General features: G+C 59.7%; 51 protein-coding genes (2 of these 51 cut by a window edge). 20 read left to right on the forward strand and 31 right to left on the reverse strand.

From position 1 onward, the window contains the following. The 4 genes in view from lpdA to ACP3TY_RS09000 are tightly spaced (at most 7 nt apart) and all read right to left on the reverse strand, a layout consistent with a single transcriptional unit that may run on beyond the window. Positions 1-790: the 5' portion of a dihydrolipoyl dehydrogenase gene (gene lpdA, locus ACP3TY_RS08985; RefSeq protein ID WP_426619762.1), read on the reverse strand. 584 nt of this gene lie to the left of the window's left edge; 790 of the gene's 1,374 nt are visible here — the first part of the coding sequence; its start codon is at positions 788-790; its stop codon lies beyond the left edge, outside the window. Between the two features lie 7 nt (positions 791-797). After that, entirely contained in the window at positions 798-2,069 is a 1,272-nt protein-coding gene (locus ACP3TY_RS08990) for a dihydrolipoamide acetyltransferase family protein (protein WP_426619763.1), read from the reverse strand. Then, a complete protein-coding gene (locus tag ACP3TY_RS08995) occupies positions 2,070-3,128 on the reverse strand; it encodes an alpha-ketoacid dehydrogenase subunit beta (RefSeq protein ID WP_008086973.1) in 1,059 nt (352 codons plus the stop codon). A gap of 1 nt (position 3,129) precedes the next feature. Further along, the gene (locus ACP3TY_RS09000) at positions 3,130-4,365 is read right to left on the reverse strand and encodes a 3-methyl-2-oxobutanoate dehydrogenase (2-methylpropanoyl-transferring) subunit alpha (protein WP_426619764.1); all 1,236 of its coding nucleotides are present in this window, start codon (positions 4,363-4,365) and stop codon (positions 3,130-3,132) included. Positions 4,366-4,550: 185 nt separating this feature from the next. Here ACP3TY_RS09000 and bkdR point away from each other — a divergent pair, with 185 nt between their 5' ends. Next, positions 4,551-5,039, forward strand: coding sequence for a Bkd operon transcriptional regulator BkdR (bkdR, locus tag ACP3TY_RS09005; RefSeq protein WP_008086971.1), 489 nt, complete (start codon positions 4,551-4,553; stop codon positions 5,037-5,039). A gap of 120 nt (positions 5,040-5,159) precedes the next feature. Here the strand turns inward: bkdR and ACP3TY_RS09010 are convergent, their stop codons facing one another. Then, complete coding sequence (locus ACP3TY_RS09010) at positions 5,160-6,023, reverse strand: MBL fold metallo-hydrolase (protein WP_426619765.1); 864 nt, start codon at positions 6,021-6,023, stop codon at positions 5,160-5,162. Positions 6,024-6,126: 103 nt separating this feature from the next. Here ACP3TY_RS09010 and ACP3TY_RS09015 point away from each other — a divergent pair, with 103 nt between their 5' ends. The 3 genes from ACP3TY_RS09015 to ACP3TY_RS09025 all read left to right on the forward strand — a co-directional run bounded on the left by ACP3TY_RS09015 (position 6,127) and on the right by ACP3TY_RS09025 (position 8,691). Next, positions 6,127-6,468 (forward strand): ArsR/SmtB family transcription factor, encoded by a 342-nt coding sequence (locus ACP3TY_RS09015; RefSeq protein WP_053121433.1) that lies wholly within the window; start codon positions 6,127-6,129, stop codon positions 6,466-6,468. Positions 6,469-6,636: 168 nt separating this feature from the next. Next, positions 6,637-7,881: an FAD-dependent oxidoreductase gene (locus ACP3TY_RS09020; protein WP_426619766.1), complete on the forward strand. Its 1,245-nt coding sequence runs from the start codon at positions 6,637-6,639 to the stop codon at positions 7,879-7,881. 9 nt (positions 7,882-7,890) lie between these two features. Next, positions 7,891-8,691 carry a sulfite exporter TauE/SafE family protein gene (locus ACP3TY_RS09025; protein ID WP_426619767.1) on the forward strand — a complete coding sequence of 267 codons (801 nt, stop codon included), beginning with the start codon at positions 7,891-7,893 and terminating at the stop codon, positions 8,689-8,691. A gap of 100 nt (positions 8,692-8,791) precedes the next feature. Here the strand turns inward: ACP3TY_RS09025 and ACP3TY_RS09030 are convergent, their stop codons facing one another. The 6 genes from ACP3TY_RS09030 to ACP3TY_RS09055 all read right to left on the reverse strand — a co-directional run bounded on the left by ACP3TY_RS09030 (position 8,792) and on the right by ACP3TY_RS09055 (position 15,107). After that, positions 8,792-10,072, reverse strand: a complete 1,281-nt coding sequence (locus ACP3TY_RS09030; protein ID WP_053121428.1) for a TRAP transporter large permease — start codon at positions 10,070-10,072, stop codon at positions 8,792-8,794. Next, positions 10,072-10,599 carry a TRAP transporter small permease gene (locus ACP3TY_RS09035; RefSeq protein ID WP_053121425.1) on the reverse strand — a complete coding sequence of 176 codons (528 nt, stop codon included), beginning with the start codon at positions 10,597-10,599 and terminating at the stop codon, positions 10,072-10,074. The genes ACP3TY_RS09030 and ACP3TY_RS09035 overlap by 1 nt, the downstream gene beginning before the upstream one ends. A gap of 79 nt (positions 10,600-10,678) precedes the next feature. Beyond that, complete coding sequence (locus ACP3TY_RS09040; RefSeq protein WP_053121423.1) at positions 10,679-11,650, reverse strand: TRAP transporter substrate-binding protein; 972 nt, start codon at positions 11,648-11,650, stop codon at positions 10,679-10,681. Positions 11,651-11,711: 61 nt separating this feature from the next. Then, complete coding sequence (locus ACP3TY_RS09045) at positions 11,712-12,605, reverse strand: SMP-30/gluconolactonase/LRE family protein (protein ID WP_426619768.1); 894 nt, start codon at positions 12,603-12,605, stop codon at positions 11,712-11,714. 43 nt (positions 12,606-12,648) lie between these two features. Next, positions 12,649-13,473: an NAD-dependent epimerase/dehydratase family protein gene (locus tag ACP3TY_RS09050; protein WP_053121420.1), complete on the reverse strand. Its 825-nt coding sequence runs from the start codon at positions 13,471-13,473 to the stop codon at positions 12,649-12,651. A gap of 338 nt (positions 13,474-13,811) precedes the next feature. Further along, complete coding sequence (locus ACP3TY_RS09055; RefSeq protein ID WP_426619769.1) at positions 13,812-15,107, reverse strand: OprD family porin; 1,296 nt, start codon at positions 15,105-15,107, stop codon at positions 13,812-13,814. A 288-nt stretch (positions 15,108-15,395) separates the two neighbouring features. Here ACP3TY_RS09055 and ACP3TY_RS09060 point away from each other — a divergent pair, with 288 nt between their 5' ends. Further along, the gene (locus ACP3TY_RS09060) at positions 15,396-17,051 is read left to right on the forward strand and encodes an MFS transporter (RefSeq protein ID WP_426619770.1); all 1,656 of its coding nucleotides are present in this window, start codon (positions 15,396-15,398) and stop codon (positions 17,049-17,051) included. Continuing rightward, positions 17,048-18,190 carry an HlyD family secretion protein gene (locus ACP3TY_RS09065; RefSeq protein ID WP_053121414.1) on the forward strand — a complete coding sequence of 381 codons (1,143 nt, stop codon included), beginning with the start codon at positions 17,048-17,050 and terminating at the stop codon, positions 18,188-18,190. The genes ACP3TY_RS09060 and ACP3TY_RS09065 overlap by 4 nt, the downstream gene beginning before the upstream one ends. Positions 18,191-18,268: 78 nt before the next feature. Here the strand turns inward: ACP3TY_RS09065 and copD are convergent, their stop codons facing one another. Together copD and copC are read right to left on the reverse strand one after the other, a co-directional pair. Continuing rightward, positions 18,269-19,123 carry a copper homeostasis membrane protein CopD gene (copD, locus tag ACP3TY_RS09070; protein WP_426619771.1) on the reverse strand — a complete coding sequence of 285 codons (855 nt, stop codon included), beginning with the start codon at positions 19,121-19,123 and terminating at the stop codon, positions 18,269-18,271. A gap of 3 nt (positions 19,124-19,126) precedes the next feature. Next, on the reverse strand, positions 19,127-19,489 hold the full coding sequence (gene copC / locus ACP3TY_RS09075; RefSeq protein ID WP_212544628.1) for a copper homeostasis periplasmic binding protein CopC: 363 nt from the start codon (positions 19,487-19,489) through the stop codon (positions 19,127-19,129). Positions 19,490-19,634: 145 nt separating this feature from the next. On the opposite strand from copC, the gene ACP3TY_RS09080 reads away from it, so the two are divergent. Continuing rightward, complete coding sequence (locus ACP3TY_RS09080) at positions 19,635-20,255, forward strand: TetR/AcrR family transcriptional regulator (RefSeq protein WP_053121406.1); 621 nt, start codon at positions 19,635-19,637, stop codon at positions 20,253-20,255. Between the two features lie 167 nt (positions 20,256-20,422). On the opposite strand, the gene preA is transcribed toward ACP3TY_RS09080, so the two are convergent. The 3 genes from preA to hydA form a co-directional block, all read right to left on the reverse strand. After that, positions 20,423-21,697, reverse strand: a complete 1,275-nt coding sequence (gene preA, locus ACP3TY_RS09085) for an NAD-dependent dihydropyrimidine dehydrogenase subunit PreA (RefSeq protein ID WP_426619772.1) — start codon at positions 21,695-21,697, stop codon at positions 20,423-20,425. Continuing rightward, positions 21,698-23,065, reverse strand: a complete 1,368-nt coding sequence (locus tag ACP3TY_RS09090) for an NAD(P)-dependent oxidoreductase (RefSeq protein ID WP_426619773.1) — start codon at positions 23,063-23,065, stop codon at positions 21,698-21,700. 193 nt (positions 23,066-23,258) lie between these two features. Next, complete coding sequence (hydA, locus tag ACP3TY_RS09095) at positions 23,259-24,698, reverse strand: dihydropyrimidinase (protein WP_282356539.1); 1,440 nt, start codon at positions 24,696-24,698, stop codon at positions 23,259-23,261. A 624-nt stretch (positions 24,699-25,322) separates the two neighbouring features. Between hydA and ACP3TY_RS09100 the strand changes: the two genes are divergently transcribed. From ACP3TY_RS09100 to ACP3TY_RS09110, 3 genes are all read left to right on the forward strand, one after another. Continuing rightward, positions 25,323-26,807 carry an NCS1 family nucleobase:cation symporter-1 gene (locus ACP3TY_RS09100; protein WP_159814675.1) on the forward strand — a complete coding sequence of 495 codons (1,485 nt, stop codon included), beginning with the start codon at positions 25,323-25,325 and terminating at the stop codon, positions 26,805-26,807. A 136-nt stretch (positions 26,808-26,943) separates the two neighbouring features. Further along, positions 26,944-28,227: a Zn-dependent hydrolase gene (locus tag ACP3TY_RS09105; RefSeq protein ID WP_426619774.1), complete on the forward strand. Its 1,284-nt coding sequence runs from the start codon at positions 26,944-26,946 to the stop codon at positions 28,225-28,227. Positions 28,228-28,321: 94 nt separating this feature from the next. Further along, on the forward strand, positions 28,322-29,236 hold the full coding sequence (locus ACP3TY_RS09110; protein WP_426619775.1) for a DHH family phosphoesterase: 915 nt from the start codon (positions 28,322-28,324) through the stop codon (positions 29,234-29,236). A 98-nt stretch (positions 29,237-29,334) separates the two neighbouring features. On the opposite strand, the gene ACP3TY_RS09115 is transcribed toward ACP3TY_RS09110, so the two are convergent. From ACP3TY_RS09115 to ACP3TY_RS09155, 9 genes are all read right to left on the reverse strand, one after another. Further along, the gene (locus tag ACP3TY_RS09115; protein WP_159814672.1) at positions 29,335-29,532 is read right to left on the reverse strand and encodes a hypothetical protein; all 198 of its coding nucleotides are present in this window, start codon (positions 29,530-29,532) and stop codon (positions 29,335-29,337) included. A gap of 189 nt (positions 29,533-29,721) precedes the next feature. Continuing rightward, positions 29,722-31,110 carry an amidohydrolase family protein gene (locus tag ACP3TY_RS09120; protein WP_426619776.1) on the reverse strand — a complete coding sequence of 463 codons (1,389 nt, stop codon included), beginning with the start codon at positions 31,108-31,110 and terminating at the stop codon, positions 29,722-29,724. Positions 31,111-31,123: 13 nt separating this feature from the next. Next, complete coding sequence (locus tag ACP3TY_RS09125) at positions 31,124-32,491, reverse strand: nucleobase:cation symporter-2 family protein (protein ID WP_426619777.1); 1,368 nt, start codon at positions 32,489-32,491, stop codon at positions 31,124-31,126. A gap of 228 nt (positions 32,492-32,719) precedes the next feature. Continuing rightward, entirely contained in the window at positions 32,720-33,781 is a 1,062-nt protein-coding gene (locus ACP3TY_RS09130; RefSeq protein WP_212544619.1) for a CobW family GTP-binding protein, read from the reverse strand. Positions 33,782-33,952: 171 nt separating this feature from the next. Further along, complete coding sequence (locus tag ACP3TY_RS09135; RefSeq protein ID WP_426620445.1) at positions 33,953-34,573, reverse strand: UbiX family flavin prenyltransferase; 621 nt, start codon at positions 34,571-34,573, stop codon at positions 33,953-33,955. An 11-nt stretch (positions 34,574-34,584) separates the two neighbouring features. After that, a complete protein-coding gene (locus ACP3TY_RS09140) occupies positions 34,585-35,970 on the reverse strand; it encodes a UbiD family decarboxylase (protein ID WP_426619778.1) in 1,386 nt (461 codons plus the stop codon). A gap of 316 nt (positions 35,971-36,286) precedes the next feature. Further along, positions 36,287-37,192, reverse strand: coding sequence for an amidohydrolase family protein (locus ACP3TY_RS09145; protein WP_008081961.1), 906 nt, complete (start codon positions 37,190-37,192; stop codon positions 36,287-36,289). A gap of 4 nt (positions 37,193-37,196) precedes the next feature. Then, positions 37,197-38,126, reverse strand: a complete 930-nt coding sequence (locus tag ACP3TY_RS09150; RefSeq protein WP_008081962.1) for an amidohydrolase family protein — start codon at positions 38,124-38,126, stop codon at positions 37,197-37,199. Positions 38,127-38,516: 390 nt separating this feature from the next. Continuing rightward, positions 38,517-39,407: a LysR substrate-binding domain-containing protein gene (locus tag ACP3TY_RS09155; protein WP_400647331.1), complete on the reverse strand. Its 891-nt coding sequence runs from the start codon at positions 39,405-39,407 to the stop codon at positions 38,517-38,519. 118 nt (positions 39,408-39,525) lie between these two features. Here ACP3TY_RS09155 and ACP3TY_RS09160 point away from each other — a divergent pair, with 118 nt between their 5' ends. The 6 genes from ACP3TY_RS09160 to ACP3TY_RS09185 all read left to right on the forward strand — a co-directional run bounded on the left by ACP3TY_RS09160 (position 39,526) and on the right by ACP3TY_RS09185 (position 46,179). Next, complete coding sequence (locus tag ACP3TY_RS09160) at positions 39,526-39,990, forward strand: (2Fe-2S)-binding protein (protein ID WP_159815707.1); 465 nt, start codon at positions 39,526-39,528, stop codon at positions 39,988-39,990. Further along, a complete protein-coding gene (locus ACP3TY_RS09165) occupies positions 39,990-42,203 on the forward strand; it encodes a molybdopterin cofactor-binding domain-containing protein (RefSeq protein ID WP_426619779.1) in 2,214 nt (737 codons plus the stop codon). The genes ACP3TY_RS09160 and ACP3TY_RS09165 overlap by 1 nt, the downstream gene beginning before the upstream one ends. 6 nt (positions 42,204-42,209) lie before the next feature. Further along, positions 42,210-43,103, forward strand: coding sequence for a LysR substrate-binding domain-containing protein (locus tag ACP3TY_RS09170; protein WP_053121372.1), 894 nt, complete (start codon positions 42,210-42,212; stop codon positions 43,101-43,103). A 168-nt stretch (positions 43,104-43,271) separates the two neighbouring features. Continuing rightward, a complete protein-coding gene (locus ACP3TY_RS09175) occupies positions 43,272-44,762 on the forward strand; it encodes a helix-turn-helix transcriptional regulator (RefSeq protein WP_053121370.1) in 1,491 nt (496 codons plus the stop codon). 135 nt (positions 44,763-44,897) lie between these two features. Beyond that, positions 44,898-45,155: a DUF1652 domain-containing protein gene (locus tag ACP3TY_RS09180; RefSeq protein WP_053121368.1), complete on the forward strand. Its 258-nt coding sequence runs from the start codon at positions 44,898-44,900 to the stop codon at positions 45,153-45,155. Between the two features lie 814 nt (positions 45,156-45,969). After that, on the forward strand, positions 45,970-46,179 hold the full coding sequence (locus tag ACP3TY_RS09185; protein WP_426619780.1) for a hypothetical protein: 210 nt from the start codon (positions 45,970-45,972) through the stop codon (positions 46,177-46,179). 130 nt (positions 46,180-46,309) lie between these two features. Here the strand turns inward: ACP3TY_RS09185 and ACP3TY_RS09190 are convergent, their stop codons facing one another. The 5 genes from ACP3TY_RS09190 to ACP3TY_RS09210 all read right to left on the reverse strand — a co-directional run bounded on the left by ACP3TY_RS09190 (position 46,310) and on the right by ACP3TY_RS09210 (position 50,708). Continuing rightward, positions 46,310-47,077, reverse strand: a complete 768-nt coding sequence (locus ACP3TY_RS09190) for an SDR family oxidoreductase (RefSeq protein ID WP_007911074.1) — start codon at positions 47,075-47,077, stop codon at positions 46,310-46,312. 22 nt (positions 47,078-47,099) lie between these two features. Beyond that, positions 47,100-48,167, reverse strand: a complete 1,068-nt coding sequence (locus tag ACP3TY_RS09195; RefSeq protein WP_053121362.1) for a phosphotransferase family protein — start codon at positions 48,165-48,167, stop codon at positions 47,100-47,102. A 315-nt stretch (positions 48,168-48,482) separates the two neighbouring features. Then, on the reverse strand, positions 48,483-49,451 hold the full coding sequence (locus ACP3TY_RS09200) for a 2-hydroxyacid dehydrogenase (protein WP_159815703.1): 969 nt from the start codon (positions 49,449-49,451) through the stop codon (positions 48,483-48,485). 141 nt (positions 49,452-49,592) lie between these two features. Further along, the gene (locus ACP3TY_RS09205; RefSeq protein ID WP_426619781.1) at positions 49,593-50,117 is read right to left on the reverse strand and encodes a cysteine hydrolase family protein; all 525 of its coding nucleotides are present in this window, start codon (positions 50,115-50,117) and stop codon (positions 49,593-49,595) included. 207 nt (positions 50,118-50,324) lie between these two features. After that, positions 50,325-50,708 (reverse strand): tautomerase family protein, encoded by a 384-nt coding sequence (locus ACP3TY_RS09210; protein WP_053121356.1) that lies wholly within the window; start codon positions 50,706-50,708, stop codon positions 50,325-50,327. 599 nt (positions 50,709-51,307) lie between these two features. Between ACP3TY_RS09210 and ACP3TY_RS09215 the strand changes: the two genes are divergently transcribed. The 4 genes from ACP3TY_RS09215 (at position 51,308) to ACP3TY_RS09230 (ending at position 53,788) form a co-directional block, all read left to right on the forward strand. Further along, entirely contained in the window at positions 51,308-51,673 is a 366-nt protein-coding gene (locus tag ACP3TY_RS09215; RefSeq protein WP_426619782.1) for a DUF6124 family protein, read from the forward strand. Positions 51,674-51,852: 179 nt separating this feature from the next. Beyond that, complete coding sequence (locus ACP3TY_RS09220; protein WP_159814142.1) at positions 51,853-52,047, forward strand: hypothetical protein; 195 nt, start codon at positions 51,853-51,855, stop codon at positions 52,045-52,047. A 36-nt stretch (positions 52,048-52,083) separates the two neighbouring features. After that, a complete protein-coding gene (locus ACP3TY_RS09225; RefSeq protein ID WP_426619783.1) occupies positions 52,084-52,257 on the forward strand; it encodes a hypothetical protein in 174 nt (57 codons plus the stop codon). 250 nt (positions 52,258-52,507) lie between these two features. Then, positions 52,508-53,788 carry an HAAAP family serine/threonine permease gene (locus ACP3TY_RS09230; RefSeq protein ID WP_212544609.1) on the forward strand — a complete coding sequence of 427 codons (1,281 nt, stop codon included), beginning with the start codon at positions 52,508-52,510 and terminating at the stop codon, positions 53,786-53,788. Positions 53,789-54,027: 239 nt separating this feature from the next. Here the strand turns inward: ACP3TY_RS09230 and acnB are convergent, their stop codons facing one another. Continuing rightward, positions 54,028-56,565 carry the 3' portion of a bifunctional aconitate hydratase 2/2-methylisocitrate dehydratase gene (gene acnB, locus ACP3TY_RS09235; protein WP_426620446.1) on the reverse strand. 72 nt of this gene lie beyond the right edge of the window, so only the last 2,538 of its 2,610 coding nucleotides appear in the window; its start codon lies off the right edge, out of view — the gene reads right to left on this strand; it ends in the stop codon at positions 54,028-54,030.

The following is a 56,565-nucleotide window of genomic DNA, read 5'->3' on the forward strand; positions in this document are numbered from 1 at the left end:
CGACTGCTACCAGCACCTGATCGGTTTCCAGATTGAGGGTTTCGCCATCAGGATCACGCACCTGCAACGTGCCGTCGAAACCCAGCACGCTGTGTTTCAAGAACAGCTTCACGCCGAGTTGCTTCAGCGCGTCATGCACCGGTTGCGTCAGTTCGGCGTCGTAGGCCGGCAGGATGCGATCCTGAGCCTCAACCACACTGACGTCGGCGCCGAGTTTGCGATAAGCGATGCCCAACTCCAGACCGATGTAACCCCCACCCACCACGACCAGACGTTTCGGCACGGATGTCGGCGCCAGCGCTTCGGTGGAGGAAATGATTTGCCCGCCAATCGGCAGGATCGGCAGATTGACGCTGGTCGAACCGGTGGCCAGCACCAGGTGCTCGCACTGAATGCGCGTGTCGCCGACTTCAACAGTCTTGCCGTCGATGACTTTGGCCCAGCCATTGATGACCTGAACCTTGTTCTTCTTCAGCAACGCCGCAACGCCAGTGGTCAGGCGATCAACGATGCCGTCCTTCCACTCGACACTTTTGCTGATGTCGAGCGTCGGCGCCGAAACGCTGATGCCCAGCGCCGAATGCTGACTGTGATGCCGGGTCTGGTGAAACTGCTCAGCCACATGAATCAACGCTTTCGACGGGATGCAGCCGATGTTCAGGCACGTGCCGCCCAGCGCCTGGCCTTCGACCAGAATCGTCGGAATGCCCAGTTGCCCGGCGCGAATCGCCGTTACATAACCGCCGGGGCCGCCGCCGATGATCAGCAGCGTGGTGTTCAGAGATTGCATGCGCGCCTTACTCCACAAACAAAGTGGCAGGTTGTTCGATCAGGCCACGAATGGCCTGGATGAAGAGTGCCGCGTCCATGCCATCGACCACGCGGTGATCGAACGAGCTGGAGAGGTTCATCATCTTGCGGATCACCACTTGGCCTTTGACGACCATTGGCCGTTCGACGATTTTGTTGACGCCGACGATGGCCACTTCCGGCAGGTTCAACACCGGCGTGCTGACGATACCGCCCAGCGCACTGAGGCTGGTGAGGGTGATGGTTGAACCGGATAGCTCATCGCGACTGGCCTTGCCATTGCGCGCGGCATTGGCCAAACGCGAGATTTCCGTGGCGCTGTCCCACAGGCTGCGCGTTTCGGCGTGACGCACCACCGGCACCATCAGGCCGACATCGCTTTGCGTGGCGACGCCAACATGCACGGCGCCGAGGCGTGTGATGACCTGAGCTTCGTCGTCGTAACGGGCATTCATCTGCGGGAAGTCGCGCAGGGCGACGACCAAGGCGCGGACGAGGAACGGCAGCAAGGTCAACTTGCCACGGCTGGCGCCATGTTTTTCATTCAGGTGCGCACGCAGTTCTTCGATTGCGGTGACGTCGATTTCTTCGACATAACTGAAGTGTGCGGCACGTTGAGTGGCGTCCTGCATGCGCTGGGCGATCTTGCGGCGCATGCCGATCACTTGAATCTGTTCTTCGTCATTACGCTGGGCGTAAGCAGCGGCAACCGGCGCCGAAGCGTTCGACTGACCTTGCGCCAGATAGCTTTCAAGGTCTTCGTGCAACACCCGTCCGGCCGGCCCGGATCCGCGCACCAGACGCAATTGAATCCCCAGATCCAGCGCATGTTTGCGCACGGCCGGGGAGGCGAGCGGGCGTTCGTCTGCTTCGCGAGCAACCATCGGGCCTTGGCAAACCGCAGCCGGACGCGGGGCGGCTGGAGCAGGTTTGCTCTCAACAACGGCCTCAACTTTCGGCGCAACGGGTGTTTCTTTGACGGCAGCAGGCGCGGCCGATTCTTTCAGATTGCCGGCACCTTCAACCTCGATGCTGATCAGCACACTGCCAACCGCCATCACTTCACCCGGCTGACCACCAAGCGCAATCACCTTGCCATGCACCGGCGACGGAATATCGACCATCGCCTTGTCAGTCATCACGTCCGCCAGCACCTGATCTTCAACGACCAGATCGCCGACCTTGACGTGCCACTGCGACAGTTCTACTTCTGCGATGCCTTCGCCGATGTCCGGCATCTTGATAACGTGCGTGCCCATTCAGACCTCCATAACCCGTTTCAACGCCGCGCCCACTCGGGACGGCCCTGGGAAATACGCCCACTCCTGCGCGTGCGGGTAGGGGGTGTCCCAACCGGTGACGCGTTCGATCGGCGCTTCCAGGTGATGGAAGCAATGCTCTTGCACCAGCGACACCAGTTCGGCGCCGAAACCGCAGGTGCGGGTGGCTTCGTGTACCACCACGCAGCGGCCGGTTTTCTTCACCGACTTGACGATGGTTTCCAGATCCAGCGGCCACAGGCTGCGCAGGTCGATGACTTCGGCATCGACGCCGCTTTCTTCGGCAGCGACTTGCGAGACATACACGGTGGTGCCGTAGGTCAGCACGGTCACGTCCTTGCCCGGACGCGTGATCGCGGCAACGTCCAGCGGCACGGTGTAGTAACCGTCCGGAACCTGCGCTTGCGGGTGTTTCGACCACGGCGTTACCGGGCGGTCGTGGTGGCCGTCGAACGGGCCGTTGTACAGGCGTTTCGGCTCAAGAAAGATCACCGGATCATCGTTTTCGATGGAGGCGATCAGCAGGCCTTTGGCGTCATACGGGTTGGATGGCATCACGGTGCGCAAGCCGCAGACCTGAGTGAACATCGCCTCGATGCTCTGGCTGTGCGTCTGGCCACCGTAGATGCCGCCGCCGCAGGGCATGCGCAGGGTCATCGGCGCGGTGAATTCGCCGGCCGAGCGATAACGCAGGCGCGCCGCTTCAGAAATGATCTGGTCGGACGCCGGGTAGACGTAGTCAGCGAACTGAATCTCGGCGACCGGGCGCAAACCGTAGGCGCCCATGCCCACGGCCACGCCGACGATGCCGCTTTCCGAGATCGGCGCATCGAAAACGCGCGAGGCGCCGTACTTGGTTTGCAGGCCTTCGGTGCAACGGAACACGCCGCCGAAGTAGCCGACGTCCTGACCGAACACGACGACATTGTCATCGCGCTCAAGCATCACATCCATGGCCGAGCGCAGGGCCTGGATCATGGTCATGGTGGTCGTGGTCATGGCGGTTTCCAGCTGAATATTGTTGTTGTGATCGTTCATGTCAGATCCCCAACTGCTGACGCTGGCGCTTCAAGTGCTCCGGCATCTCTTTGTAGACGTCTTCGAACATGGTCGCGGCGCTTGGAATCTGGCCGCCGGCGAGGGTGCCGTACTGTTCGGCCTGTTTCTGCGCGGCAATCACTTCGGCTTCGAGCTCGGCGCTGACGGCGGCGTGCTCTTCGTCCGACCAGTGGCCGACCTTGATCAGGTGCTGTTTGAGGCGAGCAATCGGGTCGCCGAGCGGGAAGTGGCTCCAGTCATCGGCCGGGCGGTATTTCGACGGATCGTCGGAGGTCGAGTGCGGGCCGGCGCGGTAGGTGACCCATTCAATCATGGTCGGGCCGAGGTTGCGGCGGGCGCGTTCGGCAGCCCAGGCAGAAGCGGCGTAGACCGCGTAGAAATCGTTGCCATCGACGCGCAGAGAAGCGATGCCGCAACCGACGCCGCGTCCGGCGAAAGTAGTGGCTTCACCACCGGCGATCGCCTGGAAGGTCGAGATTGCCCACTGGTTGTTGACCACGTTGAGGATCACCGGCGCGCGGTAAACGTGAGCGAAGGTGAGGGCGGTGTGGAAATCCGATTCGGCGGTGGCGCCGTCACCGATCCACGCCGAGGCGATTTTGGTGTCGCCCTTGATCGCCGAAGCCATGCCCCAGCCGACCGCCTGAATGAACTGGGTCGCAAGGTTGCCGGAAATGGTGAAGAAACCCGCCTCTTTAACCGAGTACATGATCGGCAACTGGCGGCCCTTGAGCGGATCGCGCTCGTTGGACAGCAGTTGGCAGATCAGGTCGACCAGTGGCACTTCGCGGGCCATCAGAATGCTTTGCTGACGGTAGGTCGGAAAGCACATGTCGTCGATGTTCAGCGCCAACGCCTGAGCACTGCCAATGGCTTCCTCGCCAAGGCTCTGCATGTAGAACGACATCTTTTTCTGACGCTGGGCGACGACCATGCGGTTGTCGTAAATCCGCGTCTTGAGCATGGCGCGCATGCCTTTACGCAGGATATCGACCGGCACGTTTTCAGCCCAAGGGCCGAGGGCGTTGCCCTGATCGTCGAGCACACGAATCAGCCCACGCGCCAGGTCGGCGGTGTCGGCAGGTTCGACGTCGATGGAAGGTTTGCGCACCGTACCGGCATCGGTCAGATGCAGGTAGGAAAAATCGGTTTTGCAGCCTGGACGGCCCGAGGGTTCAGGGACGTGCAGACGCAGCGGTTCATACGCTTGGGTCATGGCTTCTACGCTCGATCTTGTGAATTTCTTGTAGTGAGCTGGCAGTCATCCTTCGGTAGAAGAAATCTTGTCCTACAACAATCATAGGCCGGGCCAAGAAGAATATTTATCTCTGTTTCGTTGCGCTGGAGACGATTTGCAGATAGAAATTCTGCATAAACATAAAAAACAGGTGGTTTTGTCTCATGCGCAAACTGGATCGTACCGACATCGGCATTCTCAACAGCCTTCAAGAGAACGCACGCATTACCAACGCCGACCTTGCACGCTCGGTGAATCTGTCGCCGACCCCGTGCTTCAATCGGGTGAAAGCGATGGAAGAATTAGGCCTGATTCGCGAGCAGGTGACGCTGCTGGACGCCGATCTGCTGGGGCTGCACGTGAACGTGTTTATTCACGTCAGCCTGGAGAAACAGGTGGAGTTGGCGTTGCAGCATTTCGAAGAAGCGATTTCTGATCGCCCCGAGGTCATGGAATGCTATTTGATGGCCGGTGACCCGGACTATCTGATCCGGGTGCTGGTGCCGACGATCCAGTCGTTGGAGCGCTTCATGATGGACTTTCTGACCAAGGTGCCGGGGGTGGCGAATATCCGCTCGAGTTTTGCGTTGAAGCAGGTGCGGTATAAGACGGCGCTGCCGCTGCCGGCGAATGGGTTGACGTTGGGGGCGTGAAGATCAAAAGATCGCAGCCTGCGGCAGCTCCTACACGGAAAAATGCATGATCGTGCCCACACGCCGCCTGGGAACGATCAATTCCGTGTAGGAGCTGCCGCAGGCTGCGATCTTTTGACGTTAAAGCTTGTTAAGCGGAATCTTCAGATAAACCACACCATTGTCCTCAGCCGCCGGCAAATTCCCCGCCCGCACGTTCACCTGAATCGCCGGCAGCAACAGCGTCGGCATGCCCAGTCCGGCATCACGCTTCGTGCGCATCTCGACAAACGCCGCCTCATCCACCCCGTCATGCACATGAATGTTGCTTTTGCGCTGCTCGCCCACCGTGGTCTGGCACTGCGACTCGCGACCTTCAGGCGGGTAGTCGTGGCAAACGTAAAGCTTCACGCTCGCCGGGAAGGCCAGCAGTGTGTGGATCGAGTTGAACAGTTGATTGGCGTTGCCGCCGGGGAAGTCGCAGCGCGCCGTGCCGACGTCAGGCATGAACAAGGTGTCGCCGACCAGAATCTGCTCGCCATCAATCAGGTAAGCCATGTCCGCCGGTGTGTGGCCGGGCACATGCAGCGCCGTAGCTTTGAGATTGCCGATGCTGAATGACTCGTTCGGCGCGAACAGGTGATCGAACTGAGAGCCGTCGACGCAGAACTCCGGCTCCAGATTGAACAGCGCCTTGAACACGTTCTGCACTTTACTGATCGACTCGCCGATGGCGATCTTGCCGCCCAGTTCCCGGCGCAGGTAGGGCGCGGCGGACAGGTGATCGGCGTGGGCGTGGGTTTCCAGCAGCCACTGCACTTGCAGATTGTGTTGGCGGACGAAGGCAATGATTTTGTCGGCTTGAGCGGTACAGGTGCGGCCGGCGGCGCCGTCGTAGTCGAGCACCGGATCGACGATTGCGCAGTGCCCGCCTTCGGCTTCATAGACCACGTAACTGTAGGTCGAGGAGGCGGGGTCGAGGAAAGCTTCAATCAGCGCGGGCATGGACACAAACCTGTACGAGTGGGCGAAAAGTCATTCGGGGTTGCAACACTTTATGTAAAAACATAATGTTCGCAGCTTAAGTGACGTTGAAGGCATCGTGCAAATGCAATCCAGTCTGACCGAATGTGAAGTTGCCCAATTACGCGCCTCGGCCACCAAGGCCTGTGCGCTGCTCAAGGCGTTGGCCAATGAAGATCGTTTGTTGATCCTCTGTCAATTGACCCAGGGCGAACGCAACGTAGGCGAGCTGGAGACCATGACCGGCGTGCGTCAGCCGACGCTGTCCCAGCAATTGGGGATTTTGCGCGACGAAGGCATGGTCGCCACTCGCCGCGAAGGCAAATACATTTTTTATGGGCTCGCCAGCCCGGAAGTGATTCAGGTGATGAAGACCCTGTCGGGGCTTTATTGCGGGGCCGTCCTAAAAAGCTGGGAACACCCATAAATGCCAGCCATCACACCAATCCCCTGTAGGAGTGAGCCTGCTCGCGATAGCGGTGTATCAGTCGATAAACATGTTGGCTGACCCACCGCGATCGCGAGCAGGCTCACTCCTACAATGGATCTGTGTGATGGCTGACGAAATCCTTGCGTGCAGCAAAAGGAACAAGCAATGAACGATCAACACTGGGGCCCATCCATCAGTGCAGACATCGTGGTTATCGGCGGCGGCACGGCGGGCATCGGCTTCGTCGCCAGTCTGCTCAAGCGTGATCCTGACCTGAAAATCACCGTGATCGAGCCGAGTTCGCAGCACTATTACCAGCCGGCGTGGACGCTGGTCGGCGGCGGTGCTTACGACGCAAAAGACACCGCCAGACCCATGGCCAAGGTGATGCCGCGTCAGGTCAACTGGCTGCAAGCCGCCGTCACCGGCATCGATCCCGACAAGCGCCAACTCACCCTCAACGATCAGCGCACGGTCAGCTATCAAAACCTGATCGTCTGCCCCGGCCTGCGCCTGGCCTGGGAGAAAATCGAAGGCTTGCAGGAAAGCCTCGGTCAGCACGGCGTCACTTCCAATTACAGCTATCAGCACGCGCAATACACCTGGGATCAGGTGCAAAAACTGCGCGGCGGCAAAGCGCTGTTCACGCAACCGGCGATGCCGATCAAATGCGCCGGCGCGCCGCAAAAGGCGCTGTATCTGTCCTGCGATCACTGGCTTAAAAGCGGCGTGCTGAACAACATCAATGTCGAATTCAATCTCGCCGGCGCCGCGTTGTTCGGGGTGGCGACGTTCGTGCCGCCACTGATGAAGTACATCGAAAAATACAACGCGCAACTGGCCTTCAACTCGAATCTGGTCAAGGTCGACGGCCCGGCGAAAACCGCATGGTTCGAGATCAAGGACGCTGACGGCAACGTCACTCGCGAGGCGAAAACCTTCGATCTGCTGCACGTTGTGCCACCGCAGGTCTCGCCGGATTTCATCGCGCAAAGTCTTTTGGCCGACGCCGCCGGCTGGTGCGAAGTCAATCAGCACAGCCTGCAACATCCGCGTTATCCCGAAGTGTTTGCGCTCGGCGATATCTGCGGCACCAGCAACGCGAAAACCGCTGCAGCAGTGCGCAAGCAAGTCGTGGTTGTTGCGCAAAATCTGCTGGCTCAGCGCAAGCAACAACCGCTGCCGTTGAAGTACGACGGCTACGGTTCGTGTCCGCTGACGGTGGAGAAGGGCAAGGTGATCCTCGCCGAGTTTGGCTATGCCGGTAAGTTGCTGCCGACGTTTCCTCTTGATCCGACCGTGGCGCGTCGCTCTGCGTGGTTGCTCAAGGCGACGTTGCTGCCGTGGTTCTACTGGAACGGCATGCTCAAGGGCCGCGAATGGCTGACTAGTCTGTCCAAGGTCGACTGAGAAAACCCTATGTTGCTGGCAAGTCTGTTTGGCGTGGTGATGGGGTTGGTGCTCGGTTTGACCGGGGCTGGCGGCGGCATTCTGGCGGTGCCGGCGCTGGTGCTCGGGCTTGGCTGGACGATGACGCAAGCGGCGCCGGTCGCGTTGTTCGCGGTCGGCAGTGCGGCGGCGGTTGGAGCTATCGATGGATTGCGCCATGGGCTGGTGCGTTATCGTGCGGCACTGTTGATTGCGGCGCTCGGCGCAGTGTTTTCGCCGCTGGGGATCTACTTCGCGCATCAATTGCCGGAGAAGATTCTGATGATCCTCTTCAGCCTGCTGATGGTCATGGTCGCTTGGCGCATGCTGAGGCGCGAGCGTCAGGAAGAAGGGCCGAGCGATCACGGGCATGGCAGTTGGGGTCAGAAGAACTGCATGCTCGATGAAGAAACCGGGCGCTTCGACTGGACGGCCAAATGCACCGCAACCCTTGCGGCGTTGGGCGCGGTTACGGGCGTGGTGTCCGGGTTGCTCGGGGTTGGCGGCGGGTTTTTGATTGTGCCGGCGTTCAAGCAACTGACCGACGTGCAAATGCGCGGGATAGTCGCGACATCGTTGATGGTGATCAGCCTGATTTCGGCGATCGGGGTGATCGGATCGTTTCACGCCGGGGTGCGGATTGACGGGCAGGGCGCGGCGTTTATCGTGGCCAGCATTGTCGGCATGATCATGGGCCGCAAGCTGTGCGCGCGAGTGCCGGCGCGGGCGTTGCAGGTGGGGTTTGCCAGTGTGTGTCTGGTGGTGGCGGGATATATGTTGTTGCGTGCTTGAGTATTTGAAGATCAAAAGATCGCAGCCTCGTTTCACTCGACAGCTCCTACATGGAATGCGATTTCTGTAGGAGCTGCCGAAGGTGCGATCTTTCAGGTTGTTACAACACCAAGTGCGGTAGCCACAGGGAAATGGCGGGAATGTAGGTGACCAGCATCAACACCAGAAACAGCACCGCGTAGAACGGCAGCAGTGCTTTTACCGTGCTTTCAATACTGACCTTGCCCACCGCCGACCCGACAAACAGCACCGCACCTACCGGCGGTGTTATCAATCCGATCCCCAGGTTCACCAGCATGATCATGCCGAACTGCACCGGATCTACGCCAATGCCGAGAATCACCGGCATCAGAATCGGTGTGAGGATCAGAATCAGCGGGGCCATGTCCATCACGGTGCCGAGCAACAGCAGCATGACGTTGATGCACATCAGGATCACGTAGCGGTTGTCTGACAGGGTCAGGAACATCGTGGTGATCTTCGCCGGGATCTGCATCAGGGTCATGATGTAGCCGAAGCTCGCCGCGAAACCGATCAGGATCATCACGATCGAAATCGTCCGCACTGTGCGGTGCATCAGCTTCGGCAACTCACTCCATTTGTAGTCGCGGTAGATGAACATGGTCACGAAAAATGACCAGAGCACAGCGATGGCCGCTGATTCGGTTGCGGTGAAAATCCCGGATAGAATCCCGCCGAGAATGATCACCATCGCCATCAGGCCCCACAGCGCTTCACCGCAGATTTTCAGCGCCTGGCGCAGCGGAATGACTTCGCCTTTCGGGTAGTTGCGTTTACGCGCGAAAATCAGGCACAGCACCATCAGGCACGCGCTCATCAACAGGCCCGGCACCACGCCGGCCATGAACAGCGAAGCGATGGACACCGTGCCGCCGGCCGCCAACGAATAGAGCACCGAATTGTGGCTCGGGGGTGTCAGCAAGGCTTGCACCGAACCGCTGACCGTCACCGCTGTGGAGAAATCACGCGGATAGCCTTTGCGCTCCATTTCCGGAATCAGTACCGAGCCCACCGACGCGGTGTCCGCCACTGAGGAGCCGGAGATCGCGCCGAAGAATGTCGAGGCCATGATGTTGACCAGCGACAGACCGCCACGGACGAACCCCACCAGCACCCCGGCGAACGCCACCAGCCTGCGCGACATGCCGCCCTCGGCCATGATCGCCCCGGCGAGCACGAAGAACGGAATCGCCAGCAGGGAAAATTTGTTCACGCCGCCAGCGACCTGAATCATCAGCGCCTGAAACGGAATGTCGATCCACCACGCGCCGATCAACGCCGACAGCCCGAGGGCGTAAGCGACCGGCATGCCGATCAGGATCAAGGCGATAAAACTGCCCAGCAGAATCAATGCGTCCATCAGGCAGCCCCTTCGTTTTCTTCAACCAGGTCAAAGCGCACCACGCGGCGATTGCTCTGGTCGCCGAGAAAGAGTTTTTCCAGCACAAAAATCAGCGTCAACGCACCGCCGACCGGGATCGGCATGTAGGTAATGCCCACCCGCAGAGTGGGCAGGGCGCTCATGAACTGGTTCCAGGTCGACAGGCAGAGTTTGCTGCCCCAGATGGTCATGAACAGGCAAATGGTCGCCATCAATACCTGCGAGACAATGCTCATGGTTCTGCGCATGTCGGGCGCCAGGCGATCGGTAATCATCGCGACGGCCATGTGTGCGCCGGCGCGATAACTGGCGGCGGCGCCGATGAAGGTGAAGACCATCATCAGCAGAATGGCGGTGGGTTCCGGCCAGCTGGAGCCAGTGCCGAGGACGTAACGGGCGAATACGCCCCAAGGGATGATCAGGGAAATGGTCAGCACCGATAGACCGGCGACCCAGATGCAGGTCATGTAGATCCGGTCGTTGATGCGCAGCAGCAAATTCTTCATCGGGTTCCACCGTAACCGGGCAGCCGCTGACCTTCGGCGAGGTCAGCGTTGCCGGGCCTTTCGTTGAGGGCTGGGAGGGTTACTGCACGGCTTCGATGCGCTTGATCAGATCGACGTAAGGTGCGCCGTACTTCTCGCGTATCGATGCGGTGGCCTCATAGAACGGTTTCTTGTCGACGGTGATGAACTCGACGCCGGCCGCTTTGAGTTTTTCTTCGCTGCTGGCCGACTTGGCATCCCACAAAGTGCGCTCTTGTGCTTGAGCGGCTTTCGCGGCTTTTTTCACCAGGGTCTGCTGATCGGGGGTGAGTTTTTCCCAAGTGATTTTCGACATCACGATGGGCTCTGGCAGGATCAGGTGTCCGGTCAGGCTGTAGAACTTCGCGTTCTGGTAGTGATTATGTTCGAGCAGGGTTGGCGGGTTGTTTTCCGCGCCGTCGATCACTCCGGTCTGCAGGGCGCTGAAGATCTCGCCGGTGTCCATGGCGATGCCGTTGCCACCCATTGCGTTGATGGTTTCGATGAACATCGGGTTGCCTTGCACGCGGATCTTCATGCCTTTGAGATCTTCGAGTGTGCGCACCGGTTTCTTGGTGTAGATATTCCGTGTGCCGCCGTCCATCCAGGCGAGGGCTACGAGGTTGAATTCCGACTGGGTGATCTTGTCGAGGATTTCATCGCCGATTTCGCCGTCGATGACTTTACGCATGTGCGCTTGGTCGCGAAACACGAAAGGCATGTTGAACACGTTCACGTCAGGTACCACCGGGCCGACGATGCCGAGGCTGACGCGAGCCATTTGAATCGCGCCGACTTGCGCCTGTTCGACCACTTCTTTTTCCGAGCCCAGCACGCCGCCGGCAAACATCTTGAAAGTCAGTTTGCCGTCGCTGTCGGCGACCAGTGTTTTGCCCAGTTGCTCTTCAGCCACCACCGTCGGATAGCCGGCCGGATGGATGTCGGCGAATTTGATTTCCAGTGCCTGAACGGCGCTGCTGAGGGTGAACGCGAAAGGGAGTGCAGCGACGAGCAACGTGCGTTTGAAGTCCATGAGGGGTGTCTCCAGTCTTGTTATTTTTGTGTTCAAGGCACAGCGGTGCAGCAGAGGCGGGTTACAGCAAATCGTTGAACAGTGGTTCCGGCAGGCCTTTGACGCCGGGGTTCAGGGCGAACACGCCGCCGGCCAGAGATTGCGGATCGTGGTCGTCACCGGGGCGGATCGAGGCGACGAACAAGGTGTCCATCTGGCTGCCGCCGAACGCACACATGGTTGGTTTCTTCACCGGTACAGGCAGTGAGTAATCGAGGCGCCCGTCGGGTGTGAAGCGATGCACGAGACCGGCGTCGTTGGCGCAGATCCAGTAGCAGCCATCTCCGTCCACTGCCGCGCCGTCGGGGCGCCCGCAGTGGTTGTTCATGTCGACGAAGACACGGCGATTCGATGGCGTGCCGCTGTCGGTGTCGTAGTCGAAAGCCCAGATCAACTGCACATTCGGGTGTGAGTCGGACAAGTACAGAGTTTTACCGTCGGGACTGAAGCCGAGGCCATTGGGGACGACGAAGCCATCAAGTTGCGCTTCGATCGTTCCGGTTGCGCCGGCACCGTAGCGATAGAGCCGTCCTTCGGGCGCATTCAGGCCCATGTTCAACACCATGCTGCCCGCCCAGAAGCGCCCCTGACGGTCGCAGCGACCATCGTTGAGGCGCATGTCCGGGCGTGCGTGTTCAACGCTGGCGAGCCGCTCGGCGTCGAGGCTGCCGTCGGTGTGCGGATGCAAATGAAAGAAGCCGCTCTCCATGCCGGCGATCCAGCCGCCACGCTGGTGCCGGGCGATGCAGGCGAGCATTTCCGGGGCTTTCCAGGCACGCACCTGGCCGGTATCGGCGCTCCAGCGTTGCAGCGCGCCGTTGGGGATATCGACCCAGTACAGCGCATTTTCCTGCGCCACCCAGACCGGGCTTTCGCCCACGGCGTTGCGGGCGTCGACGATCAATTCGGCTTGCATACTCATTCCCTTGGTTTTGATTGGGGGGGATCAAGTGAGTCGGTCAGTCGCCGAAGGGGCCCGCCGCGACGAAGGCGCCACCCTGATAAATCCGCGCGGGGTCATCGGCGGCCGGCATCGGTTGCGCCTCGACTTTCTCGCGGAATACTTCGGAGCTGTCCCGGGCTTCGAAACCGAGGTGGCTGGCGAATCGGTTGTCCCACCAGACGTCTTTGTTATCGGACATGCCGTAGACCACGGTGTGACCGACATTGGCCGTGTACAGCGAGTGCTCGAGCAGTTGCGTGAGGTCGTCGAAGCTCAGCCAGGTGTGCATCATTCGACGGTTTTGCGGCTCGGGGAACGAGGAGCCGATGCGGATGCTGACGGTCTCGATGCCATAGCGGTCGAAGTAGAAACTGGCCATGTCTTCGCCGTAGGACTTGGACAAACCGTAGTAGCCATCAGGGCGGCGCGCAGAGCTGGCGTCGAGTTGCTCGTCCTGTTTATAGAAACCGATGACGTGATTGGAACTGGCGAAAATCACTCGTTTGACGCCATGCCGGCGCGCCGCTTCGTAAATGTGAAAGACCCCGCAAATGTTGGCGCCGAGGATTTCCTCAAACGGCCGCTCCACGGACACACCGCCGAAATGCAGGATCGCGTCGACGCCTTCGACCAGTTGGTGCACGGCCTGTTTGTCGGCGAGATCGCAGAGCACGATTTCTTCGCGATCATCGACAGCGGGCGTGAGCGCGGCGATGTCGGACAGTCGCAGCACGTTGGCGTAGGGGCGCAAGCGTTCGCGCAGGACTTTGCCCAAGCCACCGGCAGCACCAGTCAGCAGCAGCCGGTTGAACGGGGCGCGGGAAGGGGTGGTAGACGTCATGGCATTCCCTTACAAATTGTTATTGGTTTGTTGTAGGTTGTCGTATGACTGCGCTGGAGTATCGGTAGGGTTTCCGGGACTTGTCAACGCGACTTTTGGTGTATATGACGGATGGGCCAATTGGCATTTCGATCGCCCAATGGCTGCTCTGCAATGCATTCCCCTGTAGGAGTGAGCCTGCTCGCGATAGCGGTGTGTCAATCAACATCAATGTTGGATCTGCCGCGGCCATCGCTGACTTGCCAGCGATGGGGCCGGTGCCGCAACTTTTGCATCGACTGACAGGACGCCTTCGCGAGCAGGCTCGCTCCCACAGGGGATTTGCGGTGGCTCGGGACTTACAACAACGAAATCGGATAACTGATAAACACCCGGTTCTCATCGAACTCATTGGTGCTGAAGTCCCTGCGAATGGTCGCGTTGCGCCATCTCACGTTGAGGTTTTTCAGCGGGCCGCTCTGTACGGTGTAGGCCAGTTCCGACTCGCGGCCCCATTCCTTGCCGTCAGTGATCAGGCCGGTGTGGACGTTATCGCCGCTGATATAGCGGTTCATCATGGTCAGGCCGGGGATGCCCAGAACGACAAAGTTGTAGTCATGGCGCAACTGCCACGAGCGTTCCTTGGCATTGTCGTAACTGGCGTTGTAACTGTCGTTGGCCAGGGTGCCGCCGCTGGTGCCGTTGACCCGCATCCACGCATCGTCGCCGCCGAGTTTCTGCAGGCCGACATAGAAGGTGCTGCCGCCGTATCTGGCCGAGAGCATGGCGAACGCGGTCTTGTTGTCGAGTTCGCCCGCCTGGGCGCTGCCGTCTTCCTTGCCCGTGAAGAAGCCGAGGTTGGCGCCGAGCGTCCAGTCGCCCACGGGCTGGCTGTGGCTGAGGTTGAAGTACTGCTGCTGGTAGATGTCGCTGAGTTCGGCGTACCACACGCCGACCAGGGTTCGCTTGTCATTGAAGCTGTATTCGCCACCGCCGAAGTTGAAACGATCGGAGGTGAAAGCGCCCCGGCCGTTCATCGACATGTCTTCCATGCTTGCGTCGTTGCGTGGGCTGTTGCCGCGGAACTGGCCGCCGTAGACGGTCAGGCCGTTGATCTCGGTGGACGTGATCTGCCCGCCACGAAAGGTTTGCGGCAGGGAGCGGCCATCGTCGGAGCGCAGGATCGGCAGGACCGGCATCCATTCACCGACCTTCAATTCCGTCTTCGACACCTTGGCTTTCATCGCCACGCCGAGCCGGCCGAAATTGTCCGCCGGACGCCCGTCATCGTGGATCGGCAACAGTTGCGTGCCGCCGGTGCCTTTGCCGCCATCAAGCTTCTGAGAGTACAGCCCGAGCACGTCGAGGCCGAAACCGACGGTGCCTTGGGTGAAACCGGATTTGGCGTCGAGGATGAAGCTTTGCGTCCACTCTTCAGCCTTGCCTTGTGGGTAGGCCGGGTTGACGAAATTGCGGTTGAAGTAGGCGTTACGCAGGTTCAGCGTCGCTTTGCTGTCTTCCAGAAAGCCTTCAGCGTCGGCGCTTATGGGCATGGCGAAGGCGAGGCTGCTGCAACCGATCAGGCTCAGAGTAGATCGCGGGCGAATAACGGAAAAGCGGGAAGGGCGGACGGAATTGCGGACAAGTGTGCTCACTGTGACGCTCCCTGTTTCATTGTTGTTTTTATTATTCGTCATACGTCGTCGTACAACATGGTTGCGGATGTTTCCTATGTTTTGCGGGAATGTCAACAGCAAGTTATACGATGACCTTTGTAGGAGCTGCGGCACGCTGCGATCTTTTGCTCTGGCTTTTAAAAATCAGAATCAAAAGATCGCAGCCTCGTTTCACTCGACAGCTCCTACAAGGATTTGAATTGTCCATGGATGTGTGTTGCCGGAATTTGCGGCAAACTTCACTCATCCCTCGTACAAGGCCTTTCCATGGATCAATACGCCCCGCGCCACTGGCAGCCGCACGAGAAGCCCAGTCTGCCCGGTTCCCCTTCGACGCCGCTGCACTCCAACCCCAAGCGCCTGGCCTATGCGCTGGTCGGTTTGCTGGTGGCGCTGACCGGTGGTTTGGGCAACTCGCTGGTGGTCGCCAACCTGCCTTATCTGCAAGGCGCGCTCGGCGCGACCACGGCGGAAATGGCCTGGCTGCCGGCCGCGTATGTAATGACCAACGTGTCGATGAACCTGTTGCTGGTGAAGTTTCGCCAGCAGTTCGGTTTGCGTGCGTTCACCGAAGTATTCCTCGTGTTGTACGCGCTGGTGACCTTCGGCCACTTGTTCGTCAACGATCTCAATTCCGCAATCGCGGTGCGGGCGGCGCACGGCATGGTCGGCGCGGCGCTGAGCTCGCTGGGCCTGTATTACATGGTGCAGGCGTTCCCGGCGAAGTGGCGGATGAAGGCGCTGGTGCTCGGCCTCGGCACGTCGCAGTTAGCCTTGCCGCTGGCGCGATTATTCTCCGAAGACTTGCTGCAGATCGCCGAATGGCGCGGCTTGTACCTGTTCGAATTGGGCATGGCGTTGCTGTCGCTGGGCTGCGTATTGATGCTCAAGTTGCCGCCCGGCGACCGCTTCAAAACCTTCGAAAAACTCGACTTCCTGACCTTTGCCATTCTCGCCAGTGGCGTGGCATTGCTGTGCGCGGTGCTGTCGTTGGGGCGGATCGACTGGTGGCTGGAGGCCGACTGGATCGGCGTCGCCCTCGCGTCGTCGATTGCGCTGATCATCACCGGTCTGGCCATCGAACATAATCGCAGCAACCCGATGCTGATGACCCGTTGGCTCGGCAGCGGGACGATGATCCGTCTCGCGCTGGCGGTGACCTTGATTCGAATGGTCACCTCCGAGCAGTCCACCGGTGCGGTGGGTTTCATGCAGAACCTGAACATGGGCTATGAGCAGTTGCACAGCCTGTACGTGGTAATGCTGATTGGCAGCGTCGCGGGGTTGTTGACCAGCGCGCTGACGATCGACCCCAAACACCTGCTGATGCCGCTGATCGTCTCGCTGGGTCTGATGGCCACCGGAGCGGTGATGGACAGTTCTTCCAACAACCTGACCCGCCCGGAAAACCTCTATTTCAGTCAGTTCCTGTTGGCCTTCGGCAGCACGTTTTTCCTCGGGCCGACCATGGTGCTCGGCACGCGGAACGTGTTGACCAATCCGCGCAACCTGGTGAGTTTTTCCGTGCTGTTCGGGATCTGTAATAACCTCGGCGGTTTAATCGGCGCGGCGCTTCTGGGCACCTTTCAGATCGTCCGGGAAAAATTTCATTCCAGTCACATCGTTGAGCACCTGACGCTGTCTGACCCTTTGGTGGCCGCGCGCGTGCAGAGTGGCGGCTCGGCGTATGGCTCGCTATTGGCCGACCCGAGCCTGCGCAACCTTGCGGGCATTCGTAGCCTGGCCAACGCCGCGACCCGAGAGGCCAACGTGCTGGCCTACAACGACGTGTTCATGCTGATCGCCGTGATTGCGGTGCTGACCATGATCTGGCTGTCCATTCGTGCGCTGTGGCTGATGAGCACCACCAAAGCCGTCGCCCCTGCGCCATCCACACCTTCGAGCGGTGCCATTTCTTCATGACCGAACCGACCACCACAACCACCAACGCCATTGCCGCCACGCCCGAAGGTGTGGCGCCGCCGTCATCGCCAAATACTGAGCCACGTTCGTTGCGGGTGCGGATTATTTCGTCGCTGGGCTTTGCCGCGATCGCCATCGTCGGCGTGTTGATCGTGTTGTATGCCTGGCAATTGCCGCCGTTCAGCAGCGCGGTCGAGACCACTGAAAATGCGCTGATTCGCGGGCAGGTGACGATCATCGGCCCGCAACTCGCCGGTTATGTCTATGAAGTGCCGGTGCAGGATTTTCAGTATGTGAAGGCCGGTGATTTGCTGGTGCGTCTGGATGATCGCATTTATCAGCAGCGTCTCGATCAATCGCTGGCGCAACTGGCGGTGCAGAAAGCCGCGTTGGCCAACGTCGTGCAGCAACGCAATAGCGCCGAGGCGACGATCAAGTTGCGCCAAGCCGTGCAGGCCGACAGCGAAGCGCAGTTGCGCAAAAGCGAGGCGGATTTGCGGCGTAACAAGGAACTGGTGAGCGACGGTTCGGTGTCGAAACGTGAGATGGACGTGGCGCTCGCAGCCAATGCGCAAAGCATTGCCGCGGTGGCGCAGGCCAAGGCCAATGTCGAAATCGCTCGTCAGGATTTGCAGACGGTGATCGTCAATCGTGGTTCGCTGGAGGCGTCGGTGGCCAGCGCGGAAGCGGCGGTGCAACTGGCGCGGATCGATTTGTCGAACACGCGCATTGTCGCGCCGCGTGACGGGCAGTTGGGGCAGATTGGCGTGCGTCTCGGCGCTTACGTCAACTCCGGGGCGCAGTTGATGGCGTTGGTGCCGAACCAGAAATGGGTGATCGCCAACATGAAGGAAACCCAGATGGACAACGTGCGGGTCGGGCAACCGGTGCGCTTCACCGTCGATGCGCTGAACCACCGTAAATTCACCGGGCATGTGCAGCATATTTCGCCGGGCACGGGGTCTGAATTCGCCTTGCTGCAAGCGGACAATGCGACGGGTAATTTTGTGAAGATTGCCCAGCGGGTGCCGGTGCGGATCACGATTGATCCGGATCAGCAGGAAGAGGAACGGCTAAGGCCGGGGATGTCGGTGGTGGTCAGCATCGATACCGCTGCCGGCAACACCCAACCCCATTAAGATCAAAAGATCGCAGCCTTCGGCAGCTCCTACATGGATAATCTGTAGGAGCTGCCGAAGGCTGCGATCTTTTTCTTTTCAAGCCGTGATCATCGGGGGCAGGGTGCCGAGTAGTGAGACGGCGGCTACGGCGCCAATGCCGAGCAGCCATTCAAGCATCACACTGCGTTTGAGCGTGCCGATCCGCTGTTCGCAATCTTCCATGCGCAAGCGGTTGAACAACGCCAAACCGAGCATGCCCAGCACAATCATCGCCTTGATCAACAGAATCAGCGCAAACCCGCTGAACAATGGCGTCGGCCACCACTGGCCGGTCAGCACACGGACGTTGATCAATCCGGTGATCAGCAACCCCGCCACCAGCCAATAACCGACGCCGCTGAAACGCTGCAAAACACCACGAAGCTCACTCGGCTGACGCAGGATCATCACCAGCAGCAACAACCCACCCAGCCACGCGGCCACGCAGGTCAGATGAACGATCTGGTTGAGAATCAGCAGTTGCCCGCTCAGACCATCGAGCATCGCGCCGTGTCCGACCGGTGCCAGCGTCGCCAGCAGCAAGCCACTCAAACCCAGGCGCAACGGCATGCTTGAACGCCACGGAGTGAACAGCAACGCCAGCAGCACCGCGTTGATTAGCAGGTGCCAGCGCCACACTTGACCAAAAAACGTATTGCCCAACACCAGCGCAATAGTGTCTGGATCAAACGCCGCCGCAGCAGAACCGGCCATGTTCGCGGTAATCAGCAACGCCCAGGCAATCCCGCTGACCAGCGCAACCGCGGCCAGCCAACGGGCGAGTCGCGTCAGGTGCCGATCCAGTTCCAGCGCTTCACCCTTGAGCAGCAACGGCCGGAATAGCCAGGCGCCGAACAGCATCAACACCACGGTGAAATGCAGAAAGCGGCACAGCACCAGCGCCTCGCTCATGAATTACTGGCCAACCTTGAACTGATAGGCGCCTTCGCTTTTGTGCGTGTCGACCGACACTGCGTGCCATTCGACTTTGTATTCACCAGCGGTCAGCGGCGCCGCCGGGGTGATGATCAGGGTTTTCTTGTCGCCTTCGGTGGTCAGCGGTTTGACCGCAACCGGCGCGCCGTCCTTGGTCACGGTGACTTTGGTGAACGTGGCTTCGACACCTTCGGAGAAGGTCAGGCGCAGATCGGCCGGGGCGGCGACGGTGCTGTCAGCGGCCGGGGTCTGGCTTTTCAAATGGGCGTGGGCAAATACCGAAGACGCAGCGAACAGCGAGGCGAGCAGGGCAGTGGTGGTCAGGACATTCTTGAACAGCATCGCGGATACCTCTGAGGCAGAATCGAAGAACGGCCAGTTTACTCAACCGCGTCCGGGCGCGTCTGTACGAAGTTTCGTTTTCATCTGTCGCCCGCGTGCCTGAGCGGATGCTAGTCTTCAACAACGCTGTTGTCAGGGAGCCCACATGGGCAATCACAAGATCGAAATTCGCCGCAATAACGTCGAGAAAATCCTGCTGGCGGCGGAAAAAGTCTTCGCCGAAAAAGGTTTCGGCAGCACCGCGATGGCCGACATCGCCGCCGAAGTGCAACTGCCGCGTTCCAATCTGCATTATTACTTCAGCACCAAGAGCGAGCTGTACAGCGCGGTGCTGTTTGATCTGCTGGAAGTGTGGAAGCAGGACGCGCTGTGCTTCGAGATGTTCGACGATCCGCGCGTGGTGCTCAGCAGTTACATCCGCGCGAAGATGAACCACTCGCGCAGCCGGCCGTACGGCTCGAAAGTCTGGGCCAATGAAATCATCCATGGCGCGCCGACGCTGGGCGAGGCGCTGGATGTCAGCCTGTATGACTGGGCGAAAATGAAGGAAGCGAAGATTCGGCAGTGGGTCGAGGACAAGCGGATTTTGCCGGTGGAGCCTTCGAGTTTGCTGTACATGATCTGGGCGTCGACGCAGCACTATGCCGACTTTGATCATCAGGTGAATATTTTGAATGATCACCAGCCGTTGTCGGACATGCAGTTTGAGCGAGCGGTGCAGACGGTGACGAGTGTGATCTTGCGCGGGATTGGCTTGGAGCCTTGAGTCTTGTGGCGACCGGGCTGGCCTTTTCGCGAGCAGGCTCGCTCCCACAGGGAAATGCATGATCGTTCCCACGCTCTGCGTGGGAATGCCTCTAGGGACGCTCTGCGTTCCAATGGGACGCAGAGCGTCCCGGGCTGCATTCCCACGCAGAGCGTGGGAACGATCAGTCAAACCGCAACGTGGTAGGGATTGCGCGGATCATGATTCCAGTCCAGAAACGGCTTGCCTGAATCCATCGGCACCATCTCGATGCAATCCGCCACCGGACAAGTAATCTGGCACAAATTGCAGCCCACGCACTCATCATCAATCACTTCATATTTATGCGTCCCGTCCGCCTGGCGCAGGCTGCCAATCGCCTGATGTGAAGTGTCCTCGCAGGCAATGTGGCAACGCCCGCAACCAATGCACGCTTCCTGATCAATCCTGGCGATGACCTGATAGTTGATATCGAGGTATTTCCAGTCCGTGGTATTGCCCACCGCGCGCCCGGAAAACTCACTGATGCTGGCGTAGCCCTGACTGTCCATCCACCGCGACAAGCCGTCCTTCATCTCCTCGACAATGCGGAAACCATGCAGCATCGCCGCCGTGCACACCTGCACCGCGCCGCTGCCCAGCGCCATGAATTCTGCGGCATCACGCCAACTGCCGATGCCGCCAATCCCGCAGATCGGCAAGCCCTGCGTCTCAGGATCACGGGCAATTTCCGCGACCATGTTCAGCGCGATCGGCTTCACCGCCGAACCGCAATAACCGCCGTGGGTGCTTTTGCTGCCGACGGTGGGCAGGGCGACCATGTGCTCCAGATCGACGCTGGTGATCGAGTTGATCGTATTGATCAGCGACACCGCATCGGCGCCACCGCGATGGGCGGCGCGGGCGGCGACGCGGATGTCGGTGATGTTCGGCGTCAGTTTGACGATCACCGGCAGCGAGCAATAAGTCTTGCACCAGCGCGTCACCTGCTCGACGTACTCCGGCACCTGACCGACCGCTGCGCCCATACCGCGCTCTGGCATGCCGTGCGGGCAACCGAAATTCAGTTCGATGCCGTCAGCGCCCGTGGCCTCAACCAGCGGCAAAATGTATTTCCACGACTCTTCAACGCACGGCACCATCAGCGAAACGATGATTGCGCGATCCGGCCAGTCCTTCTTCACCTGAGTGATTTCGCGCAGGTTGATTTCCAGCGAGCGGTCGGTGATCAGCTCGATGTTATTGATGCCGAGCACTTCGCGGTTGTTGCCGTAATGCGCCGAGTAACGCGACGAAACGTTGACCGCCGCCGGATCCTCGCCAAGGGTTTTCCAGACCACGCCGCCCCAGCCTGCTTCAAACGCGCGCACCACGTTGTAGGCTTTGTCGGTCGGTGGCGCGGAGGCCAGCCAAAAGGGGTTTGGCGCTTTGATGCCGGCGAAGACTATCGAGAGATCGGCCATTTACGCAGCCTCCACGTTGAGCATCAGTTGAGCGTTGATCGCCTCGGCGGCGAGTTTGCCGTGCTGCACAGCTTGCACGGTGAGGTCTTGATCGAGGCTGGTGCAGTCGCCGCCGGCATACACGCCGGGAATGCTGGTGCGCAGGTTTTCATCGACCTGAATGCGTTCACCCTGGCGCTTGAGTTCACGGGCGAGCGGGTCGGCGAGGGCGCTGCTGTCGAAGGACTGGCCGATGGCTTTGAAGATTGCGTCGGCGACCAGTTCGAAGGTTTCACCGGTGGTTTGCAGGCGTCCTTCGACCAGATCGGTGCGAGCGAAACGCATGCCGCGCACGTTGCCTTGATCGTCGAGCAGCACTTCTTCCGGTTGTGCCCAGGTCAGCAGACGCACCTGATTGGCCTTGGCGATGTCTTGTTCGTGCCCGGTGGCGCCCATGTCCGCCGCGCCACGGCGATACACCAGATTGACATCGCGAGCGCCGAGGCGAGCCATTTGCACGGCCATGTCGATCGCGGTATTACCGGCGCCGAGGACGATGCAGCGTTCGGCCAGTGGCAGTTGCGTGAGGTCATCGGCCTGACGCAGTTCGCGGATGTAATCGGTGGCGGCGAGCAGGCCCGGCGCATCTTCGTGGGCCAGGCCGAGCTGCTTGCTGGCGTTGAGACCGAGGCCGAGGAACACCGCGTCGAACTGATGATGCAGCTCGCTGAGGGTTAGATTCTCACCGAGTTTCTGCCCGTGACGGATTTCGATGCCGCCGATTTGCAGGAGGAAATCCAGCTCCTTTTGCGCGTAATCGTCGACCAGTTTGTACTTGGCGATCCCGTACTCGTTGAGCCCGCCAGCCTTCTCCCGCGCTTCGAAAATCACCACGTCATGACCGTGCATGGCGCTGCGATGCGCGCAGGACAAACCGGCCGGCCCGGCACCCACCACGGCAATGCGTTTACCGGTGGCTGCCGCGCGCTGGAATGGGTGTTCAGTGAAGTGTGCGTTGTCGACGGCGTAGCGTTGCAGCAGGCCGATCAGCACTGGCGCGCATTCGTGGGCGTTGTTGCGCACGCAGGCTTGCTGGCAGAGGATTTCAGTCGGGCAAACGCGTGCGCAACTGCCGCCAAGGATGTTTGCCGAGAGGATTTTCTGCGCGGCGCCGGGGACGTTGTCTTGATGGATATTGCGGATGAACGAGGGGATATCGATCTCGCTCGGGCACGCATTCACGCACGGCGCGTCGTAGCAATACAGGCAGCGCGAGGCTTCCAGATGTGCCTGCCGAGCGTTGAGCGGCGGCGCCAGATCAGTGAAATGCCCGGCGAGGGCGGCCGCGCTTTCGTGCGGGTGGGGGAGATGGTTCAGGGTCTCGATCACGGTTGTGTGCCTCACGGTAACTGCCTCTATCGGGCATTGGCCAAATCCCGTGTAGGAGCTGCCGAAGGCTGCGATCTGTTGATCTTGTTTTTTAAGATCAAGATCAACAGATCGCAGCCTTCGGCAGCTCCTACAGGGGAATGCATTTCAAATGTGGGAGCGGGCTTGCTCGCGAAGGCCGAAGGCCGGGATGTCAGCGTTTGACGGCTGTCGGCTTGTGCATCTCAGCCCGCTTACTCAGCAAATCAAACACCGCCGGATACGCCGGCCGTTCGATGTACCGTCCGGCGCCGCGCTCGGCGCGCAGGTCGCCATCGGCCCAGACCAATCGGCCCTGGCTGACGGTATGGCTCGGCACGCCGCGCACGGTCTTGCCTTCGAAGATGTTGAAATCCACCTGCTGATGGTGGGTCTTGGCAGAAATGGTGCGCGTGCCTTGCGGATCCCACAGCACCAGGTCGGCATCGGCACCGACGCGAATCGCACCTTTACGCGGATAGAGATTGAAGATTTTCGCGGTGTTGGTTGAGGTGAGCGCAACGAAATCCTGCATCGATAAACGACCGGAATTAACGCCCTCATCCCAAAGCACCGCCATGCGATCTTCGATACCCGCCGTGCCGTTAGGAATTTTGCTGAAGTCATCACGACCCGCCGCTTTTTGCTCGGCACAGAAGCAGCAATGATCCGTTGCAGTGGTGTGCAGATTGCCGTTCTGCAGCCCGTGCCACAGCGCCTCTTGATGACCGCGCGGACGGAACGGCGGGCTCATCACGTAACCCGCAGCAGTCTGCCAGTCCGGGTGTTGGTAGACGCTATCGTCGAGCAGCAAATGCCCGGCGAGCACTTCGCCGTACACGGGCTGACCCTTGCTGCGCGCATAGGTGATTTCGTCGAGGGCTTCCTTGGTCGAGACGTGCACCAGATACAACGGCGTGCCAATGGTTTCAGCGATACGAATCGCCCGGCTCGCCGCTTCCCCTTCAACCTGCGAAGGCCGCGACAGCGGATGCGCCTCCGGCCCGGTGATGCCTTGGGCCATCAACTTGCGTTGCAGGTGATAGACCAGCTCGCCGTTTTCCGCGTGCACGGTCGGTACCGCACCGAGCTCCAGACAACGCTCGAAACTCGCCACCAGCGTGTCGTCGGCGGCCATGATCGCGTTCTTGTAGGCCATGAAATGTTTGAAGCTGTTGATGCCGTGATGGCTGACCAGTTCGGCCATCTCTTCGCGCACCTGCTCGCTCCACCAAGTGATCGCGACGTGGAAGCCATAGTCGGACGCGGACTTCTCCGCCCAGCCGCGCCACTGATGAAACGCTTCCATCAACGACTGCTGCGGATTGGGAATGACGAAGTCGATGATCGACGTTGTGCCGCCGGCCAGACCGGCCGCCGTGCCGCTGTAGAAATCCTCGCTGGCGACGGTGCCCATAAATGGAAGTTGCATGTGTGTGTGCGGATCGATGCCGCCTGGCATCAGGTATTGGCCGCTGCCGTCGAGCACTTCGGCGCCGGCGGGAATATCAAGGTTTTCACCGATGGCTTTGATCACGCCGTCGGCGCAATAGACGTCGGCGCGATAACTTTCATCATGGGTAACAACGGTGGCGCCACGGATCAACAGAGACATTCCGAGTTCCTCGCAGGCATGACCGACTTGTGCCGGTTCTAAATGTTTTATTGATGTACAGCAGTGCAGGGTGTATTCCTGTCAGAGCTGTCAGGAATAGAAACTAGTCGTGAATTTGCAATAGAGCAAGAATATTTTTTATAAGCTTATGTCTGTTTTAACTCTATGAAAAATAAAGATAAAAAGTGTAAATCACCAAAATGGTGAGGCGGCTCACCATTTTGACGCACTTGACAGGATGGAAATATGAGCAAGATTTCCTATGTGAAATCAGCCGCTTGAAGTTGAGCTGCGGTTGCACGTTCTTAATGAAAATAAATGCAGTGCACCAGTTTGAGTCCTGTCTGTTCGGACAACTTGCCAAGTGTTTAGCCTGAGCACCCAGACAAGTTTCCGCGAACTCATCAGGTGAATAATTAAAACTGATAAATATCAGAAAGTTGCAATACGTTTGAAGCACGGCCCTAGCGCCAAGCGGTTCACCCGGCACGTTTATTGATGCCGCCGCTGACACCATGGCCGGCGCACGAAAGTTGTCAGTTCCTCCGGCCATCGTCCGGCTCGCGCCTTGTGTGCAAGCCGCCTGATGAGCAAAAAAATAATCAGAAGAACAGTGGAGCGGCCATGCAACAGAACAGATCGCAAGTGACCGAGCGCGACGGCTTGTTCGAACTCGAAGCCGGCAGCGACGTCCTCGACAGTCCCCGTTACAACCACGATATGGCACCGACCAAGGTGCGCGAACGAACCTGGAACAAATGGCACATCACCGCGTTGTGGGTCGGCATGTCGATCTGCGTGCCGACCTACACCCTCGGCGGCGTGCTGACGGCGTACTTCGGCTTGAGTGTGGGCGAAGCGCTGCTGGCGATTCTGTTCGCCAATATCATCGTGTTGATTCCGCTGACGCTGAACGCCTTTCCCGGCACCAAATACGGCATTCCGTTTCCCGTGTTACTGCGCTCGTCGTTCGGCATTCTCGGCTCCAACGTGCCCTGTTTGATTCGCGCGCTGGTGGCGTGCGGCTGGTTCGGCATTCAGACGATGTTTGGCGGTTTGGCGATTCATCTGTTTCTTGGCTCGATTTTCGACGGCTGGAAATCCCTTGGCGGAACGGGGGAGGTGATCGGCTTCATGGTGTTCTGGGCGCTGAACCTGTGGGTGGTGATTCGCGGCGCCGAGTCGATCAAGTGGCTGGAAACCTTGTCCGCGCCGTTGCTGGTGGCGGTCGGCATCGGCTTGCTGGTATGGGCGATGCCCAATGTCTCGATGACCGAACTGCTGGCGATCCCGCCGAAGCGTCCGGAAGGCGCCAGTGTGGTGAGTTACTTCGCCGCCGGGCTGACGGCAATGGTGGGTTTCTGGGCGACGTTATCGCTGAACATTCCGGACTTCAGTCGTTACGCCAAGAGCCAGAAAGATCAAATCCTCGGGCAGATTTTCGGCCTGCCACTGACCATGTTTTTGTTCGCCTCGCTGGGCGTAATCATGACCGCAGCGTCGGTGAAACTGGTCGGCGTGACGGTGTCTGATCCGGTGACTTTGATCGGCCATATCCAGAGCCCGGTGTGGGTCGCGGTAGCGATGGCATTGATCATCATCGCCACACTGTCGACCAACACCGCCGCGAACATTGTCTCGCCGACCAACGATTTTCAGAACATCGCGCCCAAGGTGATCAACCGCACCAAAGCGGTGTTGCTGACCGGGTTGGTCGGGCTGTTGTTGATGGGGCATGAGCTGCTGAAAAAGCTTGGTTTGATCGTTTCCGATGTGAGCCTCGAGACCGTGTATTCCAACTGGTTGCTGGGTTATTCGAGCCTGCTCGGGCCGATTGCCGGGATCATGGTGGTGGACTATTTCCTGATCAAGAAACAGCAACTGGATCTGGCCGGGTTGTACCGCGATGACGTGTATCCGGCGTGGAACCGGGCCGGGTTTCTCGCGTTTGGTGTGCCGGTGGTGCTGACCTTGTTGTCGCTGGGTAGCGACGCGTTCAGCTGGTTTTACAGCTATGGCTGGTTCACCGGCTCGGCGTTGGGCGGGATTATTTATTACGGGTTGTGCGTGATGCGGGCGCAGCCTTCTGCCGTGAAAACAGCGGTGTAAGTCATGATCATTCCCACGCTCTGCGTGGGAATGCAGCCCGGGACGCTCTGCGTCCCAACAGCGGACGCAGAGCGTCCATGGATGAGTTCCCACGCAGAGCGTGGGAACTATCGGCATCAACACTGAGGAGATCCCCATGAACGCAGCCGTAGACGTTCTGCAATCAACCCATCAGCACATCAACCGCGATCGCCTCTGGGCCTCGCTCATGGCGCTGGCCAAGCTCGGCGCCACGGTCAAGGGCGGGGTCTGTCGCCTGGCCCTGACCGACCTCGACCGCCAGGCCCGCGACCTGTTCGTGCAATGGTGCAAGGACGCCGGGTGCAGCGTCACGGTCGATGCCGTCGGCAACATCTTTGCCCGCCGGCCGGGGCGCAATCCCGACCTGCCGCCAGTGATGACCGGCAGCCACATCGACACGCAACCCACCGGTGGCAAGTTCGACGGCTGCTTCGGTGTGCTCGCTGGCGTCGAGGTTCTGCGCACACTCAACGACCTCGGCGTGGAAACCGAAGCGCCGCTGGAAGTGGTGGTCTGGACCAACGAAGAAGGCTCACGCTTCGCGCCATGCATGATGGGCTCCGGCGTGTTCGCCGAAAAATTCACCCTCGAAGAAACGCTGGCCAAGGTCGATGCCGAGGGCATCACGGTCGGCGAAGCACTCAATGCGATCGGCTACGCCGGCCCGCGCAAAGTCAGCGGACATAAAGTCGGCGCCTATTTCGAAGCACACATCGAGCAAGGCCCGATCCTTGAAGACGAACAGAAAACCATCGGCGTGGTGCTCGGTGCGTTGGGGCAGAAGTGGTTCGATCTGAAACTGCGCGGCGTCGAGGCCCACGCCGGCCCAACACCGATGCACCTGCGCAAAGATGCACTGGTCGGCGCCTCGGTCATCGTCGGCGCCGTCAACCGCGCCGCCCTCGGCCATCAACCGCACGCCTGCGGCACGGTCGGCTGCCTGCAAGCCTATCCCGGCTCGCGCAACGTCATTCCCGGCGAAGTGCGCATGACCCTCGATTTCCGGCATCTGGAACCGGCACGGCTGAATTCGATGATTGCTGAAGTGAAGCAGGTCATCGAAGCGACTTGTGAGGAACATTGCCTGACTTATGAACTGACCCCAACCGCCGACTTCCCGCCGCTGTACTTCGAAAAAGGTTGCGTGGAGGCGGTACGCGGCGCGGCCAAGGGCTTGGGCCTGTCGCACATGGACATCGTCAGCGGCGCCGGCCACGACGCAATCTTCCTCGCCGAACTTGGGCCAGCGGGGATGATTTTTGTGCCATGCGAAGGCGGGATCAGCCACAACGAAATCGAAAACGCCGCGCCGGATGATCTGGCGGCCGGGTGCGCGGTGTTGTTGCGGGCGATGCTCGCGGCTTCGGCGGCGGTGGCAGCAGGTAAAGCCGCCGCATAAACATCAACAGATCGCAGCCCTGTGTAGGAGCTGCCGCAGGCTGCGATCTTTTCCTGTCACCCGAATGTCATGAAAATGTGCGACGTTGCCGCCCATGAAAATCATCACCTCCGGCGCGTCCTATCTGGACATCGACGCCTACGCCTGCTGCATCGCCTACGCCGAATTACTCAATCTGCAAGGCATCCCCGCCCGCGCCGTCAGCAGCGCAAAACCCAACGCCAGCGTCTCGAAAACCGTGCTTGATTGGGGTCGCGCCTTTCAAACGCATGAATCATTGCTGACTGACGAATTCATCTTGGTCGACGTATCCGACTATCACCATTTCGATCCATTGGTCATGCTCGATCAGGTCGTGGAAGTCATCGACCATCATCCAGGTTACGAAGATTACTGGGCAAAGAAACTCGGTTCAGCCGCCGACATCCGTCCGATCGGCGCTGCGGCAACTCAGGTCTTCCAGCGTTGGCAGACCTCAGACTTGCTAGCAAAAATCAGCGAACAAAGTGCCGCACTGTTGGCCACCGCGATCCTCGACAACACCCTGAACTTCACCAGCCAGATGACCACCGCAGCGGACATCGACGCCTACGCCGAACTCGCGTTTCGGGCGAAACTCGCGACCGACTGGCCCGAGAAATACTTCCTCGAATGCCAGGCCAGCATCGAATCAGACCTTGCCAATGCCTTGGCAGCCGACCTGAAACGCCTGAAACCCGAAAGTAATCTGCCGCAAGTCTTCGCACAAATGACCGTGTGGGATGCCGATGCGTTGCTGCAAAAGCATCGGCCAGCGATCAGCCAGTGGATGGCGGAGCAGGGCGATGACTGGATGCTGAATGTCATCAGCATCCGCGACGGAAAAAGCTGCTTTCTGGCAGAACCCGTTTCGAGCCAACGCAAACTCAATCACCTGCTGACACTGGACTGGCACGCCGGCATGGCCGACCACGCACCCTCAATCCTGCGCAAGGAACTACTCAAACTGGGCCTACACACAAACCTGTAGGAGCCGAGCTTGCTCGCGAAGGCGGTGTGTCAGGCAAATCACATCTGCCTGACACACCGCCTTCGCGAGCAAGCTCAGCTCCTACAAGGGTTACGTGATTAATCCAGGGTGAGGTTTTTTGTTCGGCGATCATTGCCCTGCGGATTGCCAACATCCAGCAACCGCCTCTCCACCAACACATTCTCCAGCGCCTGACGCTCGAACGGCGCCATTTGGTGTTCGCGCTTTTTCAGCTCCAGCAGAATGGGGCTGGACCAGGTGCGATAGGTCTGTTCGATCGTGCGACGCGACGTCATCAGTCTCTCCTTGATCAAGAGCCCAGGGGCTCAGTCCGATGAGGGAGTAACGTTAGACGACAAACCCGGAAGGCGCGAATACGACGACCCCGTGTAGGAGCTGCCGAAGGCTGCGATCTTTTGACTTGGTTTTTTAAAGACAAGATCAAAAGATCGCAGCCTTCGGCAGCTCCTACACGGGTTCGAGGGTCAGTCTTCTACGTTCATCAGTTGTTGCACGCCTTCCCACGCTTCGGCGCGCATGCGTTCGATGTCCAGGCCCGGGATTACGCCGTTGTCGACCACAATCCGGCCGCCGACCAGGCTGTATTTCACCGTGATCGGTTCACCCGCAACCACTGGCGCGACGGCGCTGTCGTGGAAGCCGTAGAACCGTGGGTGGTCGAGGCTGTAGACGACCAGATCCGCCGCTTGCCCGACTTCCAAAGTGCCAACCGCGCCGAGCCCCAACACCTGTGCGCCACCCGCCGTGCCCCAGTGAATGACGTCTTCAGCGGTGGTCGCCGAGGCGCCTTGTTCGGCGCGGTGGATCAGCCACGCGGTGTTGGCCTCACCGACCATGCTCCCGGATTCATTCGACGCGACGCCATCCACGCCCAGGGAAATCGGCACACCTGCCTCGTACATCTGCGGCACTGGCGCGACGCCGCTGCCCAGCCGCGCATTGCTCACCGGGCAGTGGGAGATGCCGGTGCCGGTCTGCGCGAGCATGCGGATTTCGCCCGGTTGCAGGTGTACGGCGTGGGCGAACCAAACGTCGGGGCCGAGCCATTCGTGTTCGGCGACGAATTCCACCGGCAGGCAGTTGTATTTTTCGCGGCAGAAATTCACGTAGTTCTGCGTTTCCGACAGGTGCGTATGCAGGCGCAAACCGAGGCCGCGTGCGGTGTGGGCGAGTTCGCGCAGCAGCGTTGGCGGCAGCGAGAACGTTGGCGTGGTTGGCGCGACAACCACGCGGCGCATCGCGTCCGGGGTGTCCTGGTGGTACAGCGATTTCAGCCGTTCGATATCGCCAACCATTTGCTCAAGGCTCTCCGGTTGCAGCGCGGTTTTCGAGAAGCCCGGATGTGCGCTCGCCGATTCCAGCGCGCCGCCACGGCACAGCACAAAGCGCAGGCCAAACTCATCGGCCATGTCGAACAGCAAGTCGCCGGTCTCGGTGCTGCCGTGAGCGTGGTAGAGGTAGTGGTGATCGGCGCAGGTGGTGACGCCGGACAGCAGCAATTCGACCATGCCCAGTCGTGCAGCAATCCGCGCCAGTTGCGGGGTAAAGCGGTTGAGGCGCGGGTAGGGCACGCTGGCCAGCCAGCCTTGCAGATCCTGATTCAAGCCTTCGGGCACGGCTTTGAGCAGGTTCTGGAACAGGTGATGGTGGGTGTTGATCCAGCCGGGATAGACCACGCAGTTGCGCGCGTCGATCAGCCGTTCGCCGGGTTGTGGTTCAAGGTTCGCGGCCATTTCGGCGATGCGACCGTTGACCACGCGGATGTCCACGGCCCCGGCCCGCGCGCGAGGGCCGCGCAGGCCGGTCATCACCGCGACCGGGTTTTTGATCAGGATGTTCTGAAGTTGAGTCATGGGCAGCTCCAAACTAAAGGATGTGCGAGGCGGATTTGCTGGCGGTGGTTTCCGCCACGCTGACGCCATTCAGCGCGGCGTTGAGCAGCACCGACACCAGGCAAGCGATAACCACGCTGCTGTGCAGGAACGGCTGCGACCACTCGGGGAGTTGTTTGAACAAGGTTGGCGCGAGCACCGGCACCAGCGCGGCGGCGATGGTGAATCCGACGATCAGCACGTTGTAGCGATTGCGCTCGTAATCGACTTTGGCGAGGGTCTGAATGCCCGCCGCCGCAACAACGCCGAACATCGCAATGCCAGCGCCACCGAGGGCGGCGGTCGGCATCGAAGCGATGATCGCGCCGGCCTTCGGCACCAAGGCAATCGAGCACATCAGCAAGCCGCTGACCGCGACCACCCAACGGCTGCGCACGCCGGTGAGGATCACCAGGCCGACGTTTTCCATGAAGGCGATAAACGGGAACGCGGCGAACATCCCGGCGATGGTGCTGGCCAGGCCATTGGCGCGCAGACCGTTGATGACCTGTTTGTCCTCGACCGGTTTTTCGACAATGTCGCCGATGGCCACGAACAGCCCCATCGACTCGACCATCTGCACGATCATCACCACCACCATGGTCGCGATGGGGATCAGGCTGAAGGTTGGCAGGCCGAAGTAGAACGGGTAGGGCACGGTCAGCCACGGCGCATCTTCGACGCTGTGAAAACTACCCATGCCCAGGCCGTAGGCCAGACCGGCGCCAACCAGCATCCCGATCAACACCGCCATGTTGCGCAGCATCGGGCTGCCATAGCGGTTGACCAACAGGATCGTCAGCAACACCACCACCGCCACACCGAGGAACGCCGGCGCGCCGAAGTTGCTCGCGTTGCGCCCGCCGCCGACCCATTCGTAGGCAATCGGGAACAGCTGTAAACCGATCACGGTGACGATGCAACCGGTGACCACAGGCGGAAAAAAGCGCCGTAATCGACCGACGAAGGGTGCCATCAGCATGGTGAAAATCCCCGCGCCGATCACCGCCCCGCAGACCCCGGCGAACCCCACCTCCGGGTTGCTGCCGATGGCGATCACCGGGCCAACGCTGCTGAAAGCCACGCCTTGCAGAATTGGCAGGCGCACGCCGAATTTCCAGAAGCCGACGGTTTGCAGGAGGGTGGCAATGCCGGAACAGAACAGCGTGGTACTGATCAGCACCACCGTGTCGGCGTGGGACATTTTCAGGGCACTGGCGACAATCAACGGCACGGCGATGGCGCCGATGTACGAGACGGCCATGTGTTGCAGGCCGAGGGTGAGCATCTGTCGCACCGGCAAAACGCGGTCGACGGGGTGCACGGTGGATGCGGTTTTTGATGGGGATGTGGCTGACGACATGGGGAAACACCTCTGGCTGTTTTTATGCGGTAGAGAGGGGTATTCGTCTGATGCCTGCTGCAGATCCCCTGTAGGAGTGAGCCTGCTCGCGATAGCGGTGAATCAGTCACCATGATTGCTCAATGACACACCGCTATCGCGAGCAGGCTCACTCCTACAGGTTTTGTGGCATCAGTCATTCGTACACATGTGCCCGAAGCCGCCATCCACCGGCTCCGATGCCTTGTTTCAGCCTGCCAGGCAGGCGGCGAAGCCTTGGTTCAGGGCCGCGCGATCCAGGTCGCGGCCGATGAACACGATCTTGCTCGAGCGGGGCTCCGTGCCCCACGCGGTCGAGGCGCGGAATTCCACCAGGCTGTGCACGCCTTGCAGCACGTAGCGCTGGTCTTCATTGGCCACGGCGAGCACGCCTTTCATGCGATAGAGGTTGTCGGCCTGGGAGGAGCGCAGCTCGCTGATCCAGCGATGGAACGCCATCAGGTTGACCGCGCCGTCCACAGCGATGCCCACCGATGACACGCTTGGGTCGTGTTGGTGGTCCTGCTCTTCAATAGACTGCTCAGCGTGATGCTCATGGTCGTGGTGATCGTGATCGTGCTGATCCGCGCCGATTTCCATGAGCTTCTGCGTGCATTCGAACGCGCCGATGCCGAGGATCTTCGTCAGGTCGATTTGCGCGTGGGTTGAGGTCACCAGATCTGCCGTGGCGTTCAAACCGCGGATCTTGCCGCGCAGGGTTTCAACCTCTTCAGCGCTGACCAGATCGACCTTGTTGATGACGATCCGGTCGGCGCAAACGATCTGATCCACCGCCTGATTGTCGACGCCGTCGAGTTGCAGATCCTCCAGGTGCTGGGCGATGTGCTTGGCGTCGACCATGGTCACGATGGCGTCGAGTTCGACTTCATCGGCGATCGGGTCATTGATGAAAAAGCTCTGCGCCACCGGGTACGGATCGGCCAGGCCGCTGGTCTCGATAAGGATGTGGTCAAGCCGCACCGGCCGCGCGACCAGTTCGCGGACGATGCGCACCAAGTCCTCGCGAACTTCGGCGGTGCAGCACACGCAGCCGTTGACCATCTCGTAGATTTCTTCGGTTTCGGAACTGAGGACGAGGTCGCCGTCGATACCGACTTCACCGAATTCGTTTTCGATCACGGCGATTTTGCGGCCGTGGTTTTCTTTGAGGATGTAGTTGAGCAGGGTGGTTTTACCGGCACCGAGGAAACCGGTGAGGATGGTCACGGGGATTTTGGTGTTGCGGGTTGGGGCGTTGAATGGGGTGTTCATGGTGAGGCTCCTTTGATTGACCGGTGCACACTGAATTCGGGGTGATTAAATTTTTGATGTGTAACCCTTGTGGCGAGGGGATTTAGCGAAACGTCGCACCGCCCCGTTGGGCTGCGAAGCGGCCCCAAATCCTGCCACCGCGCTGTATCAGGCAGACCGCGGTTGCCGGTTTTACGACTGCTTCGCAGCCGAGCGGGGATAAATCCCCTCGCCACAGTTATTGATTTCCACAGTTGGATCCGGGTGTTCTTGCCAGCGTTGTGCGACGCCCGCATCGAGGCCGAACAGGTCGAGCACGCGGCCGAGGCTGTGGTCGACCATTTGCGCGAGGTTTTCCGGGCGGGCGTAGAACGCGGGCACCGGCGGGGCGATGATTCCGCCCATCTCGGTGACGGCGGTCATGTTGCGCAGGTGGGCGAGGGTCAGCGGGGTTTCGCGGGCCATCAACACCAGCGTGCGGCGCTCCTTGAGCGTGACGTCGGCAGCACGGCCGATCAGCCCCGAAGACGTGCCGGTGGCAATCTCCGCCAGCGTCCTCATCGAACACGGCGCCACCACCATGCCGAGGCAGCGAAACGAACCGCTGGCAATCCCGGCGGCGACGTCATCGGCGCGGTGGTAATGACTGGCCAATGCAGTGACGTCGGCGAGTTTGTAATCGGTTTCGTGAGCCATGGTCAGCAGCGCCGCGCGGCTGATGATCAGGTGGCTTTCGATGTCCAGTTCAGCGAGCAATTGCAGCAAGCGCACACCGTAGATAAACCCGGACGCGCCGCTGATGCCGACGACCATCCGTTGCCGGTTCACGATTCCAGTCCTTTGAGCAAAACCCGCGCGCGTTCGAGTACATCCTGATCCAACTGCGCCTTGATCCCGTCAAACCCGGAACCGCGAGTCGCATCCAGGCCCATCCGCGAAGTGGTGCCGTTGACAGACGACGAAGGATCGAGCGGACTGCCCGGCAAGCCATCGATGGTGAAAATATCCAGATGCGGCTGGAAGTGCGTGGCCAGCGCCCACAGCACCTGGCTGTCATCGCTGATGTCGATATCGCTGTCCACCGCGATCACCGTTTTCAGGTACGGATCCCAGCCGAGCAACGCCAGCATGATCTGCCGCGCCTCGCCGTCGCGGCTCTGATCCAGCGCCACGTAGCAGTGAAAATGCGTGCCGGAATTCGGATAATGCACGGCGGTGACAGCGGGGAAACGTGCCTTGAGTTTTTCGCTCATCTCCGCTTCGCGCGGCAGGCGGGCGAGGGTCAAATGCTCGGCGTAGCGGCCACCCATCACGTCGACTAGCCAGGCGTCTTTGCGCTTTAACAGGGTGTCGACGCGCAGCACATTGTTGGTCGAGCGATCCGAGGAATAACCGCTGAATTCACCGAACGGGCCTTCCTCGGCGTAGGCTGCCGGGTCAATCGCGCCTTCCAGAACAAACTCGGCATACGCTGGTACACCGATGCCGTAGCGTGGAGTTTTCACCAGTTCCAGCGGCGCACCAAACAGCCCGCCAGCGACGGCGCGTTCATCGGCGCCATAGGGCAAGCGTGCAGCGGCGGCGAGCATGAACAGTGGGTGCGCGCCAACCACCATGGCCACACGCAATTCTTCGCCACGTTCGCGCGCGGTTTGCAGCATCCGCCACAGGTGGCCGCGTGAATGCAGGCTGGTGGCGAGGGCCTGGCGGGCGTGGCGCATCGAGCGGTGATAGCTCATGTTGGCGATGCCGGTCAGCGGGTCTTCGGCAACGATGATCGCGTTGGTGATGTACGGGCCCCGATCGCTGTCGAAATGCTTGAGCATCGGCAGCAGCGCCAGATCCAGCGCTTCGCCTTCGAAGACTTCATCGAGAATCGGGCCGCTTTCCACATAGCGCGGGGCGATGGGTTGGTTGGCGCGGGTTTGAAAGGTTTCGTGCAGTTGCGCCGGGGTGACGCCGAACAGCCGAGCAATGCGGGTTCGGGAGGCGAACAGATTGGTCGCCACCGGCACGCCGAGGTGGCCGACGTTTTCGCAGATCAGCAGCGGATCGCGGCCTTGGGCGGCGAGGGCATCGACCAGGGCGGTGACGTCCTGATCGGCAGAAATCGGTTGAGTGACGGTCAGCACATCGTCCGGGTACTCACGGCGATAGGCGTCGATGAACACGTGAAAGTCCTGAGAATCGCCGAGCGTCGAACGGGTCATGGTGTCACCTCGTAAAAAGCAGGCACGCAGGGGTGAGAGGGCGTTCGCGCGGCCAGCCGTTGGCCTGCCGGTCGAACGAACGCCGGGTCATCTTCGTGCCTGTAAAGTCGCTGTGTGCTCTGTGTACAGATCCCTTGTGGCGAGGGCCTTTGTGGCGAGGGGATTTATCCCCGTTGGGCTGCGAAGCGGCCCCAAATCCTGCCACCGCGCTGCATCAGGCAGACCGCGGTTGCCGGTTTTACGACTGCTTCGCAGCCGAACGGGGATAAATCCCCTCACCACAGGAAACTCCATTCCCACATTGGGTTGTGTGTATCTACAAGTACGTGGTGGTCAGGCGTATGTCGGCCTCGGCCAGATCCTTCGGCGGTGGCGTCGGTTCGATCCCGCACAACCTTGCGATGTTGTTGCCCAGGTAGTCTTCGAGATGATCCTCATCAATCCCCAAGCCTTGCGGTGCCGGCGAGCACAACACTTCCAGTTCCCTCAGCCACATCCCCGGCTCATTCGGCGGTGAGTCCGTGCCGAACACGATCTTGTTGCGAGGCAGTTCCTTGGCGAATTCGACGATCCGCGACTGGAAGCACCAGCCCGATTCGCAGTACACATTCGGCGTGTCCATCGCCATCCAGAACGCTTCGAACGAGTAGTTGCCGCCGGTCTGGATACCGAAGTGACCGATGATGAAATTGACCATCGGGAACTCGCGAATGATCGGGTAGAACATCGTCGGGATCGTGTACGGGCCGTCGCCGGTGTGGATCAGCACGACGATGTTGTACTTGGCGCAGACCTTCATCGCCGGACGCAGCCAGTCGAGTGCGCGATCCGGGCGATAGCCGTGCATGTTGGCGTGCAGTTTGAGCATCTTGAAGCCGTATTCCTTGATGTGGAATTCCAGCTCCGCCGCACCGTTTTCCGGTCCCCAGCGCGGGTTGAAGTTGAAGTTGCCGATGAAGCGATCCGGGTACTTCATGCACAGTTCGGCGATGTACGACATGTAGTCGCGTACGCCTTCGCGGCCCCGGCGGTTGCCGTCACGATAACCGGTGTTGCCCGGTGGCGGCTGGATGAAACCCATGTCGATGCGGCGTGGTTTGCCGTTGATCATGTACGGGCCGTCCATCAGTTTGAGCATGCGCTCGCCGGTGAACGGTTCGCCGGTGTGGCGCCAGGCCTCGTCGACCAGATTTGTTGGGTGCAGATGGGTGTCGATGATCATCGGTTCAGCTCCTGGCCAGTTGAGTGGTGACGGGGCGCTTGAGTTGCGCCTCTGCTTCGGAAACGGAACGGGGTGGCGGGGTCGGTTCGAGGCCGATCATCCGCGCGGTGTTGTTGCCCAAGTAGTCTTCGAGGGTGTCCTCGTCGAGGTTCAGACCCTGCGGCGGCTCGTGGCAGAGCACTTCGAGCAGGCGCAGCCACATGCCCGGTTCGTTCGGTGGCGTGTCGGTGCCGAAGAGGATCTTGTGCGTCGGCAAGACCTTGGCGAATTCGACGATCCGCGATTGCAGGCACCAGCCGGATTCGCAGTAGACGTTGGGCAATTCCATCGCCCATTGCATCGGTTCGAACACGTAGACGCCACCGGTCTGCACGCCGAAGTGGGCCATGATGAAATTGACGTTGGGGAACTCCTTGATCATCGGCACCCATTCCGACGGGATGCTGTAAGGGCCGTCGCCGGTGTGCAGCTTGACCGGAATGCCCAGCTCGGCGCACTTCTCGAAGCATGGGCGCACCCAGTCGAGCGCACGGTCAGGACGGTAGGCGTGCATGTTGGCTTGCATCTGCACCATGCCGAAACCGTGTTCCTTGACGTAGCGCTCTATCGCCTCGACGCCGTTTTCCACGCCGCAGCGCGGGTTGTAGACGAAGCAGCCGATGAAACGATCCGGGTAGGTCTGCACCATTTTCAGGGTGTAGGCCATGTAGGCATCGATGGATTCACGGCCGGTCAGGTCGCCGTCGGTCCAGGTGTAAATCGTGTTGCCTTGCGGCGGCTGGATGAAGGCTTTGTCAATGCGGCGAGGCTTGCCGTTGACCATGTACGGGCCATCCATCATCTCCAGCAGACGCTCGCCGGTGAACGGGTCACCGTCATGCCTCCAGGCGAGGTCCACCAGATCGGTGGGATAGCAGCTGATATCGATGATCATTGCAGTCGATCTCCTGATAGCGGGGAAGGGAGCCTTGCGGCTCTCGGCATCCACGTCCCGGGCAATCGGCCGTTTCTATGCGCAAGACTCGCGCATTCCCTCGCCTGTTCGCATCCGGCCCGGGTGGGTGGCTGCTGAGGGCGAGTATTGGAAAGGGGGGAGGGGTTCGTACAATATTAATTGGGCGGGGTGGTGATATGCGTTCGATATGGGCCTTGTAGCAAAATCAAAAGATCGCAGCCTTCGGCAGCTCCTACGGGGATCGGTGTAGGAGCTGCCGCAGGCTGCGATCTTTTGATCTTCGGTAATTGTGCTCGCCTCTTCGCGAGCAGGCTCGCTCCCACAGGGGAGCGCATTCCAATTGTAGGAGTGAGCCTGCTCGCGATAGCGTCAAAATTGTGTACGCAAAGCCAACAGTTTGATCGCCTCAACCACCGGCGCCACACGCTCCGCCTGCCCATGCGGCCACACCGCGTAAAGGTTGTAATGCGCCGCAATCTGCGCCTCGTTCAACGCCACCAACCGCCCACTGCGCAACGCATCCGCCGCGAGCAATCCACGCACCAACCCTGCACCAACGCCAGCCTCGGCAGCGGCGATCAGGTTGGCTGCATTATCAAAAATCACCCGCGCCGGCGGCTCGGTCGGGGTCATTCCGGCCGCATCCAGCCACGGAATCCACGACCTTCGCGTATACCCCAACAACGGCAACTCCAAAATCTGCGCCGGGGTCAACGGCACCTGTAACCCATAGCGTTCCAGCAAATCCGGCGAAGCCACCGCCAACACCCGATCGCCACAAATCTGCGTCATCTCGCAGTCGTCCCAATCGCCATAGCCATAGCGCAACGCCAGATCGACCCGCTCAAACGTGCTGCGATCACTGCGCGGCATCGACAGCAACGTCACCTCGTAATCCGGCAGCCCATCGAGCAACTGCGGCAGGCGCGGATTGAGCCAGCTCTGCGCCAGTTCGCTGTCGACATCAAGCGTCAACCGTTGCGCGACGCTGCGGTTCTTAACCGAAGAGATCGCCCGGTCAATCTGCGCCAGACCGTCCGACAACACACTGGCAAACAACTGCCCGGCGTCGGTCAGGTTGCTGCCGCCGCCTTCACGCACGAACAGCGGCTGGCCGATGAAATCCTCCAGCGCACGAATCTGCTGGCTGATCGCACTGTGGGTCAGATCCAGTTTGCGCGCAGCACTGGAGAAACTGCCGCTGCGCGCGGCGTGGATAAACGCGCTCATGGACTGCACCGACGGGTATCGCTTGTACATGTTGTTAGTCCTGCTTACAGCGGTTGGCAGAAATCGTCGCTGGCCGCGTGTTGCTCAGGGTTCCAATAATCGGTGACCAGGCCTGCACAAAGACGGGCCGCTCTTTTGGAGCCTGACAATGATTGCATTCACGGTTAACGGCGAACGACGCGAGCTGGATGAAGCGTCCTCCTCCATGCCCTTGTTATGGGTCTTGCGTGATCAACTGAAACTCACCGGCACCAAGTTCGGCTGCGGCATGGGCCTGTGCGGTGCCTGCACCGTGCACCTGGACGGCGTCGCGGTGCGTTCCTGCCAACTGCCAGCGGCCGCCGTCGCGGGCCACAGCATCACCACCATCGAAGGTTTGTCGCCAACGGAAAACCATCCGCTGCAACTGGCCTGGGTCGCCGAAGATGTGCCGCAATGCGGCTACTGTCAATCCGGGCAGATCATGTCCGCCGCCGCGCTGCTCAACACCGGTGCGGCGGTGACCGACGATTCGATCCGCAACGCCATGTCCGGAAATATCTGCCGCTGCGGCACTTACGGACGTATCAACAAAGCGATCAAACGTGCGGCGAATGCGCCGAAGGAGGCCTGATGAGCCTCATCGACGATACCCGCATCGAACTGCCGCGGCGGGTTTTTCTCAAGCAAGCGTCGACCGTCGCTTCCGGACTGGCGATTGCCCTGTATCTGCCCGGCGGCATCGCAGCCACCGATCCAAAAGCCATGGCGCCGGCCAACGAATTTGAGCCGAATGCCTGGGTGCGGATCTTTCCCGACGGCACGGTGAAACTGGTGGTGCACAAGCATGACTCGGGCACCGGCACGCAAACGGCATTGGCCGCGTGTGTGGCGGAAGAGCTGGACGTCAACCCGATGACCGTGCAGGTGATTACCCCGGAAGATCCGTTTTTCGAAACCTACATTCATCCGGTCTGGAAAGTCTTCTCCACGGGCGGCAGCACCAGTGTTTCCCTCGAATACGATCGCTTGCGCATGGCCGGTGCCACGGCGCGGACGCTGTTGATTACAGCAGCGGCGAAACAGTGGAAAGTCAGCCCCGACAGTTGCACCACCGAGGAAGGTCGCGTCGTTCACACGTCGAGTAAGCGTAGCCTCGGTTATGGCGAACTGGTCGGGGTCGCGGCGAATCTGCCAGCGCCGACCCACGTCACGCTGAAAGACCCGGCGCAGTTCAAATACATCGGCAAGCTGCGGCACAAACGTGATGCGGCGGCCAAGGTGTGCGGGCGCTTCAAGTACAGCATCGACGTGCAATTGCCGGACATGCTGGTGGCGGTGATTCAGCGTGCGCCGGTGGTTGGCGCGAAGGTAGTCAGCGTCGATTCAGCGGCCGCTTTGCAAGTTCCGGGTGTGCGCAAAGTGCTGGCGATTCCGGGGCGTCCGGATGTGCTCGGCGGCAATCTGGAAGGCGTCGCCGTGTTGGCGGATACGTTCTGGGCCGCGCAGCAGGGCCGCAAAGTACTGGAGATCAAGTGGAGCGATTCACCGCTGGCCGGGTTCGACAGCGAGCAGTTGTTCAGCGCTCAAGCCAAAGCCATCGGCGATCCGCAAGCACAAACCGTCAAAGCCATGACCCAAGGTGATGTCGCCGGGCAATGGGCGGGCGCGGCGAAGCTGATCGAAGCCGATTACACCATGCCCTACAAGGTGCAAAACCCGCTGGAACCGATCTGCATCACCGCGCAGGTCAAGGACAAGGCGATCACCTATTGGGGCGGCGTGCAGGTGCCGTCGTCGGCACTGGAAGCGGCGCAAACCGTGTGCGGGATCGACAAGGCCAACGTGACCATTCATGAGTTGGTGTCTGGCGGCAGTTTCGGTGCGCGGGAGGCAAAATACTGGTTGTTTGAAGTCGCGTATCTGGCGCAGAAAACCGGTGTGCCGGTGAAACTGCTCAACAGCCGTGAAGATGAAATGCACGCGCTGTTCAATCATCCGGCAACCTTGCATCGGGTCAAAGGTGCGCTGGATGCCCAAGGCAAACTCAGTGCGCTGCAATTGCACGCGGTGTCGCCAGCCTCGCCGGAACAGTGGGAACCGGGTTATTTCGAACGCCCGGACAAGATGGATTACAGCACCACCGAAGCGATCACCGCGTGGGACTTCGCCTACCGTCCACCGCATCTGGAATTGAATTGGGTCAAGCACGAAAGCGACGTGCCGAGCGGCTGGTATCGCTCGGTGAGTTTTATTCCCAACGTGTTTGCTGTGGAAAGTTTCATGGATGAGCTGGCGCACGCGGCCGGTGCAGATCCACTGGCGTTCCGCCTGGCCAATATGCAGGAACGACCACGGCATGTGGCGGTGCTCAAGCAGGCAGCCGAGCGCGCCGGTTGGGGTAAACCATTACCGCCGGGAACCGCGCTGGGCATCGCGACCAATCAGGGTTACACCAGTTTTATCGCGGTGGTTGCGCGGGTGGCGACGGTCGATGGAAAGCCGAAAGTCGAGAAGCTCACTTGCGTGGTCGATTGCGGTTTGGCGGTGTCGCCAGGCGGTGTTGAAGAGCAAATCTACGGCGGTCTGATGTGGGGCTTCGGTCACGCGTTGTTCGATCGGCTCGACATCAAACAGGGCAGGGTGGTGCAGAGCAACTTCCACGACTATCGCGTCACGCGCATGTCCGACATGCCGGCCACCGACATCCTCGTGCTCGACGGTGAGCCGAGCAAACCCGGTGGCGTTGGTGAATTGGGCAGCCCTTCGGTGGTGCCGGCCATCGCCAATGCGTTGTTCGCGCTGACCGGTGTTCGTCAGCGTTCGACGCCACTGAGCCTGGGATAAATCGCCATGGACTTGCGCTTGCTGCGGTACTTCATGGCGTTGGCCGATGAGTTGCATTTCGGTCGCGCTGCCGAACGCCTGCACATCTGCCAGCCGCCGCTGAGCCAGCAGATTCGTTTGCTGGAAGAGGAACTGGGCACGCCGCTGTTCGAGCGCAGCCATCATCGGGTCGAACTGACGGCGGCGGGGCAGATGCTCAAGGAGCAGGCGCCGCTGGTGTTCGAACAGCTTGAGCGGGCGCTGGATCTGACCCGGCAAACCGGGCGCGGTCAGCTCGGTGAACTGGAAATCGGCATGATCAGTTCGGTGATGGTCGGCGTGCTGCCCAAGGCTTTGCACCTGTTTCGCGAGCGTTATCCGCAGGTCAACTGGCGTCTGCACGAAATGACCCCGGCGGCGCAGGTCAAGGCGTTGAAGGAGAAACGCATTGATGCCTGCGTGTTTCGCGTGGGTTATGACGATCCGTTGTTGCGCAATGAACTGCTGATTTATGAGCCGATTCATGTGGTGATGCCGGCGGATCATCCGCTGGCGCAGCGCGAGGTGCTGGCCCCGGCGGATCTGGCGCAGGAGCCGTTTGTGGCGCTGGAGCTGAAGCAGTCACGGTTCGCTAATTTTCTCTATCAGTGCTGCATTCAGGCCGGGTTTACCCCGCAGATACGGCAGCAGGTGATTGAGGTGCAGACGCTGCTGAGCCTGGTGCGAGCCGGGTTTGGCGTGGCGCTGTTGCCGGCGTCGATTGAACAGTTGGCGCCGGCGGGGCTGGTGTTTCGACGCCTGACCCCGGCGTTGCCGGAAGTGCCGTTGTATGCGACGTACCGCGCGGATGATGCCTCCCCCGTCCTGAAACTCTTCCTCGATACCCTCCGCGAACTCAACGGCAACCCCCAACCCCTGTAGGAGCTGCCGAAGGCTGCGATCTTTTGATCTTGCTTTTAAAAAACAGGATCAAAAGATCGCAGCCTTCGGCAGCTCCTACAGGGGGACTTGGTGTGTACGAAAAGGGTGGCACGATCACGTGTGGCTGCGGTCGTACTCTTCACATGGCGCATCACTTGTGGAGATCCAATGAGCCAGGAAGTCCTGACCACCGAAACCAATCGCCGCCAGTTGCAGCAAATCATCGCCGGATTATCCGACGGGGTGATTCTGCTGGAGCGGGATCAGAGCATCCTCTGGGCCAACGAGGCCGCGCTGGCCATGCATGGCGTCAGCCGGATCGGTGAGCTGGGCCACAACGCCGCCGAGTACGCGCAGCGTTTCAACCTGCGTTATCGCAACAACCACACGCTGGCGCCCGAGAATTATCCGATCAGCCGCGTGGCGCGCTGCGAGGCGTTCAATGATGTGCTGATTGAAGTGAATGCGGCGGATGACCCGGAACGCGTCTGGGTACACAGCGTGCGCAGCATGATCCTTACCGATCGCGAGGGGCAGCCCGAGTCGCTGGTGTTGATCATGAGCGACGTCACCGACTGGGCCAACGCCGAGCAGCGTTTCGAAAAAACCTTCAATGCCAACCCGGCGCCGGCGGTGATCTGCCGAATCAGCGACTTGCGCTATATCAAGGTCAATCCGGGGTTCCTGGAGATGACCGGCTATACCCGCGAGCAAGTCATCGGCACCTCAGCTTATGAAATCGACATCTACGAGCAGGCAGAAAAACGCGATCTGGCCATTCAACGCCTGCGCGATGTAGAGACCATTCCGCAGATGCAGGCTGAATTGCGCTTGCCCGATGGCAGCAGCAAACAGGTGATCGTCGCCGGGCAACCGCTGGTGCTCAACGACGAAGATTGCATGCTGTTTTCCTTTGTCGACATGGAGCTGCGGCACAAGGCCGAGGTGGCGCTGCGTCAGAGTGAGGAGCGGTTTGCCAAGGCGTTTCGCCTGACGCCGGTGCCGATTCTGATCTGCACAGCGGAGGAGCAGCGGGTGCTCGACGTCAATCAGGCGTTTCTCGATACCCTGGCTTTTGACGGGGACGATGTGCTCGGTAAAACCGTGACGCAGATTGGTTTTATCGATGACAACGGTGCGCGGTCTCGTCTGCTCGCGGCGCTTGAGAACAATGGCCGAGTGGATCGGGTGGACGTGCGGGTGCGCACCAAGGACGCTGATTTGCTCGAGTGTGCGCTGTCGGCCGACACCGTGAATATTCATGATGTGCCGTGTTATTTGCTGGTGCTGATGGACATCACCGAGCGCAAGCGTACCGAGCTTGAGCTGGTGGCGGCGATTGAAGAGGTGATGAAGGATGCTTCGTGGTTCAGTCGTACGCTGATCGAGAAGCTGGCGAATGTGAAGAAGGTCAATTCGCCGCAATTGCCGAGTGTGTCGTTTACCGATCTGACCGCGCGGGAGCGGGATGTGTTGGGGCTGATTTGTGAGGGACTGGCGGACAAGGAGATCGCCGCGCGGCTGAAGCTGGCGCCGAATACCGTGCGTAATCATGTGGCGACGGTGTATTCCAAGCTGGATGTTCATAGTCGCAGTGAGGCGATTGTCTGGGCGCGTGAGCGCGGGTTGTTTTCGGGGGAATGGCGCGGGCAGCGGTAGGGTGCAAATGCACTAGTTGATCCGGTGCAAATTGAGGTTCTGGTGGGGGCGGGTGGTTCTTAGTCTGGTGGGGTGCGGTGCGTGGCTTTTTTTGCGTGACCGTGTCCCTTCGAAGTAGCTAAAGGAACAGCCTCAATGATGAATCTTGCGCAGTTGCGCGCTCAGCTTGAGCAGAGTTTTTCGCCGCTGGCGTGTGAGTGTCTGGTGGATGGTGATCATTCACTTACGGTGAAGCTTTATCACCCGGTGTCTGGGCAGGTGGATCTGGTTGTCAGTGGGTTGAAACTGGATGTGTTGCGCACGGCGGAGTCGGTGGCGGGGTTGATTGAAGAATTGCGTTATGAGTTGGAGAGTAATTCTTTGCGCTCGTCTCGAGATCCCGACTTGGCCTGAGCCCGTGTAGGAGCTGCCGAAGGCTGCGATCTTTTGATCTTTTGATTATTTGGCTTTGGGGTACATATCCGTTGCTGCGGGGGTTGCTGATTATGGTTTCGCCCTTACGGCGAGTCCCTTTGGCAAACGCCCCAAAGGAACCAAAGGTCTGTGCCCTGACGTCCGGCCCTCGCTAAGGCTCGGGTTCCTTCGCTCCGGGTTCATCCGGGGGCATCGCCTACGGTTTGCTTCGCTGCACCTCCTCTCGATGCTTTCCCCGTATGAATCCCTCCACTCAGCCTCCCGACGGGCTCTAAGATCAAAAGCTGCACCCGAGCTTGCGCTCATCGTGTTGAGTGGTGAGGAGCGGGGCGCGGTTGGCTTTGGATTTGTGGTGTTTTTGCCCCTCAGCCCAGCCCTCTCCCGAGGGCGAGGGAGCTGATTTTTGGGCTTTTCGGGGTTTGTGTGCGGCGCGGTATTTCACGTCGGCGTAACTTGCCCAAACACCTCGGTCAGTCCCCTCTCCCTCTGGGAGAGGGCTAGGGTGAGGGGCTTTCAGAATATACGCGGCAGCCAACCTTGCGCTCATTCTGTGTAGGAGCTGCCGAAGGCTGCGATCTTTTGATCTTGCTGTTGTAGAAGCCAGGCCTGCTCGCGACCGCGCTCGCACAGGCAATCCAATCGCGATCCCCACCCAAAATCGACAGCCCCATTCCCCCAATCCAGCCATTTCACTGGCGCTTGCACTCACCTCGGCTATAAAGAATGAGTGGTCAGGTCTCTCGTGGTCGGTTGGGTCGCGGGAGTTTGTCGCTCATTTTTCGCGGGTCGTCCTATGAACAGTCTTGGGAAACGCGTGTTGCCGTTGGTTATTTTTGGTGCGTTGGCCGGTTGTGCCAGTCCTCCGCCGCCTCCGCCCGTGGCGCCGCCTCCGCCGCCGGAACGCACTTGTCAGATTCAGGAAAGCACCGAGGTGGTCGGTGACATGTACATCGATGAGCAGGTGACTCGCCACATCACCACCACCCGTTGCGTCACCCAATAGATCCATTGCTTGAAAAAACTGTAGGAGCTGCCGAAGGCTGCGATCTTTTGATCTTGATTTACAAAATTCAAAAGATCGCAGCCTGCGGCAGCTCCTACAGGGGCAGGATCCGTTCAGGGTTTGAGCGGGATCAGGAGAGGAAACCACCGTCGACATTCAGCGCTACGCCGGTGGTGTAGCTCGATGCATCACTGGCGAGGTACAGCACCGCACCGGCCATTTCGCTCGGATCGGCCACACGCTTGAGCGGGATCTGCGTCAGCGCTTGTTTGAGAATCGCGTCGTTCTTCACCAGCGCCGAGGCGAATTTGGTGTCGGTCAGGCCCGGCAGCAGGGCGTTGCAGCGGATGCCGAACTGCGCGCATTCCTTGGCGAAGACCTTGGTCATGTTGATCACCGCAGCCTTGGTCACCGAGTAGATGCCCTGGAAGATCCCCGGCGAAATACCGTTGATCGACGCAACGTTGATGATGCTGCCGCCACCGTTTTCGCGCATCAGCTTGCCGGCTTCAACGGACATGAAGAAGTAGCCACGAATGTTCACGTCGACGGTTTTCTGGAACGCGCCGAGGTCGGTGTCGAGCACGTTGCAGAATTGCGGGTTGGTCGCGGCGTTGTTGACCAGAATATCGAGGCGGCCGAACTGTTCTTTGATGCCGGCGAACACTTGGGCAATCTGCTCCATTTCACCGATGTGGCAGGCTACTGCAGTGGCTTTGCCGCCGGCCGCGATGATCGCGTCGGCGACGTGCTGGCAGCCGTCGAGTTTGCGGCTCGAGACGATGACGTGGGCGCCTTGCTGGGCCAACAGTTTGGCGATGGCTTCACCGATGCCACGGCTGGCGCCGGAGACGAAAGCGATTTTGCCGTCGAGGTCGAACAACTGAGTCTTGGACATAGGGGTTCCTTGGTGTGGGCCGTCAGAGGCTCGATTTCGCGATGACTTGCAGGCTCATCTGCTCCAGCAGTTTGTTCATGTGAATGAACTGCGCGAAGCGTTTGTCCTGGGTCTGGCCGTGGTAGAAGCGGTAGTAGATCTGCTGCACGATGCCGGCCAGGCGGAACAGGCCGTAGGTGTAGTAGAAGTCGAAATTGTCGATCTGGATGCCCGAGCGTTCGGCGTAGTAATCGACGAACTCGCGGCGGGTCAACATGCCTGGCGCATGGCTCGGCTGGCGGCGCATCAGTTGCACTGGCGCCGGGTCGTCGGCCTGAATCCAATAGGCGAGGGTGTTGCCCAGATCCATCAGCGGATCACCGAGGGTGGTCAGTTCCCAATCGAGCACGCCGATGATCTGCATCGGGTTGTTCGGGTCGAGGATGACGTTATCGAAGCGGTAGTCGTTATGGACGATGCTCGACGTCGAATGGTCGGCCGGCATCTTGTCGTTGAGCCAGGCTTTCACCGCCTCCCAGTGCGGTGCGTCCGGGGTCAGGGCTTTTTCGTAGCGCTCGCTCCAGCCTTTGATCTGGCGGGCGACGTAGCCTTCCGGTTTGCCCAGATCGCCGAGGCCGCAGGCGTTGTAGTCAACACGGTGCAACTCGACGAAACGGTCGATAAAGCTCTTGCACAATGCTTCGGTTTTTGCCGAATCGAGGCCCAGTTCCGGCGGCAGTTCCGAGCGCAGGATGATGCCGTTGACGCGCTCCATCACATAGAACTCGGCGCCGATCACCGATTCGTCGGTGCAGTGCACGTAGGCTTTCGGGCAATACGGGAAGCCGTCACGCAATTGATTGAGGATGCGGAATTCACGGCCCATGTCGTGGGCGGATTTGGCCTTGTGGCCGAATGGCGGGCGGCGCAGGACGAATTCCTGTTCCGGGTATTCCAGCAGGTAGGTCAGGTTCGACGCGCCGCCGGGAAACTGGCTGATCGCAGGCGTGCCGCTCAGGCCCGGAATATGCGCCTTGAGGTACGGATCGATCAGGCTGGCATCAAGTTCTTCGCCAGAGCGGATACGGGTGGACTGGTCAGTAAGCGCCATGCTTATCCCTTCTGCTTATTTTGGAGGCCAGACATCATTGGCTAATCTAATGGCGCGCCCGATTGCTCACAAGCGCGGTGCGGTCTTATAGGTTAGCGTGTTGCCGGATAATCAGCGTTCCGAATAAGCACAAGAGCCCACCGTGTTGCCGGATAATCAGCGTTCCGAATAGGCACAAGAGCCCACCGTGTAGGAGCTGCCGAAGGCTGCGATCTTTTGATCTTATAAAAGCAAGATCAAAAGATCGCAGCCTTCGGCAGCTCCTACAGGTCATTCAGGTCATTCAGGTCATTCAGGTCATTCAGGTCAGTCAGATCAGTGCACGCGCTGGTTGCTGAGTTTTGGCGGGAGGGCGATCGGGGTGAGCACCGGTTGCCCGGAGAAAAACGCGACGAGGTTTTTGCCCACCAGTTCGACCGTGCCTTGGGTGGCCTCTGGCGACAGGCCGGCAACGTGAGGCGTGAGCAATACGTTGCTGAGGGATTTCAGCGCATCCGGCACTTGCGGTTCGTGATCGAACACATCCAGTGCCGCACCGGCAATTTTTCGTTGTTCAAGGGCCGTGATCAGGTCTGCTGTGGCAATCACACTGGCCCGCGCAATGTTGACGATAAAACCCTTTGGCCCCAGTGCATCAAGCACTGCACGCGTCACCATATGCTGCGTGCCGATACCGCCCGGCGTCGCGATGATCAGAAAGTCCGAAGCGCGCGCCAGTTCGGTCGGCGTCGAGCAAAACGCGTAAGGCACCTCGCTGCGCACCTGACGGCTGTGGTAGCTGATTTCCATGTCGAAACCGAGGTGCGCGCGCTTGGCAATCGCCAGGCCCACGGCACCGAGCCCGAGAATCCCCAAGCGTTTACCGGCCAGCGACGGGCGCATGATCTTCGGCCATTCACCACGACGTACCGCCGCGTCGCAACGCGGAATATCACGCACCAATGCCAGCAGCATCGCCATCGCATGGTCGGCCACGGACGAGGCGTTAACCCCGGCGCCATTGGTCACGGTAATCCCGCGATCACTGGCGGCTTGCAGATCAACCTGCTCATAACCGGCCCCGATCACGGTGATGATTTTCAGCGCGGGCAGGGCGGCGATCTCGTCAGCCGTCAGACCCAGCGGGCCACGGGTCAGCACCGCATCGATGCGACTGCCGTGAGTGGCAATAGCCTGCGCGCGTTCGGCGGGCGTCGGCGCGAGGATCAGGTGAAAACCCTGGTTTTCCAGAATCGGCAAATAGTCGTTGATGGTTTCAACCAGTACCAGAACGGTTGCGGGCATTGCGCGGCTCCTGTGATCGTCGGCGTCGAGGGCATCAAATTATGCTTCAGAGTGCTGATTCCAGAGCGGTTTGGCAATGGTTGAACGTTGCCTCGCATCAGCCAGTGTAGGAGCTGATGCAGGGCTCGCCTGAACGCTTCGTCAGAAGGTTACGTCGGCGCTGTTGATCAGCCGGGCGAAGGCGCCGCCAAGGGTGGCGTTGTGGTGATCGATGATCGCCTGCGCTGATAGGGCGGGAGTGTCCATGCAGGTGTGGGCGTCGGCGATCAACACGGGTTTGAAGCCCAGGTCGGCAGCGGCGCGGCAAGTGCTGTCGATGCAGAATTGAGTCTTCATGCCGACGAGGTAGAGATTCTCGATTTTTCTGGATTGCAGTTGCTGCGCCAAGTCAGTGTCGTGGAAGGCGTTGGGTCTGGACTTGTTAAAGAGGGTTGCGGTTTCAGCGTTGAGCTCAAGCTCGGGCAGCAATTGCCAGAACGGACTGCCAGCGGCAATCGGCGAACCTTGGGGCCCGGTGTGGCGCACCGCAAAGATCGGCACCTGCTGTTGTCTCGCCATGGCGATAAGGTGCTGGATGTTGGCGAGAATTTGCTCGCCGTCATGAGGTTGTTCCGGGCCATGAAACAGACCGACCTGCATATCGATGATCAACAGTGCTGCAGACATGATGTCTCTCCTTGAGTGCTGCAAATGCCGCACGGACGGGAGAAACAACAAGGCCCCGTCCATTGCTGGCGGGGCCTTGGGTTTGCTGCGCAGGGGTTACCTCAGGCGCAAACACCACGACCCGCCGATGGCGGTCGTGGTGGTACGGGTGAGGTGCAGCGCGCAAAGGTTCATGGGGCTGATCATGCTGTGCGGGTTGCGCGCCTGTCAATTGGCGTATTGAGCGATGCCGTTGCCGAACGACCAGTTCTCTTTTTTCACTTCCACCAGATTGATGAACACGTCTTCGAGGCGAATCGACAGGTGCGTGTTGAGGTTCTGCGCGATGGTTTGGTACAGCGCTTTTTTCTGCTCCAGCGTTCGGCCTTCGTTGAGCGTGATCTGGATGATCACCAATTGGTCGGAGCGCTGGATGCCGAGGTATTCGGGGTCAAAGATAAAGTGATTGGCGTCGTGCTCGTTGAGGATCTGGAAGTTGTCATGATCCGGGACGTTGATGGCGCTGCGCATGGCGCTGTAAATCTGCTCGCCGATGCGTTTGGCAAAGGTCGGGTCGGGGTGTTTTTTGATTTCGACGCGGACTAATGGCATGGGAAGGCTCCGAGGGAGTAGTGGGGCCTTTCTCACGCTAGATGAAATGGTGGGGATTGAAAGTATTTCGCTCGCCGATCCGACGCCTTCGCGAGCAAGCCCGCTCCCACAATGGATCGCATTCTACCTGTGGGAGCGGGCTTGCTCGCGAAGAGGTCGGTATGACCAACACAAAAGCCTGCCTCTTGCACGGTGCTCGCGCCACAATCTGTCGGACATTTCGCCTACTGTTGTCAGCCAATAAACATAACTCGGTAATTCGTGTTTATAGACACCTGAAGTTACGTACGATTGCCCACAAATCGTTGCGTCGTTGCCTACGCCTAAGACAGAATCCGCCGGCTTGTGCGCCTTGGGGTGGGTCGGTAACGTTGATCGGGTCACTGATTCCAGTGATCGGGCTTAGCGGCTCGGTATGCATCCACGGTTGTACAAGTCCTATCAAGTCAGGCTTTCGCCTGCGCTCGATGGTGGCTGTGCGCATGGCATCTTCGGATGCGCCGGGTTGTGAATGCTTACCGGACCGCTAACTTGCGCACAGCTGCCTCCCTTTTGCTTAGCGGTGGAATGGATGCAGCCTTATTACGAGGTAAGCATTTATGTTCAAGGTAACGCCAAACCCGCCGGCCACCGATCCGGCATCGCCGTACGAATCCTCCCAATCCAAGAAATTCCACGAAGCCGCCGAACGCGCGCTCGACCATTATTTAGGCCCACCCACTGCCGAAATCATGGCCGCGCCGTACGTGCCAAACCGTTTATTCATGGTTAACCCGGCCAGTGCGAATGAACCTCTATTGGCCGACGCCAGCGAAAGCCTCGGTTCGGCTTGCGTAATGATCAACGACTTGGCGGGGATGCTTGAAGGCACTCATCGCAGGACGTTGTTAGGGATTGCGCAAGTGGTGATGTTGGGTGAGTTGGCTGTTAATCAGGTGCTCGATAATTGGGTACCGGTCGATTGATCCAGCACGGCGGCGAGGTGATAAGTCTCGCCGCTGTCTCTGTATGAGGGTGCCTACGTAACTCCCGGATTTTGCCTACGCACCCGACAGATCCGTCTGCTATTCGGTAGAGGAGGAACGAGGAATGATGTGGGTGCAAGGCAGCCTGGACAGTGGTTGCCAACAGCCAAGGAAGGCGAATGCTTCAAAATAATCGGGAAAACCTGGAACTCGAAAGGCTCCTGAATGAGACACGCAAACTCGTAGCCGAACGTCAAAAGCTTTTGACGGAGGAAAAAAAACTGAGCAGGGAGGCGAATTTATATCCGCTCGCAATATTAGGGGGGCTGGTGACCGCAATCACTGCCGTAGCAGGCTTCTTTTTCAAGTCTTAAGTACTTGAACCTTCTAACCCAAAAGGACAATCAAAAATGAGCACCTATGACCTAAAAGCCAGAATGGAAGAACTCGAGCGAGAGCACGATGAATGGGCTGAGAGAGTGCGCATCAAGAACAAAGGGGACATGTTACCTGTCTGGGCGATGCTGGCTTTCGGTCTGTTTTGCATGACGATGGGTTTCATGTTGGGTCGATTAGTCGGATGAGGTTTATCCCTCATGCCCGATACGATAACTTGCCGAAAAACGACATATCGCGTGCTCCTTGACGACAGTCATTTTCCTAAAAACGACACCCCGCTGATCTGCTCCGCACAACCATTCCTCAGCTAAGTCTTTGCTTCTGCTCATTTATCGCGGAGAATCGCGCCCCTGTTTCGGCCGGAGCATGTCTGTCGGTTTTTTCCGACGCGTCCTGACCGAGTGGCAAGTGACCGGAATGCGGAGATCCGACCGGATGAATGATCAGGCCAATAGCGTCGAAGAGCGCTTTGATGCAGCAGCACCCGCTGAACTTTCGAGCTGGAATCGCCAGGACACCACCTGGATGTTGGGGTTGTTCGGGACGGCCATTGGCGCCGGTACCCTGTATTTGCCGATCAACGCAGGCTTGGGTGGCTTCTGGCCGCTGGTGGTGCTAGCGCTGTTGGCGTTCCCTATGACGTTCTACGCACACCGTGGTCTGACCCGTTTTGTGCTGTCCGGTCGCGAAGGCGCTGACATCACTGAAGTGGTCGAGCAGCATTTCGGCATCAAGGCTGGTGCGCTGATCACGCTGCTGTACTTCTTCGCGATCTTCCCGATTCTGCTGATCTACAGCGTGGGCCTGACCAATACGGTCGCCAGTTTCCTTGAGCATCAATTGCACATCACGCCGCCGCCGCGTGCGCTGCTGTCGTTCGTGCTGATTCTTGGTTTGCTGGCAGTGGTGCGTTGCGGCCAGGACGCTATCGTCAAGGCGATGAGCCTGATGGTCTATCCGTTTATCGTCGCGCTACTGTTTCTGGGGGTGTACCTGATTCCGCACTGGAACGGCGGCATCCTCACCACTGTTTCGCAGGTGCCGCCAGCGTCGGCGCTGCTGCACACGCTGTGGCTGGCGATTCCGGTGATGGTGTTCTCGTTCAACCACTCGCCGATCATTTCGGCGTTTGCGGTGGATCAGAAGCGTCAGTATGGCGTGCATGCCGATGAGCGCAGCTCGCAGATCCTGTTCCGCGCCCATGCGTTGATGGTGCTGATGGTGCTGTTCTTCGTCTTCAGTTGCGTGCTGACGCTGTCGCCGGAGCAATTGGCGGAGGCCAAGGAACAGAACCTGTCGATCCTGTCGTACCTGGCCAACCACTTCAACAATCCGACCATTGAGTTCGCGGCGCCGCTGATTGCGTTTGTGGCGATCTCCAAGTCGTTCCTCGGTCACTACATCGGTGCCAGCGAAGGCCTGAAAGGCCTGATCGTGAAGAGCGGCAAGCGTCCGGGCGCGAAGGCACTGGATCGCATCGTGGCGGCGTTCATGCTGGTGATCTGCTGGATCATCGCAACGCTGAACCCGAGCATTCTCGGCATGATCGAAACCGTCGGCGGGCCGGTGATTGCGGCGATTCTGTTCCTGATGCCGATGTACGCGATTCGCAAAGTACCGGCGATGGCGCGCTATCGTGGTCAGGCGTCGAACGTGTTTGTCACGGCGGTCGGTCTGGTGGCGATTTCGGCATTGGTTTACAAGCTGACGATGTAGCGCGGATTCAATCGAAAAGAACCGCTGTGCCTGCCCAGGCATAGCGGTTTTTTTTCGCCTTTTATGCCCTTGTAGGAGCTGAGCTTGCTCGCGAAAGCGGTGTATCAGCCAACACCGTTGTTGAGTGACCAACCGCTTTCGCGAGCAAGCTCAGCTCCCACAGGGATGGGGAGTGGTGGCGGGCATAAAAAAACGCCGCTCATCTCACGATGGGCGGCGTTTTTTATTGCGTTGTAACGTTAGGCTTGAACGACCGGGATGTTGGCGTTCGCAGCAGCTTCACGGAACTCGGCGATCTGGTCGAAGGACAGGTAGCGGTAGATATCGGCCGCCATGCTGTCGATCTTGCCAGCGTATTCCATGTACTCCTCGACGGTCGGCAGGCGACCCAGGATCGAAGCCACGGACGCCAGCTCGGCCGAAGCCAGGTAGACGTTCGCGCCGTCGCCCAGACGGTTCGGGAAGTTACGAGTGGAAGTGGACACCACGGTAGCGTTCGGCTCTACACGTGCCTGGTTACCCATGCACAGCGAGCAGCCTGGCATTTCCATGCGTGCGCCAGCCTTGCCGTAGATGCCGTAGTAGCCTTCTTCGGTCAATTGGTGAGCGTCCATTTTGGTCGGCGGCGACAGCCACAGACGGGTTGGCAGCTGACCCTTGACCTGATCCAGCAACTTACCGGCAGCGCGGAAGTGACCGATGTTGGTCATGCACGAACCGATGAACACCTCGTCGATCTTCTCGCCAGCAACGCTGGACAGCAGACGGGCGTCGTCCGGATCGTTCGGCGCGCACAGTACAGGCTCGCTGATGTCGGCCAGATCGATTTCGATGATTTCGGCGTATTCGGCGTCAGCATCGGCTTCCATCAGTTCCGGGTTGGCAACCCAGGCTTCCATCGCTTGAGCGCGACGTTCAAGAGTACGTACATCGCCGTAACCTTCGCCGATCATCCAGCGCAGCAGGGTGATGTTGGAGTTCAGGTACTCGGTGATCGACTCTTTCGACAGCTTGATGGTGCAACCGGCAGCCGAACGTTCGGCCGAGGCGTCGGACAGTTCGAACGCCTGCTCCAGGGTCAGACCTTCCAGACCTTCGATTTCCAGGATGCGGCCGGAGAAGGCGTTTTTCTTGCCTTTCTTCTCGACGGTCAGCAGACCGTTCTGGATAGCGAAGTAAGGAATCGCATGAACCAGATCACGCAGGGTGATGCCAGGTTTCATTTTGCCTTTGAAGCGCACCAGGATCGATTCCGGCATGTCCAGCGGCATAACGCCGGTGGCCGCAGCAAACGCAACCAGACCGGAGCCGGCCGGGAACGAAATGCCCATCGGGAAACGGGTGTGCGAGTCACCACCGGTACCGACGGTGTCCGGCAGCAGCATGCGGTTCAGCCACGAGTGGATGATGCCGTCGCCCGGACGCAGGGAAACGCCGCCGCGGGTCATGATGAAGTCAGGCAGGGTGTGGTGGGTGGTCACGTCGATCGGCTTTGGATATGCCGCGGTGTGGCAGAAGGACTGCATCACCAGATCAGCCGAGAAGCCCAGGCACGCCAGGTCTTTCAGTTCGTCACGGGTCATTGGGCCGGTGGTGTCCTGAGAACCCACGGTGGTCATTTTCGGTTCGCAGTAGGTGCCAGGACGGATGCCTTTGCCTTCTGCCAGACCGCACGCCTTGCCGACCATTTTCTGCGCCAGGGTGTAACCCTTGGTGCTTTCGATCGGTGCATCAGGCTTCTTGAACAGGTCGAACGCAGGCAGACCCAGTTCGGCGCGAGCCTTCTCGGTCAGGCCACGGCCGATGATCAGCGGGATACGGCCGCCAGCACGGACTTCGTCCAACAGCACCGGGGTCTTCATTTCGAAGGTGGTGATGACTTCGTCGGTGCCGTGTTTGCAGACTTTGCCAGCATGCGGGTACAGGTCGATCACATCGCCCATGTTCATGTTGGAAACGTCGAACTCGATTGGCAGTGCGCCGGCATCTTCCATGGTGTTGTAGAAGATCGGAGCGATTTTGCTGCCAAAGCAGAAACCGCCAGCGCGCTTGTTCGGCACGTAAGGAACGTCGTCGCCGAAGAACCACAGTACCGAGTTGGTAGCGGATTTACGCGAAGAACCAGTACCGACCACGTCACCGACGTAGGCGATCGGGAAGCCTTGACCGCGCATTTCTTCGATCTGCTTCATCGGGCCGATGGCGCCCTGCTGATCAGGAACGATGCCGTCGCGGGCCATTTTCAGCATGGCCAGGGCGTGCAGCGGGATGTCTGGACGCGACCAGGCATCTGGAGCAGGGGAGAGGTCGTCGGTGTTGGTTTCGCCGGTAACCTTGAACACGCGCAGGCTGATCTTGTCGGCCAGAGTCGGGCGGTTTTTGAACCACTCGCCGTCAGCCCAGGATTGCAGCACGGCTTTAGCGTGAACGTTGCCGTTCTTGGCTTTTTCCGCGACGTCGTGGAACGCATCGAACATCAGCAGGGTGTGCTTGAGTTGCGCGGCAGCGACTGGCGCCAGTTCGGCGTCGTCCAGCAGTTCAACCAGGGTCACGATGTTGTAGCCGCCCTGCATGGTGCCGAGCAGTTCTACAGCGCGTTTTTTGTCCAGCAGAGGGGAGGAAACTTCGCCCTTGGCCAGAGCAGACAGGAAGCCGGCTTTTACATAGGCCGCTTCGTCCACGCCTGGTGGAATGCGATTGGTGATCAGGTCAACGAGGAATTCTTCTTCGCCAGCCGGAGGGTTTTTCAGCAGCTCGACCAGGCCTGCTGTTTGTTC

It is taken from the genome of Pseudomonas rustica, assembly GCF_049959085.1.
GTDB lineage: Bacteria > Pseudomonadota > Gammaproteobacteria > Pseudomonadales > Pseudomonadaceae > Aquipseudomonas > Aquipseudomonas rustica.

Coding starts and splice junctions, on each gene's coding strand:
- ACP3TY_RS08990 (WP_426619763.1), bottom strand. CDS start 2,069: ATGGGCACGCACGTTATCAAGATGCCGGACATCGGCGAAGGCATCGCA.
- ACP3TY_RS08995 (WP_008086973.1), bottom strand. CDS start 3,128: ATGAACGATCACAACAACAATATTCAGCTGGAAACCGCCATGACCACG.
- ACP3TY_RS09000 (WP_426619764.1), bottom strand. CDS start 4,365: ATGACCCAAGCGTATGAACCGCTGCGTCTGCACGTCCCTGAACCCTCG.
- bkdR (WP_008086971.1), top strand. CDS start 4,551: ATGCGCAAACTGGATCGTACCGACATCGGCATTCTCAACAGCCTTCAA.
- ACP3TY_RS09010 (WP_426619765.1), bottom strand. CDS start 6,023: ATGCCCGCGCTGATTGAAGCTTTCCTCGACCCCGCCTCCTCGACCTAC.
- ACP3TY_RS09015 (WP_053121433.1), top strand. CDS start 6,127: ATGCAATCCAGTCTGACCGAATGTGAAGTTGCCCAATTACGCGCCTCG.
- ACP3TY_RS09020 (WP_426619766.1), top strand. CDS start 6,637: ATGAACGATCAACACTGGGGCCCATCCATCAGTGCAGACATCGTGGTT.
- ACP3TY_RS09025 (WP_426619767.1), top strand. CDS start 7,891: ATGTTGCTGGCAAGTCTGTTTGGCGTGGTGATGGGGTTGGTGCTCGGT.
- ACP3TY_RS09030 (WP_053121428.1), bottom strand. CDS start 10,072: ATGGACGCATTGATTCTGCTGGGCAGTTTTATCGCCTTGATCCTGATC.
- ACP3TY_RS09035 (WP_053121425.1), bottom strand. CDS start 10,599: ATGAAGAATTTGCTGCTGCGCATCAACGACCGGATCTACATGACCTGC.
- ACP3TY_RS09040 (WP_053121423.1), bottom strand. CDS start 11,650: ATGGACTTCAAACGCACGTTGCTCGTCGCTGCACTCCCTTTCGCGTTC.
- ACP3TY_RS09045 (WP_426619768.1), bottom strand. CDS start 12,605: ATGCAAGCCGAATTGATCGTCGACGCCCGCAACGCCGTGGGCGAAAGC.
- ACP3TY_RS09050 (WP_053121420.1), bottom strand. CDS start 13,473: ATGACGTCTACCACCCCTTCCCGCGCCCCGTTCAACCGGCTGCTGCTG.
- ACP3TY_RS09060 (WP_426619770.1), top strand. CDS start 15,396: ATGGATCAATACGCCCCGCGCCACTGGCAGCCGCACGAGAAGCCCAGT.
- ACP3TY_RS09065 (WP_053121414.1), top strand. CDS start 17,048: ATGACCGAACCGACCACCACAACCACCAACGCCATTGCCGCCACGCCC.
- copD (WP_426619771.1), bottom strand. CDS start 19,123: ATGAGCGAGGCGCTGGTGCTGTGCCGCTTTCTGCATTTCACCGTGGTG.
- copC (WP_212544628.1), bottom strand. CDS start 19,489: ATGCTGTTCAAGAATGTCCTGACCACCACTGCCCTGCTCGCCTCGCTG.
- ACP3TY_RS09080 (WP_053121406.1), top strand. CDS start 19,635: ATGGGCAATCACAAGATCGAAATTCGCCGCAATAACGTCGAGAAAATC.
- preA (WP_426619772.1), bottom strand. CDS start 21,697: ATGGCCGATCTCTCGATAGTCTTCGCCGGCATCAAAGCGCCAAACCCC.
- hydA (WP_282356539.1), bottom strand. CDS start 24,698: ATGTCTCTGTTGATCCGTGGCGCCACCGTTGTTACCCATGATGAAAGT.
- ACP3TY_RS09100 (WP_159814675.1), top strand. CDS start 25,323: ATGCAACAGAACAGATCGCAAGTGACCGAGCGCGACGGCTTGTTCGAA.
- ACP3TY_RS09105 (WP_426619774.1), top strand. CDS start 26,944: ATGAACGCAGCCGTAGACGTTCTGCAATCAACCCATCAGCACATCAAC.
- ACP3TY_RS09110 (WP_426619775.1), top strand. CDS start 28,322: ATGAAAATCATCACCTCCGGCGCGTCCTATCTGGACATCGACGCCTAC.
- ACP3TY_RS09115 (WP_159814672.1), bottom strand. CDS start 29,532: ATGACGTCGCGTCGCACGATCGAACAGACCTATCGCACCTGGTCCAGC.
- ACP3TY_RS09120 (WP_426619776.1), bottom strand. CDS start 31,110: ATGACTCAACTTCAGAACATCCTGATCAAAAACCCGGTCGCGGTGATG.
- ACP3TY_RS09125 (WP_426619777.1), bottom strand. CDS start 32,491: ATGTCGTCAGCCACATCCCCATCAAAAACCGCATCCACCGTGCACCCC.
- ACP3TY_RS09130 (WP_212544619.1), bottom strand. CDS start 33,781: ATGAACACCCCATTCAACGCCCCAACCCGCAACACCAAAATCCCCGTG.
- ACP3TY_RS09135 (WP_426620445.1), bottom strand. CDS start 34,573: ATGGTCGTCGGCATCAGCGGCGCGTCCGGGTTTATCTACGGTGTGCGC.
- ACP3TY_RS09140 (WP_426619778.1), bottom strand. CDS start 35,970: ATGACCCGTTCGACGCTCGGCGATTCTCAGGACTTTCACGTGTTCATC.
- ACP3TY_RS09145 (WP_008081961.1), bottom strand. CDS start 37,192: ATGATCATCGACACCCATCTGCACCCAACAAATCTGGTCGACGAGGCC.
- ACP3TY_RS09150 (WP_008081962.1), bottom strand. CDS start 38,126: ATGATCATCGATATCAGCTGCTATCCCACCGATCTGGTGGACCTCGCC.
- ACP3TY_RS09155 (WP_400647331.1), bottom strand. CDS start 39,407: ATGTACAAGCGATACCCGTCGGTGCAGTCCATGAGCGCGTTTATCCAC.
- ACP3TY_RS09160 (WP_159815707.1), top strand. CDS start 39,526: ATGATTGCATTCACGGTTAACGGCGAACGACGCGAGCTGGATGAAGCG.
- ACP3TY_RS09165 (WP_426619779.1), top strand. CDS start 39,990: ATGAGCCTCATCGACGATACCCGCATCGAACTGCCGCGGCGGGTTTTT.
- ACP3TY_RS09170 (WP_053121372.1), top strand. CDS start 42,210: ATGGACTTGCGCTTGCTGCGGTACTTCATGGCGTTGGCCGATGAGTTG.
- ACP3TY_RS09175 (WP_053121370.1), top strand. CDS start 43,272: ATGAGCCAGGAAGTCCTGACCACCGAAACCAATCGCCGCCAGTTGCAG.
- ACP3TY_RS09180 (WP_053121368.1), top strand. CDS start 44,898: ATGATGAATCTTGCGCAGTTGCGCGCTCAGCTTGAGCAGAGTTTTTCG.
- ACP3TY_RS09185 (WP_426619780.1), top strand. CDS start 45,970: ATGAACAGTCTTGGGAAACGCGTGTTGCCGTTGGTTATTTTTGGTGCG.
- ACP3TY_RS09190 (WP_007911074.1), bottom strand. CDS start 47,077: ATGTCCAAGACTCAGTTGTTCGACCTCGACGGCAAAATCGCTTTCGTC.
- ACP3TY_RS09195 (WP_053121362.1), bottom strand. CDS start 48,167: ATGGCGCTTACTGACCAGTCCACCCGTATCCGCTCTGGCGAAGAACTT.
- ACP3TY_RS09200 (WP_159815703.1), bottom strand. CDS start 49,451: ATGCCCGCAACCGTTCTGGTACTGGTTGAAACCATCAACGACTATTTG.
- ACP3TY_RS09205 (WP_426619781.1), bottom strand. CDS start 50,117: ATGTCTGCAGCACTGTTGATCATCGATATGCAGGTCGGTCTGTTTCAT.
- ACP3TY_RS09210 (WP_053121356.1), bottom strand. CDS start 50,708: ATGCCATTAGTCCGCGTCGAAATCAAAAAACACCCCGACCCGACCTTT.
- ACP3TY_RS09215 (WP_426619782.1), top strand. CDS start 51,308: ATGTTCAAGGTAACGCCAAACCCGCCGGCCACCGATCCGGCATCGCCG.
- ACP3TY_RS09220 (WP_159814142.1), top strand. CDS start 51,853: ATGCTTCAAAATAATCGGGAAAACCTGGAACTCGAAAGGCTCCTGAAT.
- ACP3TY_RS09225 (WP_426619783.1), top strand. CDS start 52,084: ATGAGCACCTATGACCTAAAAGCCAGAATGGAAGAACTCGAGCGAGAG.
- ACP3TY_RS09230 (WP_212544609.1), top strand. CDS start 52,508: ATGAATGATCAGGCCAATAGCGTCGAAGAGCGCTTTGATGCAGCAGCA.